At 50.8% G+C, this 57671-nt stretch carries 54 protein-coding genes and 1 tRNA gene (1 of these 55 running past the window's edge); 32 read left to right on the top strand and 23 right to left on the bottom strand.

Translation table 11 applies throughout. The features are described from left to right. Positions 1–766: the final stretch of a bifunctional UDP-sugar hydrolase/5'-nucleotidase UshA gene (ushA, locus tag U868_RS0101165; RefSeq protein ID WP_025151691.1), read on the top strand. 902 nt of this gene lie to the left of the window's left edge; 766 of the gene's 1668 nt are visible here — the last part of the coding sequence; its start codon lies off the left edge, out of view; the stop codon is at positions 764–766. 60 nt (positions 767–826) lie between these two features. Here ushA and ybaK read toward each other — a convergent pair whose 3' ends face one another. The 3 genes from ybaK to copA form a co-directional block, all read right to left on the bottom strand. Further along, entirely contained in the window at positions 827–1306 is a 480-nt protein-coding gene (ybaK, locus tag U868_RS0101160) for a Cys-tRNA(Pro)/Cys-tRNA(Cys) deacylase YbaK (RefSeq protein WP_025151690.1), read from the bottom strand. A gap of 51 nt (positions 1307–1357) precedes the next feature. Further along, positions 1358–2167, bottom strand: a complete 810-nt coding sequence (locus U868_RS0101155; protein ID WP_025151689.1) for a TraB/GumN family protein — start codon at positions 2165–2167, stop codon at positions 1358–1360. A gap of 300 nt (positions 2168–2467) precedes the next feature. Then, positions 2468–5206: a copper-exporting P-type ATPase CopA gene (gene copA / locus U868_RS0101150; RefSeq protein ID WP_025151688.1), complete on the bottom strand. Its 2739-nt coding sequence runs from the start codon at positions 5204–5206 to the stop codon at positions 2468–2470. A 141-nt stretch (positions 5207–5347) separates the two neighbouring features. On the opposite strand from copA, the gene cueR reads away from it, so the two are divergent. From cueR to U868_RS0101125, 5 genes are all read left to right on the top strand, one after another. Continuing rightward, a complete protein-coding gene (cueR, locus tag U868_RS0101145) occupies positions 5348–5764 on the top strand; it encodes a Cu(I)-responsive transcriptional regulator (protein WP_025151687.1) in 417 nt (138 codons plus the stop codon). A gap of 174 nt (positions 5765–5938) precedes the next feature. Then, positions 5939–7627, top strand: a complete 1689-nt coding sequence (locus U868_RS0101140) for a ShlB/FhaC/HecB family hemolysin secretion/activation protein (RefSeq protein ID WP_025151686.1) — start codon at positions 5939–5941, stop codon at positions 7625–7627. 36 nt (positions 7628–7663) lie between these two features. Next, complete coding sequence (locus U868_RS0101135) at positions 7664–12298, top strand: hemagglutinin repeat-containing protein (RefSeq protein ID WP_025151685.1); 4635 nt, start codon at positions 7664–7666, stop codon at positions 12296–12298. A 240-nt stretch (positions 12299–12538) separates the two neighbouring features. Beyond that, positions 12539–13183, top strand: coding sequence for a hypothetical protein (locus U868_RS0101130; protein WP_025151684.1), 645 nt, complete (start codon positions 12539–12541; stop codon positions 13181–13183). A gap of 222 nt (positions 13184–13405) precedes the next feature. Next, a complete protein-coding gene (locus U868_RS0101125; RefSeq protein ID WP_025151683.1) occupies positions 13406–14890 on the top strand; it encodes a C69 family dipeptidase in 1485 nt (494 codons plus the stop codon). Between the two features lie 76 nt (positions 14891–14966). On the opposite strand, the gene U868_RS0101120 is transcribed toward U868_RS0101125, so the two are convergent. From U868_RS0101120 to tesA, 5 genes are all read right to left on the bottom strand, one after another. Further along, positions 14967–15419, bottom strand: a complete 453-nt coding sequence (locus tag U868_RS0101120; RefSeq protein ID WP_025151682.1) for an NfeD family protein — start codon at positions 15417–15419, stop codon at positions 14967–14969. 5 nt (positions 15420–15424) lie between these two features. Beyond that, positions 15425–16354, bottom strand: coding sequence for an SPFH domain-containing protein (locus U868_RS0101115; protein ID WP_029990449.1), 930 nt, complete (start codon positions 16352–16354; stop codon positions 15425–15427). A gap of 55 nt (positions 16355–16409) precedes the next feature. Continuing rightward, positions 16410–17267, bottom strand: coding sequence for a co-chaperone YbbN (locus U868_RS0101110; RefSeq protein ID WP_025151681.1), 858 nt, complete (start codon positions 17265–17267; stop codon positions 16410–16412). 59 nt (positions 17268–17326) lie between these two features. Next, the gene (locus U868_RS0101105; RefSeq protein WP_025151680.1) at positions 17327–18112 is read right to left on the bottom strand and encodes an SDR family oxidoreductase; all 786 of its coding nucleotides are present in this window, start codon (positions 18110–18112) and stop codon (positions 17327–17329) included. Positions 18113–18174: 62 nt separating this feature from the next. Continuing rightward, positions 18175–18801, bottom strand: a complete 627-nt coding sequence (gene tesA / locus U868_RS0101100) for a multifunctional acyl-CoA thioesterase I/protease I/lysophospholipase L1 (protein WP_029990448.1) — start codon at positions 18799–18801, stop codon at positions 18175–18177. On the opposite strand from tesA, the gene ybbA reads away from it, so the two are divergent. Continuing rightward, positions 18769–19455 (top strand): putative ABC transporter ATP-binding protein YbbA, encoded by a 687-nt coding sequence (ybbA, locus tag U868_RS0101095; protein ID WP_025151678.1) that lies wholly within the window; start codon positions 18769–18771, stop codon positions 19453–19455. The two genes, tesA and ybbA, sit on opposite strands and share 33 nt — an antisense overlap. Next, positions 19452–21884: a putative ABC transporter permease subunit YbbP gene (ybbP, locus tag U868_RS0101090; RefSeq protein WP_025151677.1), complete on the top strand. Its 2433-nt coding sequence runs from the start codon at positions 19452–19454 to the stop codon at positions 21882–21884. Before ybbA ends, ybbP begins: the two co-directional genes overlap by 4 nt. Here ybbP and U868_RS0101085 read toward each other — a convergent pair. The 5 genes from U868_RS0101085 to ppiB form a co-directional block, all read right to left on the bottom strand. Further along, positions 21881–23146: a CynX/NimT family MFS transporter gene (locus U868_RS0101085; RefSeq protein WP_025151676.1), complete on the bottom strand. Its 1266-nt coding sequence runs from the start codon at positions 23144–23146 to the stop codon at positions 21881–21883. The genes ybbP and U868_RS0101085 overlap by 4 nt on opposite strands. 88 nt (positions 23147–23234) lie before the next feature. Continuing rightward, complete coding sequence (gene purK, locus U868_RS0101080) at positions 23235–24305, bottom strand: 5-(carboxyamino)imidazole ribonucleotide synthase (protein ID WP_025151675.1); 1071 nt, start codon at positions 24303–24305, stop codon at positions 23235–23237. Then, complete coding sequence (gene purE / locus U868_RS0101075) at positions 24305–24829, bottom strand: 5-(carboxyamino)imidazole ribonucleotide mutase (RefSeq protein ID WP_025151674.1); 525 nt, start codon at positions 24827–24829, stop codon at positions 24305–24307. Before purE ends, purK begins: the two co-directional genes overlap by 1 nt. A gap of 148 nt (positions 24830–24977) precedes the next feature. Beyond that, positions 24978–25700: a UDP-2,3-diacylglucosamine diphosphatase gene (locus U868_RS0101070; protein ID WP_025151673.1), complete on the bottom strand. Its 723-nt coding sequence runs from the start codon at positions 25698–25700 to the stop codon at positions 24978–24980. Between the two features lie 2 nt (positions 25701–25702). Continuing rightward, a complete protein-coding gene (ppiB, locus tag U868_RS0101065) occupies positions 25703–26197 on the bottom strand; it encodes a peptidylprolyl isomerase B (protein WP_025151672.1) in 495 nt (164 codons plus the stop codon). Between the two features lie 273 nt (positions 26198–26470). Between ppiB and cysS the strand changes: the two genes are divergently transcribed. Together cysS and cybC are read left to right on the top strand one after the other, a co-directional pair. Further along, on the top strand, positions 26471–27859 hold the full coding sequence (cysS, locus tag U868_RS0101060) for a cysteine--tRNA ligase (protein ID WP_025151671.1): 1389 nt from the start codon (positions 26471–26473) through the stop codon (positions 27857–27859). Positions 27860–28034: 175 nt separating this feature from the next. Then, the gene (gene cybC / locus U868_RS0101055) at positions 28035–28424 is read left to right on the top strand and encodes a cytochrome b562 (protein ID WP_025151670.1); all 390 of its coding nucleotides are present in this window, start codon (positions 28035–28037) and stop codon (positions 28422–28424) included. Positions 28425–28505: 81 nt separating this feature from the next. Here cybC and cybB read toward each other — a convergent pair whose 3' ends face one another. The 3 genes from cybB to folD all read right to left on the bottom strand — a co-directional run bounded on the left by cybB (position 28506) and on the right by folD (position 30186). Then, positions 28506–29039 carry a cytochrome b561 gene (gene cybB / locus U868_RS0101050; protein ID WP_025151669.1) on the bottom strand — a complete coding sequence of 178 codons (534 nt, stop codon included), beginning with the start codon at positions 29037–29039 and terminating at the stop codon, positions 28506–28508. 68 nt (positions 29040–29107) lie between these two features. Further along, entirely contained in the window at positions 29108–29320 is a 213-nt protein-coding gene (gene ybcJ / locus U868_RS0101045; protein ID WP_025151668.1) for a ribosome-associated protein YbcJ, read from the bottom strand. A gap of 2 nt (positions 29321–29322) precedes the next feature. Further along, positions 29323–30186, bottom strand: coding sequence for a bifunctional methylenetetrahydrofolate dehydrogenase/methenyltetrahydrofolate cyclohydrolase FolD (gene folD, locus U868_RS0101040; protein ID WP_025151667.1), 864 nt, complete (start codon positions 30184–30186; stop codon positions 29323–29325). Positions 30187–30377: 191 nt separating this feature from the next. On the opposite strand from folD, the gene U868_RS0101035 reads away from it, so the two are divergent. The 6 genes from U868_RS0101035 to U868_RS0101010 all read left to right on the top strand — a co-directional run bounded on the left by U868_RS0101035 (position 30378) and on the right by U868_RS0101010 (position 34573). Next, positions 30378–30454: transfer RNA gene (locus U868_RS0101035), tRNA-Arg, on the top strand. A gap of 165 nt (positions 30455–30619) precedes the next feature. Further along, positions 30620–31831, top strand: coding sequence for a tyrosine-type recombinase/integrase (locus tag U868_RS0101030; RefSeq protein ID WP_025151666.1), 1212 nt, complete (start codon positions 30620–30622; stop codon positions 31829–31831). 207 nt (positions 31832–32038) lie between these two features. Further along, positions 32039–33040 (top strand): hypothetical protein, encoded by a 1002-nt coding sequence (locus U868_RS0101025; RefSeq protein ID WP_025151665.1) that lies wholly within the window; start codon positions 32039–32041, stop codon positions 33038–33040. Between the two features lie 201 nt (positions 33041–33241). Beyond that, positions 33242–33460 carry a helix-turn-helix transcriptional regulator gene (locus tag U868_RS0101020; protein ID WP_025151664.1) on the top strand — a complete coding sequence of 73 codons (219 nt, stop codon included), beginning with the start codon at positions 33242–33244 and terminating at the stop codon, positions 33458–33460. Further along, on the top strand, positions 33460–33855 hold the full coding sequence (locus U868_RS0101015) for a hypothetical protein (protein WP_025151663.1): 396 nt from the start codon (positions 33460–33462) through the stop codon (positions 33853–33855). The genes U868_RS0101020 and U868_RS0101015 overlap by 1 nt, the downstream gene beginning before the upstream one ends. A gap of 13 nt (positions 33856–33868) precedes the next feature. After that, positions 33869–34573: a Rha family transcriptional regulator gene (locus tag U868_RS0101010; protein WP_025151662.1), complete on the top strand. Its 705-nt coding sequence runs from the start codon at positions 33869–33871 to the stop codon at positions 34571–34573. A gap of 348 nt (positions 34574–34921) precedes the next feature. Here U868_RS0101010 and U868_RS25825 read toward each other — a convergent pair whose 3' ends face one another. Further along, on the bottom strand, positions 34922–35113 hold the full coding sequence (locus U868_RS25825; RefSeq protein ID WP_071997684.1) for a hypothetical protein: 192 nt from the start codon (positions 35111–35113) through the stop codon (positions 34922–34924). Here U868_RS25825 and U868_RS26225 point away from each other — a divergent pair. The 9 genes from U868_RS26225 (at position 35046) to U868_RS24340 (ending at position 40727) form a co-directional block, all read left to right on the top strand. Further along, a complete protein-coding gene (locus tag U868_RS26225; RefSeq protein WP_345840313.1) occupies positions 35046–35471 on the top strand; it encodes a host cell division inhibitor Icd-like protein in 426 nt (141 codons plus the stop codon). The two genes, U868_RS25825 and U868_RS26225, sit on opposite strands and share 68 nt — an antisense overlap. Beyond that, positions 35468–35659, top strand: a complete 192-nt coding sequence (locus U868_RS0100995; protein WP_025151661.1) for a hypothetical protein — start codon at positions 35468–35470, stop codon at positions 35657–35659. Before U868_RS26225 ends, U868_RS0100995 begins: the two co-directional genes overlap by 4 nt. Continuing rightward, entirely contained in the window at positions 35656–35865 is a 210-nt protein-coding gene (locus U868_RS0100990; protein WP_025151660.1) for a hypothetical protein, read from the top strand. Before U868_RS0100995 ends, U868_RS0100990 begins: the two co-directional genes overlap by 4 nt. Beyond that, positions 35862–36047 (top strand): hypothetical protein, encoded by a 186-nt coding sequence (locus tag U868_RS0100985; protein ID WP_025151659.1) that lies wholly within the window; start codon positions 35862–35864, stop codon positions 36045–36047. The genes U868_RS0100990 and U868_RS0100985 overlap by 4 nt, the downstream gene beginning before the upstream one ends. Further along, positions 36044–36586: a hypothetical protein gene (locus U868_RS0100980; RefSeq protein ID WP_025151658.1), complete on the top strand. Its 543-nt coding sequence runs from the start codon at positions 36044–36046 to the stop codon at positions 36584–36586. The genes U868_RS0100985 and U868_RS0100980 overlap by 4 nt, the downstream gene beginning before the upstream one ends. Positions 36587–36597: 11 nt before the next feature. Beyond that, positions 36598–36957 carry a hypothetical protein gene (locus U868_RS0100975; protein WP_025151657.1) on the top strand — a complete coding sequence of 120 codons (360 nt, stop codon included), beginning with the start codon at positions 36598–36600 and terminating at the stop codon, positions 36955–36957. Further along, positions 36944–39658 (top strand): DUF927 domain-containing protein, encoded by a 2715-nt coding sequence (locus U868_RS0100970; protein ID WP_025151656.1) that lies wholly within the window; start codon positions 36944–36946, stop codon positions 39656–39658. Before U868_RS0100975 ends, U868_RS0100970 begins: the two co-directional genes overlap by 14 nt. 420 nt (positions 39659–40078) lie before the next feature. Continuing rightward, positions 40079–40564 carry a ProQ/FINO family protein gene (locus U868_RS0100965; protein WP_025151655.1) on the top strand — a complete coding sequence of 162 codons (486 nt, stop codon included), beginning with the start codon at positions 40079–40081 and terminating at the stop codon, positions 40562–40564. Next, a complete protein-coding gene (locus U868_RS24340; RefSeq protein ID WP_071997679.1) occupies positions 40536–40727 on the top strand; it encodes a toxin-antitoxin system protein in 192 nt (63 codons plus the stop codon). The genes U868_RS0100965 and U868_RS24340 overlap by 29 nt, the downstream gene beginning before the upstream one ends. Before the next feature lie 1096 nt (positions 40728–41823). Here the strand turns inward: U868_RS24340 and U868_RS0100960 are convergent. Continuing rightward, positions 41824–42243, bottom strand: a complete 420-nt coding sequence (locus tag U868_RS0100960) for a hypothetical protein (protein WP_025151654.1) — start codon at positions 42241–42243, stop codon at positions 41824–41826. A gap of 945 nt (positions 42244–43188) precedes the next feature. Here U868_RS0100960 and U868_RS0100955 point away from each other — a divergent pair. The 6 genes from U868_RS0100955 (at position 43189) to U868_RS0100925 (ending at position 49632) form a co-directional block, all read left to right on the top strand. Next, positions 43189–43470, top strand: a complete 282-nt coding sequence (locus U868_RS0100955) for a hypothetical protein (protein WP_025151653.1) — start codon at positions 43189–43191, stop codon at positions 43468–43470. A gap of 1161 nt (positions 43471–44631) precedes the next feature. Then, positions 44632–46275 carry a methyl-accepting chemotaxis protein gene (locus U868_RS25820; protein WP_025151651.1) on the top strand — a complete coding sequence of 548 codons (1644 nt, stop codon included), beginning with the start codon at positions 44632–44634 and terminating at the stop codon, positions 46273–46275. Positions 46276–46711: 436 nt separating this feature from the next. After that, positions 46712–47023, top strand: a complete 312-nt coding sequence (locus U868_RS24335; RefSeq protein ID WP_345840320.1) for a DUF1240 domain-containing protein — start codon at positions 46712–46714, stop codon at positions 47021–47023. A gap of 304 nt (positions 47024–47327) precedes the next feature. Next, complete coding sequence (locus tag U868_RS0100935; RefSeq protein ID WP_025151650.1) at positions 47328–47690, top strand: DUF1622 domain-containing protein; 363 nt, start codon at positions 47328–47330, stop codon at positions 47688–47690. Positions 47691–47889: 199 nt separating this feature from the next. Continuing rightward, positions 47890–48531: a TetR/AcrR family transcriptional regulator gene (locus U868_RS0100930; RefSeq protein ID WP_025151649.1), complete on the top strand. Its 642-nt coding sequence runs from the start codon at positions 47890–47892 to the stop codon at positions 48529–48531. A gap of 117 nt (positions 48532–48648) precedes the next feature. Next, positions 48649–49632 carry an MDR family oxidoreductase gene (locus U868_RS0100925; protein ID WP_025151648.1) on the top strand — a complete coding sequence of 328 codons (984 nt, stop codon included), beginning with the start codon at positions 48649–48651 and terminating at the stop codon, positions 49630–49632. Between the two features lie 156 nt (positions 49633–49788). Here the strand turns inward: U868_RS0100925 and U868_RS0100920 are convergent, their stop codons facing one another. The 5 genes from U868_RS0100920 to U868_RS0100900 all read right to left on the bottom strand — a co-directional run bounded on the left by U868_RS0100920 (position 49789) and on the right by U868_RS0100900 (position 55790). Further along, the gene (locus tag U868_RS0100920; protein ID WP_029990439.1) at positions 49789–50538 is read right to left on the bottom strand and encodes a fimbrial biogenesis chaperone; all 750 of its coding nucleotides are present in this window, start codon (positions 50536–50538) and stop codon (positions 49789–49791) included. Between the two features lie 9 nt (positions 50539–50547). Next, on the bottom strand, positions 50548–51882 hold the full coding sequence (locus tag U868_RS0100915) for a fimbrial protein (RefSeq protein WP_025151646.1): 1335 nt from the start codon (positions 51880–51882) through the stop codon (positions 50548–50550). A 16-nt stretch (positions 51883–51898) separates the two neighbouring features. Then, on the bottom strand, positions 51899–54427 hold the full coding sequence (locus U868_RS0100910; protein ID WP_051583005.1) for a fimbria/pilus outer membrane usher protein: 2529 nt from the start codon (positions 54425–54427) through the stop codon (positions 51899–51901). A gap of 22 nt (positions 54428–54449) precedes the next feature. Beyond that, positions 54450–55088 carry a fimbrial biogenesis chaperone gene (locus U868_RS0100905; RefSeq protein ID WP_240182638.1) on the bottom strand — a complete coding sequence of 213 codons (639 nt, stop codon included), beginning with the start codon at positions 55086–55088 and terminating at the stop codon, positions 54450–54452. Between the two features lie 147 nt (positions 55089–55235). Then, positions 55236–55790, bottom strand: a complete 555-nt coding sequence (locus U868_RS0100900) for a fimbrial protein (protein ID WP_025151643.1) — start codon at positions 55788–55790, stop codon at positions 55236–55238. Positions 55791–56576: 786 nt separating this feature from the next. On the opposite strand from U868_RS0100900, the gene U868_RS0100895 reads away from it, so the two are divergent. Continuing rightward, positions 56577–57548, top strand: a complete 972-nt coding sequence (locus U868_RS0100895; protein ID WP_080694297.1) for an SPFH domain-containing protein — start codon at positions 56577–56579, stop codon at positions 57546–57548. Positions 57549–57671 lie beyond the last annotated feature (123 nt).

Raw genomic sequence — 57671 nt, 5'->3', positions numbered from 1 at the left:
TTTTCAGTTCCGCAACGGTGAGTTCACGCTGAAGCATTATCAGCTTATCCCGGTGAACCTGAAGAAAAAAGTCACCAAAGAAGACGGCACATCAGAGCGGGTGTATTACACCGCTGAAATCAGCGAAAGCCCGGAAATGCTGAAACTGCTGACACCGTATCAGGAAAAAGGCAATGAGCAGCTGAATATTAAAGTCGGCTCGGTTGACAGCAAACTGGAAGGTGATCGCAGCAAAGTCCGTTTTGTACAGACCAGCATGGGGCACCTGCTGCTGGCGGCGCAAAAAGAACGGGCGAATGCGGATTTCGCTATTATGAGCGGCGGCGGTGTGCGTGATTCTATCGAACCGGGTGACATCACCTATAAAAATGTGCTGAAAGTGCAGCCGTTTGCCAACGAACTGGTGTATATCGATTTCAAAGGCAGCGAAGTGCTGCCGTATCTGACCGCCGTGGCAAATATGAAAACCGATTCAGGGGCTTATGCGCAGTTTTATAATGTCGGCCTGATCCTGAATAAAGACGGCTCCGTGAGTGATGTGACGATTGACGGCAAACCGCTGGATCCGGCAAAAACCTACCGTATGGCGACACTGAACTTCAATGCGATCGGCGGGGATGGTTATCCGAAAATTGATTCTCATCCGGGCTATGTCAATACCGGCTTTGTCGATGCGGAAGTACTGAAAGGGTATATTGAAGCCCATTCACCGCTGAAAGCGGCAGATTATGAGCCGAAGGGCGAAATTATTTATAAAAACAAATAATTGATTGTCTGAATAATAAAAAATCGGGGGCACTTCAACCCCCGTTTTTTATTCGGTATATCAGTCCCGTTTCGCGACCGGGGCAAATTTACCGTCCAGCACTTTTGCCAGATCCTGCGGCGCCAGTTCGATATCCAGGCCGCGCTTGCCGCCGGAAACGAAAATAGTGGCAAATTCCTGAGCCCCCTCATCAATCAGGGTCGGCAGGCGTTTTTTCTGCCCCAGCGGGCTGATCCCGCCCACCAGATAACCGGTGACTTTCTGTGCATTCACCGGGTCGGCCATTTCTGCTTTTTTCACACCAAGGGCTTTGGCCACTGCTTTTAAATCAAGCTGTTCTGATACCGGGGTGACGGCCACGGCAAGGTGTTTATTATCACCGTTCAGTGCCACCAGCAGGGTTTTGTATACCTGACGGGCATCGATATTGAGTTTGCGGACCGCTTCATCACCGAAATTATGATCATTCGGATCATGTTCGTAAGGATGGAGGGTGAATGAAATCCGGTTTTTTTCCAGAAGTTTTACAGCCGGTGTCATAGGTCTTTCCTTGCAGATAATTCAGACGGCAGTGTCACAAGGTCTGCCAGTTTAACACAAAATGGACGGCAGATTATGGTCGCCGTAAAGATGCAGTGCGCCGACCGCCACCACATAATTGCCGGGCGGCAGTTGCGTCAGCCGGATTTTCCAGGCGTCATTGCGGTTTATCATCAGGTGCTGATACGTCTGCTCGCTGAAGGTGGCGGGTAGTGGCTGTGCGAGTTTTTCCGGCCGGTAATCGAGCCACCAGCCGAGCATAATCTGAAGGGCCCGTGCATTGTCATGCCAGTAGGCCAGGGTATCTTCCAGCAGGCTCAGTCCTTCGTCCGGGAAATCCAGCAGCATCTGCAGCTGTGCCTGTGTGCCTTCCAGCTCAAAAACGGGGATATTCTGTCCGTGAGCGGCATTGAGCATCTGATAATCAATGCCGTAATGCGGCCGCAGCCCGAGACTTTGTGCCTGGGCGGACTGCAGGATCAGCGCCACCTGCCAGGCAGGCAGGGTATCCAGCGTCTGTACCGGCTGGCGTTGTTCCTCACAATACCGGCGGTAGTCGTTTCTCAGGTGCTCCGGTAAGCGCTCACTTACCGGCAGACGGGGGGATTCCGGGGCCTGTCCCGGGAACGGCGGTGCCGGACGGGTGATATCTGCTTCCACAATCAGGCCATCAGCATGGTTAATTCTTTCCAGCAGCGGGCCGGGCAGCGGATACATGGCTTCCGACCCCATATGAATACTGCCGACCAGGTGCAGTGAGATATCCCCGGGCAATGTGAGGTCAACCGAAGGCCAGGTGCAGCCACCCTGCGGATCAGGCGGGATAAGGTAATCTTTCAGCCGGCGGAACAGTGTTTTCATGACGACTCCTGTCGTGAAACGATACCTTAGTTGACTGCAAGCGCACTTTTTTTTCAACCCTGATAAGTCATATCCGGTTAATCAGCAGGAAAAAAATAAGGGAGCGAAGTATTCGCTCCCGTCAGGCCGTTGACAAACCCGCAGGGGTTGGCGACGACCGGCAGAGGTTGTAAAAATAAACCAGAAAAATCAATTTATTGATTTTCGGCTGATAACACAAAGCAGGAAAAACCACGCTTTATCCTGCTTTGTCAGCAATCTCAAGGGAGCGAATCATTCGCTTCCTTATCAGATCAGAGATTAATCTTTCGGTTTAAAACGTAACAGCCGGTTGGCGTTACTGACCACGGTAATGGATGACAGCGCCATGGCCGCCCCTGCCACCACCGGATTCAGCAGTGTGCCGGTGAACGGGAACAGCACCCCGGCGGCGATCGGGATCCCGAGGGTGTTATAAATAAAGGCACCCAGCAGGTTCTGTTTCATGTTGCGCAGTGTCCCTTTCGAGATAGCCACCGCATCAGCCACACCGTGCAGGCTGTGACGCATCAGGGTGATTGCCGCCGTTTCGATGGCGATATCACTGCCGCCGCCCATGGCGATCCCCACATCGGCCCGTGCCAGTGCCGGTGCGTCATTGATACCGTCACCGACCATCGCGACACGGCGTCCGGCCTGCTGTAATTTTTCAATGGCAGCGGCTTTGCCGTCCGGCAGTACACCGGCGATCACTTCATCAATACCGGCTTCTTTGGCGATAGCCCGGGCGGTCACTTCGTTGTCCCCGGTCAGCATCACCAGGCGGTATCCCTGTTTGTGCAGACGCGCCAGCGCACTGACACTGTCCTCACGCAGCGGATCACGGATGGAAAGTATCGCCGCAATATTGCCGTCAACCGCTAGCATTACCGGGGTCACGCCTTTACCGGCCTGGGATTGTACCAGCGCATCCGCTTCCCCGGCGGTGCTGATTTTTTGTGCCTGCATCAGTGCATGGTTACCCAGCAGCAGTGTCCGGCCTTCAGACTCCCCGCTGATCCCCATCCCCGCCAGGGTGCGGAACTGCGTGACAGACGGCAGTGTCAGCGCTTTCGCACGTTCAGTGATGGCCCGGGCCAGCGGGTGATTAGAGCCGCTTTCCAGCGCTGCCGCGAGACGCAGTACATCATCGTCACTGAAACCATTGAAGGTATGGATTTCCGTTACCTGCGGCATGCCTTCGGTCAGGGTCCCGGTTTTGTCGAAAACAATGGTGTCGAGGGTGCTTGCCTGCTGTAACGCATCCGCATCCCGTACCAGCACACCAAACTCAGCGGCGCGTCCGACCCCGGAAATAATCGACATCGGCGTTGCCAGCCCCAGTGCACACGGGCAGGCGATAATCAGTACCGTGGTAATAATCACCAGTGCATAGGTTATCTGCGGTGCAGGGCCGAAGAAGTACCAGACAGCACCGGCGATCAGGGCGATGACCACCACAACCGGCACAAAGACGGCTGAGATTTTGTCCGCCAGCTGGCCGATTTCCGGTTTACTGCTCTGTGCCTGACGCACCAGTTTAATGATGCGTGCCAGCGTGGTTTTGCTGCCGACAGCGGCGGCACGGAACAGCACGGTGCCGTCCTGCACGGTGGTTCCGGCAGAAACGGTATCGCCGGTGGTTTTCTGCTGCGGGATAGGCTCCCCGGTCAGCATTGCCTCATCCATCCACACTTCGCCTTCCGTGATCTCACCATCGACCGGCACGCGGTCACCGGTGGTCAGGCGCAGGATCATCCCCGGCTGTACATCGGCCAGCGGTACATCTTTTTCCCCTTCCGGCGTCACCACACGGGCGGTCGGCGGAGTCAGATCCAGCAGGCGCTCCAGCGCTTTTGACGAGCGCTGGCGGGCTCGCTGCTCCAGCATATGACCCAGGTTGATCAGACCGATAATCATGGCGCTGGCCTCATAATAGAGGTGACGCGCCTGCGGCGGGAATACATCCGGCCAGAGGTTTACCGTGATGGAATAGAGCCATGCGGCACCGGTGCCGAGAGCCACCAGGGTATCCATCGTTGCACTGCCGTTTTTCAGGGATTGCCAGGCGCTGCGGTAGAAATGCCCGCCCGCCAGAATCATCACCGCCAGGGTGACGATCCCGATGGTCAGCCAGATCCCGTGGTTCGCCGGGGTCAGCATCATATTGTCGCCGATCATCCCCCAGATCATCACCGGGATACCGACTGCCAGTGCCAGAGCAGCCTGCCAGCGGAACCGTTTCATATTAGCGACAGCCACTTCCTGCTGGCGCTCACGGCGTTTGGCATCATCCTGAATCAGCTCTGCGCCGTAACCGGCTTTCTCCACGGCGGCGATCAGCGCATCCGCAGAAGCGTGACCGGTGACCAGCGCACTGCGTTCCGCGAGGTTCACACGGGCATTTTCCACGCCATCCACACTGAGCAGCGCTTTGTGTACTTTGCTCACACAGCTTGCACAGGTCATACCGTCGAGCAGGAAGGAGAGACTGTCGTCGTCCTCCTCAATCACCGGCATGGCAGGGGTATTGTCCGGGGTGGCCGGAATGTCGCAGTGCTCCGCTGACGCAGCCTCAGTCTGAGACGGCGTCAGCGGTTCAGATTTTGGGGAGGCGTTTTCTCCCGCCACCACCGCCTGATAACCGGCGGCTTCCACTGCGCTGATTAAGGTCTGTGCATCGGCGCTGCCGTACACTTTCGCTTCTTTGGTATCAACCACCGCAGCCGCAACACCCTCAACCGCTTCTAATGCACTTTGCGTTTTCGCGGCACATTTCATACAATTCAGCCCGGAAAGCTGTAAAATTGTACCGGGTTTGTCAGCGATCTGAGCCTCGTAACCCGCGTCTTCGATAGTACTGATGAGGGATTGCGCATCCGCATCACCGGTCACTTTGGCAAAATCAAGGGTGACCACGGCAGATTCAACATCCGGGCGGGCGTCGAGTGCTTTTTTCACACTGGCGGTACAATGTCCGCAGGACAGCCCCTGTAACGCAAGAATAGTGGTATTAGCCATACTTTTTTTCCTTACATGTTTCGCATCATCACGCCGCATATCAGCACACGGCGCAAGAGAAAAAATTCTGTTCGGGGGAACGGGAATTTTGATTTACGATGATGTTAAACCTTCCCTCAAGGGTAAGGTCAAGGAGAAGTTATGAATATCAGCGATATTGCACAAAAAACGGGTTTAACGCCAAAAGCGATCCGTTTTTACGAAGATAAATCTTTGATCACGCCACCGGAACGGGGTGAGAACGGATACCGGTATTTCAGTGAACGGCATGTGGATGAACTGACCCTGCTGCGCCAGGCAAAAGAGGTCGGATTCACGCTGGATGAGTGCCGCGAGTTGTTATCGCTGTTCCGTAATCCGAACCGCCATGCGGCGGATGTGAAATCCGCAACGCTGGGTAAAGTGAAGCAGATTGAAAAAACCATTACGGAGCTCACGGCTATCCGTGACCGCCTGCTGACCCTGGCGGAATCCTGTCCCGGGGATGACAGCGCGGAGTGTCCGATCATTGAGCATCTTTCCGGCTGCCGCCACAGCAAACCCGCCTGCCATAAATAATCTGCGCGTCTGCCCGCCGGGCGGACGCCGTCTTACATCCTGTCAGTTAAGTTTTTCTTATTTCTGCCGATAACAGATAAAAGCACGGCTCTTTTCCATCCGGCGTTATACCGGAGAAAACCGGCATTTCTGTCCGCTGAGGCGGTAACTGACGCAAAGGATAAGTAAGACGAATTGACCAAACTGCTGACATTATTCCGCTGCATCGTATTACCGGGGCTGTTTTTCTGTCCGTTATTATATGCGGCACCTTTCCCCGCTGCGGCGGAAAATCCGGGCGCTGATGCCTCGCGCCGGGCGATGCAGGATGCCGCACAACAGGTAAATGACCTGCTGGAGCAGCAGACCTACCGGCAACTGAGCAAACCGCAGACGACGATCACCCCCGCAGAGCCGTTACTGCGTGCGGCAGAGAATGAACACTGTCTGCCGGTCAGCGGCGTGTATCTCTCCGGTATCACACTGTTATCTCAGGACGACCTCCGCTCACTTTCGTCATTGCCCGCAGACTGTATCCGCAGCCGTGATATTAATGTGCTGGTGGCGGAACTGATGGCGCGGTATCTGGCGAAAGGTTATATCACCGCACGGATCCGCTTTTTGCCGGTCAATAATTATCACGAGCTAGGGATCGGCGTGACGGAAGGAACGGTGGAGCTGATCGATGGCGCGGATCGCGGCGTTAATACTGCTCTGTTGTTTCCCGCTCTGGCCGGTAAGCCGCTGAAAATCACCGAACTGGAGCAGGGGCTGGATCAGGCAAACCGCCTTAAATCCAACCATGTCACGATGGATATTCTGCCCGGCAGTGTGCCGGGCGGATCGGTGATCCGGTTGGTTAATCAGCGCGGCACGCCGGCCGGTTTCTCTCTCAGCGCGGATAATTACGGGCAGAAAAGTACCGGACGCAATGTTATCCGCGCTGCAGTCACCGCAGACAGCCCGGCAGGATTATCTGATTTTGTCAGCCTGAGCGGCTCCGCCACAACCGGTAACCCGGCAGCACGTTACAGCCGTTCCGGCATGCTGTTTTACTCCGTCCCTTATGGTGCACTGACGGTCAGCACTTACGGCAGTTTTTCCCGTTACCGGATCAATCAGGTGCTGCGCTATAACCACGTTATTCTGAGCGGGGACAGCGCTCAGGCCGCACTGCGGGCGGATTATGTCATCTTCCGTAACCGCTCACGGATTGATTCACTGATGGCGCAGATGATACACAAACGCAGCCGTAACTACCTCAATGACACACTGATTGGTATCAGCAGCCCGTCCCTGAGTATCGCCGAAGCCGGTTACACCGGGCTGATTCTGGTACCGGGCGGCGTTATCAGCACCTCTTTATCGACGGAAAAGGGCACCACACTGTTCGGGGCCGATACCCGGAACACGCTGCCGGGCCCGGATCCGCAATACACCAAAGGCAAATTTTCACTCAGCTATGTTCAGCAGTTTTCGCTGTCGGAAGACGCCTGGCTGTTTAGCAGTCATCTGGCCGGTCAGTACACACAGGATCACCTCCCCGGGGTGGAGTGGCTGACGCTGTCGGATAACGGCGTGATCAGAGGGTTTCACGACGGCTCGTTATCGGCGGATAAGGGATGGTACTGGCAAAACACCCTTTCCCGCCGTTTTGTCCGGCAGGGGATCACGGTAACGCCCCGCGCCGGTGCGGACTACGGACGGGTTATGGCTCAGACCGGGCAGGCGGGATGGCAGTCTGCCGCGGGTATCGCCGCAGGGGTCAATGTCAGTTACGGCGGCGCACAGCTGGATGCGCAAATCAGCCGCGCCCGGACCTCTGTGGCGGCACTGCCCGCACAGGACACCCTGTTTTCCCTGCGCCTGGGATATCAGTTCTGATCGGCTCCGTCAGTCGTTGGATGGTAAGGAAATACAATGAAAAAAGAACGCTTTAAACTCTCTTCGTCAGGTAAGGTGGCCGCATGGATGGCGCTGGCCTTTGTCACGCTGAACAGCGCAGCCGCAGGGATTGTGGCGGACGGCGGTCCGGACGGCCCCGGTGTTTCACAGATAAACGGAACGGATATTATCAATATTACAGCGCCGGACAGTAACGGGTTGTCTCATAACCAGTATCTTGATTTTAATGTGGATAACCAGGGCGCGGTCTTTAATAACGCCCTGACCGCCGGACAGTCGCAGCTGGCGGGTATGCTGGAAGCCAATAAAAACCTGAACGGACAGGCTGCAGGGGTGATCCTCAATGAAGTGGTCAGCCGTAACCCCTCTCTGCTGCTGGGTCAGCAGGAAGTGTTCGGCATGGCGGCGGATCTGATCCTTGCCAACCCGAACGGGATCAGCTGTCAGGGCTGCGGCTTTATCAATACCAATAATGCCGGGCTGATCGTGGGGAATCCGCTGACTGAGAACGGGATGATCAGTGCGTACAGTACGCTGGACAACACGAACTCACTGACGATCGGACATAACGGGATCACGACCGGTAAGGTGCTGGATCTGGTCGCTCCCGCGATTAATGCCGACGGGGAGATCCGCGCGGCGGCACTGAATGTGATCACCGGGAACAATACGGTTTCCGCTGATATGCAGACCATTTCTGCCGGGGAAAATTCGGTTCCGCTGGACAGCTATTATCTGGGCGGCATGCGTGCCGGTAAAATCCGTCTGGTGAATACCGCGCAGGGCAGCGGCGTGAAACTGGCCGGTGATATTGATGCCATGAATGGTTTCGATGCTCAGTCACAGGGCGCTTTAACACTGACCGGCGCACAGATCACCGGCGGGGATATCCGCCTGAGCGGCGATACGCTGCGCACCGAAGGACAGCTGCGTAACGAACATCACCGGACAGAAGACGAACGCAGCGGGCAGTCCGCCACCGGCGAAACCCGGCAGGGGCGCTACACCCGTACCTCACTGGACGGCAAAAACATCACACTGGTGGTACAGCAGGAAGCCCGGCTGACCGGTACTGATCTGAACGGGATTGAGATCGCCGTTCAGGCAGGCTCCATCACGCTCGGCAGCGACCAGGTTGCGCAGTCAGACACCCGCACCACAAATCAGTGGAAGATGTCGTGGGAAAATAATGAAACCCGCAAAGACGAAAGCATCCGGCAGGAAACCAGCAATCTCCGGGCTGACGGTGATATCCGCCTGACGGCCAAAACCGGTGATATTACCCTGAAAGGAGCAACACTGGCGGCCGGAACGCATCTCAGTGCGGATGCCAAAGGGGATATCCGGCTTGAGAGCGTGACCAACTCCCGTACACAAACGGTGTCCGGCAATAAACGCAATGAGACAGCAAAACTGCTCAGCGGCACACACGGCGATGTCACGTCAAAAGAACAACTGGTGAAAACGGAACTGACCGCAGGCGGCAATCTGGGACTGAATGCCGGTCATGACATCCGGGCGCAGGCGGCACAGATACACGCCGGACAGGATATGATCATCAACACCGGTAATAATCTCACTATCGGCACGCAAACCGCGACACAGCATCAGGGGCATACGGAAAATGTCACCTCGTGGGGGGGGATCGGCGGCGGCTCCCGTGAAAACCGGGCCACCACGGAAGAGACGGCGCACGGCTCTGACGTTACCGCAGGCGGTAAGCTCTGGCTTTCCGGCGGCAACGGCGTGACTGTCACCGGCAGCAAGGTAAAAGGCACACAGGATAGTCTGGTGCAGACCGGGCAGGGCGCGCTGGTGATTGAAAACGGCATCAGCCGGACGGCAAAACACATTGATAACCGTGATGGCGGTGCGTTTAACATCACCCGCAGTACCCTTCGCGAAAACAGTGAAGATACCCGTGTGGAGCGCAGTGAGCTGAAATCAGAGGCTGATCTGCGGCTGGCAGGAAAAAATGATATCACCATCGCCGGAAGCCTGATTGAAAGTGCAGGCACACTGAACATTGATACCCTTGGTGATATCAATGTCCGTGCGGCACAGGCACAAAGACAGTCTGACAAAACAGAAACCACACTGAAAATCAGCGGCTATGCCAAAGAGGATGAGGACAAACAGTACCGCGCCGGTCTGGACATCAATCATACCCGCGACACGCAAAAGCAGGATTCTGTCACGCAGCAGGGCAGTGAACTCAAAGGCGGCAGTGTCTCTGTTACCGCCGGAAACGATCTCACCCTTACCGGCTCTTCACTGACCACCACACAGGGGGATGCGGCGCTTTCTGCTGAAAATATCACCCTGAATGCAGCGGATAACCGTGAGATCCGGACACAGCAGAAAGGAGAATCTCACGGCGGTATTTATCTGACCGGCGGCATGGATAAACTCGGCGGCGGGCTGAGCGGTGGTCATACTGAAACCGGTAAGACACAGGAGCAGCATCAGGCGGTGACCTCCGGCACACAGGTGCAGGGCAATCTCACGCTGACCGCCGGTAAAACCCTCTCCCAGGAGGGCGCGTCACACACGGTGGGCGGCGCTTATACGGAAACCGCGCAAAATTCGGAGCACCGTGCAGCGCACAACCGAGATCGCACCACCGAAACCACCAAAGGCGGCGAAGGCAGCCTCGGTGTTTCGCTGGATTACAGTAAAGTCTCCCGTCCGCTGGCGAAAGCCGGTGAAAATATCGCGGAAGGCAATATTGCCGGGGTGGCTGACAGTGCTGCTGCCACCGGATTGCCGGATATTGGCGTGGATCTGAGCGGCAAAGGGGAAAACCGGCAGACCATCAGCGAAAACACACAGGCGAAAACCACCTCTGTTAATGCAGGATCGGTTGCCGTGAACGCGACGGATCGTGTTCTTGATGAAGGAACACAGTACCGGGCGGATAACGGCGGTATTGCGATCAATACCGGCGATTATCAGTCAGTGGCGGCAGCGGATACACATCATCACGCTGAATCTGTGACAGAGGGTAAAGGAAGTCTGCGTGTGGCGACATCCACCGGACAGGATGTTGCGATCAGCGCGGAAGGCAGCGGCGGTCATCGTCTGGCAACAGAGAGCAGCAGTAACGCGGTAACCGGTTCACTGTCGGCGAAAGGGGGTATCTCTGTGCAGGCGGGGCGTGATGCGGCATTGCAGGGCGATACACTGCGCAGTGAGGAAGGACACATTTCTGTCCGTGCCGGTGACAATCTGACGCTGGATCAGGCGGGTGATACTCACAGCAAAACCGTCAGCGGTTATGATGCCGGGGCGCAGGTAAATGTGGAATCGCTCAACCCGAAAAATGCCGGTGGTGGCCTCAGCGGCGGACGTGAAGTGTATAACGAAAGCGGCACGACGGCGAAAACCGGTGTGATTGAGGGCAAAACCGGTGTGGTATTACAGGCCGGAAACGACCTGATCGCTAACGGTACTGATATCAGTAGTGACGGGGATGTGACGGTGAAAAGCGGGCACAACACGCTGCTTAACAGCGCGGAGAGCACGAATACCCTTTCCGGCCACCAGTGGCACGGTGGTGTGCAGGCTAATGGCGGTAAAACAGAGACCGGCAGCAAACTCGGCGGCGGTGCGGATTTCAGTATCAGCAAACAGTCTGAAAACGTGACTGATCAGCGCGGCGGCAGTCTGCGCAGCGGCGGTACTGTTTCTGTTTCTGCGGACGGCATGCGGGATGATGCACTGCACCTGAAAGGTACGCAGATTGACGCACAAAATACCGCGCTGACCGCCCGTGACGGCGGTATTGTGATTGAATCGGCACAGAAAACCACGGACAAAGCCAACCGGAATGCAGGCGGAAACCTGAATATCGGCACCTCACGCAGCACGGAAAATCCGGAAACCGGTTCGCGGCATAATATCAGTGCCGGTCTGAAGGGCGGGATCGACAATCAGCAGACGGTGACGCAGAAAAACGCCCTTGCTGACAGCGGTAATCTGACACTGAACAGCCGCAATGACACGCAGATCCGGGGCGGGAAACTGACGGCGGATACGGTCAGCGGGCGTGTCGGTGGTGATTTGATCATTGAAAGCCGGACTAACACCGAATCCGTTCTGAAAGTGGATGCGGATCTGTCTGCGGCACATACCAATGATGAGGGCAGCAGTACCACCTCAAAACTGGCCAATGCCGGTACCCCGAAGTTTGCGGATGACATCAAAGCGGGTCTGGAAAACGGGCTGGACAAAGCGGCGGATTCTGTGCGGGAAAATGCCGGAACCGGTGCCGGTACCGTAGCTGACAAGGTGAAATCCGGCCTGACATCCCCGTCCGGGATGAACGGCAATGTTAAAGCGTCCTTTGAGACCCGGTCAGCAGAACAGGTGGGACAGCAATCCGGTCTGACCGCCCGTGAACAGGGCAAACTGCGTACCGGCGGCAGCACTATCCTGACCGGCGCGGTACTGGACGGACTGCCGGATGGCGGGAACACCGAAATGCGTTCTGTGGCGGTCAAAGAAACCGGAACCCGCATTCACGGCGAACTCCCGCTCAATGCCGGGCAGGCTGTCAGTGCGGTTAAGGATGGGATCGTTAACGGAAAATCCCCGGTGGGAATTTCTGTCACTAATGATCACAGCAGTGTGAACAGTAAAGTGAAGTAATTATTATGGACGATAACGTATAACGTAGCGTAAACGGCTCTGAATAAGGGCCGTTTTTATGCCGGCTCTATTTTTTGGATTAATTGCTTATTTAACTAATTGATTTCAATATTTTAATCATTGTTAAAAAGGGAATGGGAAAGTGCATTATTTGATGTAAAGTTAAATTACTGCAATAAGAAATAACGTGTGATATCTGTGTACACTGTGTTTATAAATCACCGGCAATGGGGCGCTAATATGAACGATAAAAAGTTACAACGACGACAGGTTCACGCCGACATGCCGAAATTGATCCCCGCAGCGGGTTTTAACCGGAAATTAAATCTGCCCTCAGAAAACAGTGAGCTGACAACGCTGTTTCTGGCCGCCGGTACGCATCCGTTTTTATTGCCGGGCTATGAGGTAAAAGAGGGCTATCAATTTATTAGATCAGGTAAAAAGCAGCAGTACAGGCTGGTGACTACCGGGGATTTACCCGAAACCGTTTATCTGGTTGAGCTTTGCTTCCGCAATGACATCGTTGCCGGTCAGACAAGTTGCACACAAATTAGGGTATGGCGGACAACCAATAACAAACATCAGTCTGCTGTAGCCGACCTGCCGCGGCACTTTTTCCGCTGGTTGTTGGATACCTGTCATATTGTGGTTACCGATGAAGAACAAACCGGTGACGGACGGCGTTTTTGGGAAGTGATGATTTCATGGGCATTGGCTGCCGGTTTTTATGTTTATGCTTCAGATGGCGGAGAGCCGGAAAGGCCACTGTTTGTTATTCAGGATATGGAATCCTTTTTTGAATATTGGAGTGATTTTTGTTGGGGGAATGATCCCGATATCCATACACACCGCTTAATTGTCATCAGTAAAAAAGAAATAAAATAACGATCCCCCGTATTTCCTGTCCCGATCAATTCCCTGCTGAAAAAATAATCCGTAATTTTAACCAAAACACTTATCCGTGATTAGATCGCAAATTAGTGAAATACACCATATTTTGCGAATAATTCAGTGATTGACTTTGCATTATGCGATCTGCGTAAAAGAAAATTCAGTGGGTAATGGATAGCGTAAGCGCAATTTATAACTCAATGGAAGGTGTTCTCTATGAAACGTAGTGTTTTATCTCTTGCTGTGGGGGCTGCACTGGTGATTTCTGATGCAACGGCGTGTACCTCTATTTTTGTCGGTGAAAATGCGTCTTCAGATGGTGCGCAATATATTGCCCGCAATGAAGATATGAATCCGGCAAACCCGAAAGTCTTGCAGGTGAATCAGGAAAAAGTAAATAAAGACACTGAGTTTAAAACCAACTTAAATAAATTCACCTATACCCTGCCGGAAAAGGCAATGCGCTATACCACTATCCCGGAATGGAATGATAAAGGTCAGTTCCGTTTCAGTTCCAACGGTTTTAATGACGCCGGTGTCGGGATCAGTGCCACAGAAACGATTTTCGCCAATGATGCCTCATTAAAAATTGACCCGTATGTCGAAGATACCGGGATTATTGAAGATGCGATTCCGGATGTGGTATTACCGTATGTCTCTTCCGCAAAAGAAGGGGTGATGCGGTTAGGGAAAATTATCGAAGAAAAAGGGGCCGGTGAAGGTTTCGGTGTGGCCTTTATTGATAAAGACGGGATCTGGTATCTGGAAACCGGCAGCGGTCACCAATGGATGGCGGCGAAAATCCCGGCCAATACCTATTACGTCACCGCAAACCAGGGCCGCCTGGAAAAATTTGATATGAATGACAAAGACAATTACCTGTCATCCCCGACACTGATTTCCTTTGCCGAGAAAAACGGCTTATATGATCCGAAAAAAGATGGTAAGTTTAATTTCAAAAAAGCCTATATCAAAGATGACGCGAAAAGTGACGGTTATTACAACTACCCGCGTGTGTTAGTGCTGCAGAAAATGTATAACCCGGAAATTAAGACAGATTTTAAAGATGTGAAATCCAATGATTTCCCTGTCTTCTTAAAACCGGCGAAAAAACTGGGGCTGGAAGATATTAAAGCCGGGCTGCGCAACCATTATGAGAATGTCGGCACATCCCCGTATGCCACCACCTATCCGGATACTACCAAACGACCAATTTCGGTATTCAGAACCCAGCACTCCCATATTTTACAGGTGCGCAAAGATTTACCGAAAGAAATCGGTAATGTCCGTTATATTGCTTTCGGTATGCCGACGTTATCCGTCTATGTTCCGGTTTATTACGGTCCGGACAGCTATGCAGAAGCGTATACCATCGGTTCACCACAGGCGGATAATGCTTCCGCGCACTGGAAATTCCGTAAATTACAGACACTGGCGATGATCGACTTTAATAAATATTCGAAAATTGTGCAGGCGGAATACAGCAAACAGGAAGCTCAGTTTGCCAAAGAACAACAGGCAATGGAAAAAGAGTACCTGAGTATCTATAAAACAGATCCGGCAAAAGCCAAACAGTTATTACAGGACTTCCAGAATAAAGTGATGCAGGATGCATTAAATACCACTGATAAACTGACCAATATTATTATGCAGGATCTGACCAATTCCGTGAATGAACGCTACCGTTTTAAAGGTGCGTGATGCGGTAAGGTTATTGAGATAAATAAAAAACGGCCTCTGTTTCCGGAGGCCGTTTTATGATGATCTTTCCGGTCAGTTACCGGCTGACGGCCCGGACGGTCAGTGTAATACCGTCAACGGCAATCACTTCCACTTCCGTACCGGCTGGCAGCGGTGACCGGCTGTAAACCCGCCAGCTGCCGTCGGCGAGGCGGATACGGCTGTAACCTTCTTCCGTCTCTGTCAGCAGCGCAGCACGCAGGCCAATCAGCTTGTGATTGACCTGGTTCGGTGAACTGCTGTCATTACGCTGGCGGCGGCGCTGAAAATTACGCCACAACACCGCACAAATCACCGTCATCACCGCGAAAATAATGCCCTGCCACTCGGGTGTCAGTCCCGGCACAATCCACGCCAGCAGTGCGACGACCAGTGCCGCCACACCGCTCCAGAGCAGATAACCTCCGGTACCGAGCATCTCCAGAATCAGCAGGATGCCGCCGAAACAGAGCCAGAACCAGACCGCCTGTGATGCGAGCATCTCAATCATGCGGATTAACCCTGACCTTTAGTGTCTTTTGACACATTGAACATTTCTGCCACACCGCCGATAGCCCCCATCAGGTTGCTGGCTTCCAGCGGCATCATAATGACTTTGCTGTTTTCCGCTGCACCGATTTTGGTCAGTGCATCAGTATATTTCTGTGCCACAAAGTAGTTAATCGCCTGCATATTACCGTCAGCGATAGCATCCGATACCATTTGGGTGGCGCGGGCTTCCGCCTCTGCCGCACGTTCACGGGCTTCCGCTTCCAGGAAGGCAGACTGACGCAGACCTTCTGCTTTCAGGATCTGAGACTGTTTTTCACCTTCTGCTTTCAGGATTGCAGCCTGGCGTATACCTTCCGCCTCGAGGATATCGGCACGTTTGGTACGTTCTGCTTTCATCTGGGCGTTCATCGCAGACACCAGTTCCTTCGGCGGACGCACGTCACGGATTTCAACACGGGTGATCTTAATCCCCCACGGGTTGGTGGCTTCATCCACGATATGCAGCAGACGGGAGTTGATAGAATCACGCTGAGACAACATTTCATCCAGCTCCATCGAACCGAGAACGGTACGGAAGTTGGTCATGGTCAGGTTGATAATCGCTAAATTCAGGTTGCTGACTTCATACGCGGCGCGCACCGGGTCAATGACCTGAATAAAGCAGACGGCGTCGATGGTGACGTTGGCGTTATCGCGGGAGATAACTTCCTGTGACGGAATATCAAGAACCTGTTCCATCATATTAATTTTACGGCCGATACGATCCATAAACGGCACGATGATATGCAGGCCCGGCTGCAGTGTACGGGTATAACGGCCAAAACGCTCAACAGTCCACTGAAAGCCCTGCGGTACAGTTTTGACGCCGGTCGCCACAATAATGATGGCGATAAGAATAATAATCGGGACAAAACCCAGTGAGAACAAATCCATGAGCCAAAATCCTTATAAGTAATGAATAGATTGAATAATTCAGTAATGTGATTAATTAGTACAGTAACGAGTATAACTTACGGCGGTAAGATGCGGCAGTACTATCTGCAGTCCCCATTGCCGCCATAATATCCATCATGGTTTTACGCACCTGACCTTCCGCAGCTGCCAGGTCTTTCTTCAGGAAGCTGAATAACAGCGCCAGGGCTTCATCATTGCGGTGTACTTCATGCAGTTTCAGCGCCAGCTGTACCGCGAGCTCCGCATTCTCCGGCTCTGCCGCAAAGGTATTTTGCAGTTCCTGGATTTCCGGGGTGTCTGCGGCCTGCTTTTGTAACTCAATTTGAGATAAGATACCATGATAGCGCGTATCCTGATCCTGTATCGGGACGGACTTCAATACTTTTTCAGCTTCTTCTGACAGCTTCACTTCCATCAGTGTCTGTGCCAGCAGCAGGGTGATTTCGCTGTTGTTACTTTCAGCCTGGTGCGCTTCACGCAGCAGCGGCAGGGCAGCCTGAAAATCACCGGCTTCAATCAGTTCAATAGCCTGACCGGTTTTGATTTCAGATTCAGACGGCAGGAATTTGGCCAGGAAGTGACGGACGGTCTCTTCATTCTGCGGCCCCTCGAAACCGTCGACCGGCTGTCCCTGATGGAACAGATAGGTGGTCGGCACGGCGCGCAGGCCGAATTGTGAGGCGATCATCTGCTCGGTATCGCAGTTCACTCTGGCGAGGATCATCATCCCGGCATAGTCAGCAGCCACTTTTTCCAGAATGGTGCCCAGTTCCTGACACTGCGGGGACTGTGCGGAATGGAAGAAAAAGACCACCGGCACCTGCATTGAAGATTCAATAACCTGGCGTAAGTTGGTTTCGTTGACGTCTGTGATATGTGCGTTTGATAACATATTCATTCTCTTAATAAAGTAGCGGACTTTTTATTAACATCTGGGCGCAGCGCGGTATTTCAAGCGGCAGAGGATCTTTTGTTGAGTATTTTATCCATCAGCCACAACGGCAGCAGGCGTCTGAGCCACATCACGATCACGGTAAGACCCGTAACAGGATAGCGTATTTTCGGGTGCGGATGCTCCAGGGCGCAGATGACTTTTTTCACCACATCCTCCGGTTTACCGGTGAACAGACGGGCAATACCCGGATTTTTTACCGGTTTATCCTGCATCGTTTGTGTGACATTTTCCGTAAAACGGGTGGTGATTGGTCCCGGTTCGATCAGGCTGACGCGGATCCCGCTGCCGGACAGCTCCATCCGCAGGGCATCAGACCAGGCTTCCAGCGCATATTTGCTGGCGGCATAGGCTCCGCGTCCCGGGGTGGATATCAGCCCCATTACTGAGCTGGTCTGGATGATCCGGCCTTCACCGGCCTGTTTCATGGCGGGCAGCAGCAGGGTGGTCAGCTGATGTGTGCCGAACAGATTGGCGGAAAACTGTTTTTCCAGATCTTCGCGGCTGACGGTGTCCAGCGGGCCGTACAGGCCAAAACCGGCATTATTGAACAGGCCGTACAGGCGGTTATCCGTGAGCGCCAGTACCTGCTCTGCGGCACGGGCAACACTTTGCGGGCAGTCCAGATCCAGTTCCACCGGCTCAAATCCGAGGCGTGCCATTTCTGCCAGATCTGCCGGTTTGCGGCAGGCGGCCAGCACACGGTAGCCCCGTTGTTTCAGTGTGTTAGCCGCGCATAGCCCGATACCACTGGAGCTGCCGGTGATCAAAACGGCTTTTTGCATTTCTTTACCTGCTTAACTGCTTATAAATTATGAATAAATCATTTAGGATAGTCTGACACCCGTTATTGTAAGTAAGGCAGCAGTGTTTTATCCATCCAGTCAGTCACATAAGGCTGTGCTGCCGCATTCGGGTGAATACCGTCATCCTGAATCCACTGCGGATTGGTGACGACCGCTTCCATATAAAACGGGATCAGCGGAACGGCATTTTCCTGTGCCAGCGCCGGATAGAGCGCGGAGAACCGTTCGGTGTAGCGCTTGCCGTAATTGGGCGGAATGCGGATCTGCATCAGCAGCGGCTTCGCCCCGGCGGCCTTCACCGCATCGATCACAGCCTGAAGATCGGTGCGGGTTTGTGTCAGCGGCAGGCCGCGCAGGCCGTCGTTGGCACCCAGTTCAATCAGTACCCATTGCGGCCGGTGCTGCTCCAGCAGCGCGGGCAGACGGGCAAGCCCCTGAGCCGCCGTATTCCCGCTGATACTGCCGTTTATCAGTGTGATACCGTTACCGGCCTGTTGCCAGCGTTGTCCCAGCTGTGCTGCCCACGCCTCACCGGCCGGCAGGCGGTAACCGGCACTCAGGCTGTCCCCCAGTATCAGTAATGTTCCGGCGGCATACAAATTCCCGCTGAACAGCAGCAGAAAAAGGAAACAGAGATGGCATCGGAGCCTATTCTTGAAATTGATCATCTTATTAAGCGCGTTGGTCAGGGTGAAAATGAGATTACTATATTGCAGGGTGCCGGGTTAGTTGTCGAGCCTGAAGAGACAATCGCGCTGGTGGGGGAATCCGGATCCGGAAAATCAACCCTGCTCGGCATTATCGCCGGTCTGGATGACGCGACCTCCGGTGAGGTAAAACTGCTCGGTCAGTCACTGCCGCAGCTGGATGAGGAAGCGCGGGCAAAACTGCGGGCGCGGGATGTCGGCTTTGTGTTTCAGTCCTTTATGCTGATCCCGACCCTTAATGCGCTGGAGAATGTCCAGCTGCCCGCGCTGCTGCGCGGTGAATCCGAATCCGCCAGCCGGGAGAATGCAGAGCAGCTGCTGATTCAGCTCGGGCTGGAGAAACGCCTGAAGCATATGCCTGCTCAGCTTTCCGGCGGAGAGCAGCAGCGCGTGGCTATCGCCCGAGCATTCTCGACGCGGCCGAAAATTCTGTTTGCCGATGAGCCGACCGGCAACCTCGACCGTCATACCGGTGACAAAATTGCCGATCTGCTGTTTTCACTCAACCGTGACTACGGCACCACCCTGATTCTGGTCACGCATGATCTGACCCTGGCGGCCCGTTGTCAGCGGCGGCTGAAGCTGTCGGACGGTAAGCTGGAGGAACTGGCATGATCTGGCGCTGGTTCTGGCGGGAGTGGCGCACGCCGTCACTGCTGGTGGTCTGGCTGTCACTGACCCTGGCGGTGGCCTGTGTGCTGGCACTGGGACGTGCCGGTGATCGTATTAATCAAAGTGTGAATTATCAGAGCCGTGACTATCTGGCCGGTGATCTGGTACTGCGCGGCTCGCATCCGGCGGATGAAACCTGGCTGAAAAAGGCACAGGAAAGCGGCCTGGTGCTGAGTCAGCAGATGAGTTTCAACACCATGGTGTTTGCCAATGATGTGCCGCAGCTGGTGTATGTCAAAGCGGCGGATGACGCTTATCCGCTGTACGGCGAGCTGGAAACTGACCCGCCCGGCCTGAAACCGGCGCCGGGGGAGATTCTGATCGCACCGCGTCTGGCGGAGCTGCTTTCGGTAAAACCGGGGCAGATGCTGGAAGTGGGGGATACCGACCTGAAAATCGCCGGTTTCCTTATTCAGGAGCCGGACAGCGGCTTTAACCCGTTTCAGATGGCACCCCGTGTGCTGATCAATTTACAGGATGCGGAAGCCACCGGTGCCGTACAGCCGGGCAGCCGCCTCACTTACCGCGATATGTTTGCCGGTGCACCTGATGCGGTGGCGGTGTTTAAACAGCAGTATGAAGATGCGCTGCGGATTGATCAGCGCTGGGTGACGTTGCAGCAGGAGGGCGGGGCGCTGGCGAAGTCTATCGATCGCGCACAGCAGTTCCTGGTGCTCTCTGCGCTGCTGACATTATTACTGGCAATCGCCGCAGTGGCGGTTGCCATGTCGCATTACTGCCGCAGCCGTCACACCCTGATTGCAGTATTAAAAACACTCGGTGCGGGGCGGCGGGAGCTGCGTTACTGGGTGGTCGGGCAATGGGCGGTACTGATGGCGGCGGCGATGGTTGCCGGATCCCTGCTGGGGCTGATTTTTGATGCGGTTCTGATGAGCCTGCTGGCACCGCTGCTGCCGAAGGCACTGCCGGATCCGGGATTATGGCCGTGGGCGTGGGCACTGCTGACACTGCTTGCCATCACTCTGCTGGTGGGCGCACGGCCTTACCGCCAGCTGATGCTGACACAGCCGACCCGCGTACTGCGTGATGATGTGGTGGCGCCGGTCTGGCCGCTGCGCTGGTATCTGCCGCTGGCGGTACTGATTGTGGCAGGCGGGTTGGCGGTGCTGACCAATGCCTCGTTTTTGCTCTGGGCGGTGCTGGCCGGGGTGGTGCTGATAGCCGCGCTGCTGGCGGTGGCCGGTTACGGCGGATTGTGGCTGCTGGCGAAAATTCCGTTCCGTGCCCTGAGTCTGCGGCTGGCTGTCCGCCGTCTGCTGCGTCAGCCCGGTCAGACCCTGGTGCAGACCGGGGCGTTTGCCCTCTCCTTTATGCTGCTGGGGTTGCTGGTGATGGTTCGCGGTGATCTGATCGGGCGCTGGCAGCAACAACTGCCGCCGGACACGCCGAACTATTTCCTCGTGAATATGACGGAAGAACAGATAACGCCGGTCAATCAGTTGCTGGCGTCACACAACGTGACACCGTCAGAATATTACCCGGTGGTGCTGGCGCGGCTGTCCGGTATTAACGGCGAAACCGCACTGACGTGGGCGGATGCGCGTGATCCGGGCAACAATACCGTCCGCCGTGAACTGAGCCTTACCTGGCAGGAATCACTGCCGCCGCTTAATGAACTGGTGGACGGCACCTGGCCGCCGAAACCCGGGGAAGTCTCCATTGAGATGGAAGTGGTCAAACAACTCGGGCTGAAAGTCGGGGATACCCTGACCTTTACCGGTGATACCCGGCCGTTTACCGTGACTGTCAGCAGTGTGCGGCAGGTGGACTGGGAGAGTATGCGGCCTAATTTCTTTTTCATCTTTAATCACGCCTCGCTGGAAAACCAGAGCGCCATGTGGCTGACCAGCTTTCACTATGACGGTAATGACGGATTAATCACCCAGATGAATCGTAAGTATCCGTCCATCAGTATTTTTGATACCGGATCGATGCTGAAACAGATCCAGACTATTCTCGCGCAGGTCAGCCGTGCGCTGGAAGCGATGGTGGTACTGGTGCTGATTTGCGGTGTGCTGTTACTGCTGGCACAGATTCAGGTGGGGATGAACCAGCGCAGGACTGAGCTGGTGGTATACCGTACGCTCGGGGCCGGTAAACGCCTGCTGCGGCGCACGCTGTGGAGTGAGTTTGCCTTGCTGGGTGCGATGGCCGGTGTGGTCGCGGCGCTCGGGGCGGAAACTGCCCTGTGGCTGCTGCAGACCCGCGTGTTTGATTTTCCGTGGCAGCCGCAGTGGCCGCTGTGGATCGGGCTGCCGCTGGCCGGTGGTTTTCTGCTGTCACTCTGCGGCAGTGTGCTGGGGATCCGCCTGCTCGGGGATCCTCAGCAGTACCGCCGCTTACAGAGTTAGTCCGGCGGGGATGTGTATGCTCTGACCGGTTTGTGTTGTGGCGGCCGCATAAAGAATGTGGCCGCCAGAATCACAATCACCGGCAGGGCGATCAGCAGAAAGGCCGGGGTAAAGCTGCCGCTGTAATCCTTGACGGCACCGGCAAAGAACGGTGCCAGACAGGCAAAGGTGGAAATCAGATTCACCACAGAGAACAGCTCCAGATACGGACCACGGCCGAAATAGTTTGCCAGCAGCACACTGGAGGCCAGGAATGTCATACCGTAACCAATCCCCACCAGCACGGTAAACAGGATCAGCAGCGGCCAGCTGGTCGCGATACTCAGTGTCAGCACACCGAATGTAATCGCGGCAAGGCTGATAATCAGCAGTTTTTTCGGCTCCAGCCACTCCCCGATAGCGCCCCCTGCCAGCCGGGAAAAAGCATTAATAAAAGCCATGGTACTGAGCAGCGTGGCGGCAACGGTTTCACTGAAACCCTTGTCCATAATATGCGGTACGGCAAAGCTGTTCACGGTAAATCCGCACCATAAAAACGCGGTATAAGAGGCGGCGATGACATAAAACTGCCAGGTTCTCAGCGCCTGACGGGCACTCCAGTGCGCCTGACTGCGGTAAATGCGGGAACGCTGTTTTTTCTGCTGCCACATGACGGCTCGGGCGTGAGTGATCTCACGGCGGCCTTCCCGCATCACCAGCAGGGTGATCAGTGTGACAACGGCCAGCGTCAGGGCGGCGATAAGCCAGTGGATCCGCCAGGAGCCGAACACATGCGCGGCGAGAAAATAGATCCACGGCCCGACCACACCGCCCAGCCCGCCGAGGGTAAAGTAAAAACCAAACGCCAGCGACTGACGGCTGAACAGCCGCGAAATCACATAAGTACCGGGAACGGTGGCCATAAAGGTAAAACCAATCCCGAGAAAGGCGGTGCCGATAAAATAGCGCTGAATTGATTGTGTGGTGTACAGACTGTAAAACCCGGCCAGAAACAGCAGCAGCCCGGTCAGCAGCGTCAGGCGGACATTGGTTTTACGGATAAGAAGACCAGGCAGAAAGCTCGATAACCCGCAGGTCAGCCCGAGCAGCGTGAATCCGAAACCGGCGTCTGTCCAGCTCCAGTTCAGCTCTTTGAGCATACCGGGCAAGACCACGCCTAATGAGGTGAAGGTAGTCGCGGTGGTGAGGAAATAAACCAGCCCCAGCAGGGTGAGTATAGTCCATTGATAAACAGGACCTAAGCGGCGATCTGACGAAAACATCCCGGCTCCGGAAACGGCGTAAAAAGCAATATGCCCGGTTGCACACCGGGCATCAGAATGGGACTATTGTCGCCGGAAACTGTGCCGACTACCAGCTTAATATTGCTTTTGCCCGGTCCGCAGAGGACTGATATTCCGCCGGTAAATTCTGTGCCAGCCCGCTGAGTGCGGCGATAAGCTGTGCCGGATCGGGATGCGTCAGGTTAATGTGACCAACCTTACGCGCCGGGCGCACTTCTTTGTCATACCAGTGCAGATGCGCCAGCGGCTGTGCCAGCCACTGTGTATTCAGTTCCGTCCCGATAATATTCACCATTACCGCCGGGGCCGTCACAACCGGCTGCGGCAGCGGCAGATCCAGAATCGCCCGCAGATGCAGCTCAAACTGGCTGACAGACGCACCGTTTTGTGTCCAGTGACCGCTGTTATGCACACGCGGTGCCAGTTCGTTAATCAGCAGGCCGCCTTCTGTGACAAAACACTCCATTGCCATCACACCGGTATAATCCAGCTCAGTGAGGATCGCCCCCAGCATCAGCTCAGCCTGTGCCTGAAGCGGGTTTTGTGCCGGCGGGAAGGCCACGCTCATGCGCAGAATACCTTCTTCGTGATGGTTATGGGTCAGCGGATAAAACACACATTCCCCGGCGCGGTTACGGGCGCCGACCAGCGACACTTCGCCGGAAAACAGAATACCTTTCTCGGCAATACATTCGCCGTAAATTTCCGGCGGCAGGGCCGATTCATCACCGGGACGCACCCGCCACTGACCGCGTCCGTCATAACCGCCGGTGCGGCGCTTGACGATGACAAAGTCCCCGAGGCGGGCAAAAATGTCCGGCCATTCATCAGGAGACGACAGCGGCTGCCACGGTGAGGTGGCGAGATGCAGGTCATCCATCAGCTGTTTCTGCGGCAGGCGGTCGGCCAGACGCGGAAAAATATCGCGGTTTATAAAGGCGGGGTGCTGCTCCAGCACCCGGGTCAGCGCGGTCTGCGGCCACTGCTCGATTTCTGCGGTGATCACACTGTGCTGATAAGGGACGGCTTCCGGTTCGGCATCTAACCCGACCGGATAAACTGAAATACCCAGCGGTTCACCGGCCTGGCGCAGCATCCGGCCCAGCTGACCGTTTCCCAGAACACACACCGGTTTCATCAGCTGGCCTCCCGCGGATCCGGGTGGCTGAGCACTTCATCGGTCTGTGCATTACGCCATGCTGTCAGGCGGATAAGCAGCGCCTCATCATGCAGGGCGAGGATCTGTGCGGCGAGCAGGGCGGCATTGGCGGCACCGGCTTTGCCGATAGCCAGCGTGCCGACCGGAATACCTTTCGGCATCTGCACAATGGAATAGAGACTGTCGACACCGCTGAGCGCGGCACTCTGCACCGGCACACCCAGTACCGGTACGAGGGTTTTCGCCGCCAGCATCCCCGGCAGATGTGCTGCACCACCGGCACCGGCAATGATCACATCAAACCCGTTCTCTTTTGCGGTTTCAGCAAAGGAAAACAGTTTGTCCGGTGTACGGTGCGCGGAAACCACTTCTGTGTGATAAGGCACCTGAATCATATCGAGGATCGCAGCGGCGTGTTCCATGGTGCTCCAGTCACTTTTGGATCCCATGACAATAGCCACTTTGGCTGCCGGTGAGTGTTGTTGTGAAGAGGCGGCGTTCATGTTTTCGGTGCTCCTGTACATCCCGCGTCACGAAAATTGACAGACGTCCGGCAGTGAGCCGGTTAAGAAGACGGGCATAATATCACGGTAAATCACGAAGGAAAACGTTTGCGTCACGGATTTTTCACAAATACGGGGAGATGATGGTTCAGAACGGAAAGAAGATCAGTGAAATGCTGTCCGGGGTGATTTTAAAGGCAGAGCCCCGTGAGTGCCACGCGCCGAGGACACCGCGAAAATGCGTTTCGCCGTCAGCGGAAACATCATGAACCGCAGGACGGTGAGTGTGGCCGTGGATCATCCAGCGGGTCCGGTACTGACGGAATGCGTTCATCACCTCGTTCTGGTTCACATCCATAATCGCTTCACTTTTGCGCTGATTGGCAGACTGACTGCCCGCACGCATTTTTTTCGCGATTTTCAGGCGCAGCGACAGCGGCAGCCACAGAAAGAGGCGCCGGATCCACGGGGTGTGAACACGCTGGCGGTAGTGCTGGTAGTCTGTGTCATCCGTACAGAGGGTATCACCGTGCAGGATCAGGATCTGATGCCCTTCGGCTTCAATGACCTGTGTGTCCGGCAGCAGAGTCATGCCGCACTGACGGGCATAGCGCTCACCCAGCAGGAAATCACGGTTGCCGCAGATAAAGAAGATCTTCACGCCGCTGTCACTGAGGGATTTCAGCGCATCAGCCACGGTTTTATGCAGCGGGTTCGGGTCGTCATCACCAATCCAGTAATCAAAAAAATCACCGAGGATATAAAGCTGTGATGCGTGAACAGCCTGTTCCCGCAGGAAACGAAGAAAGCCGGCGGTGATCGCCGGCTCCTGCTCATTTAAATGCAAATCTGCAATAATAAGCGTGGTCATACTTACTCAGAAACAGTCACGCTTTCGATGATCACATCTTCGCGCGGCACATCCTGGTGCATACCACTGTTGCCGGTTTTGACCGCTTTGATTTTGTCCACAACATCCATACCTTCAACCACTTCAGCAAACACGCAGTAGCCCCAGCCACTTGGTGTTTCTGAACGGAAGTTCAGATAGTCGTTATCAACCACGTTGATGAAAAACTGTGCAGTGGCTGAATGCGGATCGTTGGTACGGGCCATCGCCAGGGTGCCGCGATCGTTTTTCAGGCCGTTGTTGGCTTCGTTTTTGATCATACCGAGAGTCGGTTTCTGCTTCATGCCCGGTTCAAAACCGCCGCCCTGGACCATGAAATCATTGATAACACGATGGAAAATGGTGTTATTGTAGAAACCGTCTTCACAATATTTCAGGAAGTTTGCGACCGTTTCCGGTGCTTTGTCCGCGAACGTCTTAATGACGATATCACCATGATTTGTATGAAAAGTTACCATAATAATTTCCTGCTGCTTATATTATAAAGGCAATAATCTGCCGTTTTTATCTCCGGGGTGTGTTATATCATACTCACTAATCTGCGTCAGTATTTGTTATAATCACCGGGTTTTACAGGGTCTTTCTTGCATTTGCAGGGTATTCGCGTTTCAATAACCTGACCTGTCTCAGATTATAATCCCCGCAGACAGATATAAAAAATAAAGTATTTATTATCAATTAATTAACAGAAGTCACCATCAACACGTACAGACTTTTAATGGAATAGTCCTATGCTGAAAATTTATAACACCTTATCAAGACAAAAAGAGAAATTTAAGCCCATTAACCCCGGTAAAATCGGGATGTACGTGTGTGGTATCACTGTTTACGACCTGTGTCATATCGGACACGGGCGGACATTTGTCGCGTTTGACACCATCGTGCGCTATCTGCGTCACGCCGGGTATGAGGTGAACTATATCCGCAACATCACGGATGTGGACGACAAAATCATCAGACGGGCGAATGAAAATAACGAAACCTGTGATCAGCTGGTGGATCGCATGGTGGCGGAGATGCACCGCGATTTCGATGCCATGAACCTGATGCGCCCGGATTCAGAGCCGCGTGCCACACATCACATCAAAGAGATTATTGAGATCACGCAGTTACTGCTCGATCGCGGTCATGCCTATGTGGCGGATAACGGGGATGTGATGTTTGATATCAGCAGCGACCCTGAATACGGCCTGTTATCACGTCAGGATCTGGAGCAGCTCCAGGCCGGTGCCCGTGTCGAGGTGGCTGATGTGAAACGCAACCCGATGGATTTCGTGCTGTGGAAAATGTCCAAACCGGGTGAGCCGTCATGGGAATCACCATGGGGCGCAGGCCGTCCGGGCTGGCATATCGAGTGTTCCGCGATGAACAGCAAACAGCTGGGCACGCATTTTGATATTCACGGCGGCGGTTCTGATCTGATGTTCCCGCATCATGAAAACGAAATTGCGCAGTCCACCTGTGCCCACGACGGCCCGTATGTCAATTACTGGATGCACTCCGGGATGGTGATGGTCGATAAAGAGAAGATGTCAAAATCCCTCAATAACTTCTTCACCATCCGTGACGTGCTGGGCTATTACGATCCGGAAACGGTGCGTTACTTCCTGCTGTCCGCTCATTACCGCAGCCAGCTTAACTACACGGAAGAGAACCTGAAACAGGCGCGTACCGCACTGGAACGTTTCTATACCGCACTGCGCGGCACAGATAAAGACGCGGCGGTCGTGGTGAATGCGGAATTCGCAAACCGTTTCCGCGATGCGATGGATGATGATTTCAACACCCCGGAAGCGTATTCTGTACTGTTTGATATGGCGCGTGAACTGAACCGTCTGAAACAGGAAGATATGACCGCAGCAAACGGCCTGGCGGCACAACTTCGCCAGCTGGCGGGTGTGCTGGGGCTGCTGACTCAGGATCCGGAGCAGTTCCTGCAAAGTGGTGCGCAGAGCGAAAGTGATGAAGATGCAGCGAAAATCGAAGCACTGATCAAACAGCGCAATGATGCCCGCGCCTCAAAAGAGTGGGCGCTGGCGGATGCAGCCCGTGATGCTTTAACCGATATGGGTATTGTGCTGGAAGATGGCCCGCAGGGTACCACCTGGCGCCGTAAGTAATCATTATTACATTCTGACTGAAAAGCCCGGCATTATTCACTGCCGGGCTTTTTTATATCACTTTATTTTTACCGGGCAGGCACAACAGCCGGTTATCCGCTATTCTGTTACAGCACCTGCTTTATTGTGTGATGTCTTTGTCGTACTTTTATATTAAAAATAAAGGAAGCATCTGATGAGTAAAAATATGTTAGCTATGCTGGTGGCATCTGTCTGTGGATTCGGTGCAATGACGGCATCTGCCGCCGGACTGTCAGATAATATGAAAACGCTGAACGCGAATCTGCAGATTGTTGAAAAAACAGATGACGCGGCAGCGCTGAAAACTGCACTGACCGACATGCGTGCTGCGGCACAGAGTGCCAAAGAAGAGTTACCGGCCAAACTGAAAGGTAAAGCGGCGGACAGCGCAGAAGTGAAGGATTACCATCACGGTTATGATGTTCTGACCGGACAAATTGATGAAGCACTGAAACTGACGGAAGAAGGTAAAATTCCGGAAGCGAAAGCGATGGCTGAACAATTGAAAGCCACCCGTGGTGAATACCATAAAAAATACCGTTAACAGATTATACAGATACCGTTCTTCAGTATTAAAAACGCCCGGTCATCATTGCCGGGCGTTTTGTTATTCAGCGGCTGATAATCAGTCCCGTTTGCGCGGCATCATGCGCAGCAGGGTATTATCTTTCCAGAAGTAGTGATGTGCCAGTGCGGCGGCGGCATGCAGGCCGATAATAAAATAACCGGTATTGGCTATAATCTCATGAATATTCTGTATGCTGTACGCGAGGTCTTCATCCGGCGCGGCGGAGACCGGCATCGGAATACCGAATAATGACCAGTCATAACCGTTCAGATATTTAATACTGAAACCGAGCACCGGTAACAAAATAAATATCACAAAGATTATCAGATGCACCAGATGGGATAAGCCGGTTATCATCGGTGATGGTTTGGGAATAATAGCCGGTGCGCGGTGCTTTATTCTGACCGCCAGCCGGACAATCATCAGTATACCGACAGCAATACCGCAACTGTAATGCAGCCCGGACAACATACTTCTCAGTGGTTCGTCAGCGTTATCCCGTAACAGGGCGCTGATATAAACGACAATCACAAGCAGGAAAATAAACCAGTGCAGGGCAATCTGCACCGGCTGAAATTTTTGTGTTTTCATTTTTTGCGGCTCTTATTATACGGATAAAAAAACCAGAGGCAGTGCTCTGGTTTATTCGCAGATTACGATTATTCAGCCACTTTTACCTGCTGACCGGCAAATTCCACCACTTTACCGGCGGTGATTTTGCAGCGCTTGCGGGTTTCTGTTTCACCGTCAACAGCCACCTGACCATCAGCGATAAATTGTTTGGCGGCAGCACCGCTGTCTGCCCAGCCCTGAATTTTGAGCAGATCACACAGTTCGACATGCGGGTGCCCGTCGAGATTAAAAATATCCATGGTTATTCGTCCTTATCGTGAAATTCTTCGCAGGCCTGTAAGGTATTCTGAATCAGAGTGGCAACGGTCATCGGCCCGACGCCGCCCGGTACCGGGGTTATCCACTCCGCGCGCTCAGCGGCTTCGGCAAAATTGACATCGCCGACCACTTTGCCGTTTTCCAGCCGGTTTATACCGACATCAATCACAATCGCTCCGGGTTTGATCCACTCACCCGGAATAAAGCCGGGTTTCCCGACCGCCACAATCAGCAGATCCGCATGTTCAACATGGTGACGCAGATTGGTGGTAAAGCGGTGAGTGACCGTTGTGGTGCAACCGGCCAGCAGTAACTCCAGGCTCATCGGACGGCCGACAATATTGGATGCACCGACAATCACCGCATTCAGACCAAACGTATTGATATTGCAGCGCTCAAGCAGCGTGACAATACCGCGTGGTGTGCAGGGGCGCAGATTCGGCGCACGCTGGCACAGGCGGCCGATATTATAAGGATGAAAACCGTCGACGTCTTTATCCGGATGAATACGCTCAATGACTTTGACATTATCAATACCGGCAGGCAGCGGAAGCTGAACGAGGATCCCGTCGATAGTATTATCATTATTCAGTTCATCAATGAGATGGAGGAGTTCGGCTTCGCTGGTGGTATCGGGGAGGTCATAAGAGCGTGAAATAAATCCGACTTCTTCACAGGAACGGCGTTTGCTGGCGACATAAATCTGAGATGCGGGGTTCTCACCGACCAGGATGACGGCGAGACCGGGAGCCCGTTTTCCGTTAGCAATCCGCTGCTGAACTTTTGCGGCAACTTCGGCCCGGATGGTCGACGCAATCGTTTTCCCGTCTATAATTTTTGCTGACATCGTGTAAAAATCCATAAAACAGATAAAAGATGGGCACTATTCTGTCAGAACATTTTCCGTCTGTCAGTTATGTTTTATTAAGGTGTCAGAAAGTCACTGACGAAGATAACTGATTTTCTGATTGACTCGCCGCGCTTCAGCCGTATAATCCACGGTGCATCAAGCAGTTAACCCGCTGTTTTTTCCTCAGCGCGCCCTTAGCTCAGCTGGATAGAGCAACGGCCTTCTAAGCCGTAGGTCACAGGTTCGAATCCTGTAGGGCGTACCATTCTCAAGTATTTCAACGTCTACTATCGTCTCCTAAACCCCCATAGAATCAGCATTCAGTGATATTTTCAGTATCCTGCGGTCTACCCTCGTCTATTGAAATCTACATGCAGAAGGGGGCATAATTGGTGGCATGCCCCCGTTCAATGAAATCCGGTGCCCCCACATGAAGCTGACAGCCAGACAGGTAGAGACATCCAAACCTAAAGAAAAATCATATAAACTTTCTGATGGCGGGGGCATGTATTTAGAAGTCGCGCCTCACGGATCAAAATACTGGAGAATGAAATATCGCTACGCCGGTAAAGAAAAAAGACTGGCGTTTGGTGTTTATCCGTCCATCACATTGGCGCAAGCCAGAGCAAAACGTGAAGAAGCAAAGCGGGTATTAGCCCAGGGGGATGATCCGGCACTGGTGAAAAAGGCTGAAAAGCGGGAAAGGGAATCTCTGGTTAATAACAGCTTTGAAAAAATCACGCTGGAATGGCATGGGTATAAAAAGCCGAACTGGTCTCAGGGTTATGCTGAGGATCTGCTGGAAGCCTTTCAGAAAGATATATTCCCTCATATTGGCAAAGTCAGCATTACAGAGTTAAAGCCGCTGGATATGCTGGAGGTTCTGCGTAAGCTGGAAAAAAGAGGTGTGCTGGATAAGCTGAAAAAAATCCGCCAGGCATGCAATCAGGTTTTCCGCTATGCAATTGTAACGGGACGGGCTGAGAACAACCCTGCCTCTGAACTTGCCGGGGCGTTATCATCCCCAAAGGCACAGCACTTTCCCCATTTGAACGTGGATGAATTACCTGAGTTTTTACAGGCGTTTTCAGCCTGTAGTGGTAGTAAAATAACACTGATAGCCACTAAACTACTCATGATAACCGGAGTTCGTACCATCGAACTCAGAGCGGCAAAATGGGGGGAAATTGATTTTGATAAAGCCATTTGGGAGATCCCGGTTGAACGCATGAAAATGCGCCGTCCTCACATGGTTCCGCTATCATCTCAGGCATTGGAATTACTGCGTGAGATTGAAACGATTACCGGGCGATTCAGTTATATTTTCCACGGTCGGAATGATGCCTCAAAGCCAATGAGTGAAGCGGCAATCAACCAGGTGCTGAAAAGGGTTGGGTATGATGGCAGGGCAACCGGTCACGGCTTCCGGCATACCATGAGCACTATCCTGCACGAACAGGGCTATAACACTGCATGGATTGAGACACAGCTTGCTCACGTCGATAAAAACTCAATCAGGGGCACATACAACCACGCCCAGTACATCGACGGACGCAGGGAAATGCTTCAGTGGTACGCGGACTATATGGACGCTCTGGAGAACGGTGATAACGTCGTTCACGGTAATTTCAAGCGGGCATAGTCCACCAGCAGCACACCGAACCAGCCAGAGTAAAGGCTGGTTTTTTTATATCCGGAATACGTGAACTGGACAAATAGACAGGGGTAGTAGTCTTTAGTAGACTGGCGTAGACGATAAGAATAAAGCTATGCCTAGGCTGATCCCCGAAAACCAGTACACCTCTACTGGCTGGCATAGCTCCTACCGAAAGAGGGCGTGAGGTGGTGCATGGGTACAGAAATGTTTGACCAAAAATTATTGTCTTTCCATGCAAGGAAAATTCTACGTTTTTATCGAGATGTTATGTATTGTCATATAGCATCACCAGCTAGATATTCAGACTCGGATGATATTAAAGTTAACGCAGCAAAAAAATGCCATAAAGTTATAGTGAGGCATGAAATAAATTTAAATTTAAAAGAATCATATGATTATATTTATGATTTTTTTGTTAAAGCAAGAATATTAAAGGCTTTTGACTCTTTAGGTATAAACTGTGATTTCAATATTGTTTTTTATAATTACTTTATCCTGATGAAAAACCACAGTATTATTTTTAATCAAAAACCAGATGGGGAAGAAATAAAGAAAATCGAAGGTGCCAGCCTGTTATGCTATTTAACATTGTGTATATGTGATTATCTGGATGGTATTGATATTTTTGATACTATATCAAAAGAGCTTAAGTGCTTGTTAGATTATAAAGAAAAATTAGATTATATATTGTCATTGCATGGTGATTGGTTTATGCATGAATTCAATGATATTAAACATCATGAAATTATTACTGATGATAATTCATTCAATCCATTAATTATAGAAAGGAAGATAGAAAGGCTTAAAAATGAAATGTTAACAAAAAGAAATGATAAAACTAAAAATGAAAGAGAGTTTTTATCAGAGGTGGTTAAAATTCTTTTAAGAAATGGTTATGATAAATTCCTAAATAAAGCAATGAATATAATATCATCATCACCAGTATTAAAAGATTACATTGACCCTAGAACCGTTTCTAGGATTATAGCAAAAGGCAAGGAGAATAAAATAAAAAATGATGAAGTGGATAAATTTTACTCACTGAAAATTAATGAGAAAGAAGACGAGATTACTAGAATTAAAAGAGGTCAGTATAGTGGATTGGCTCATCGTAAATATGGAGGGATGGACCCTCTATCGAGTAGGAAAAATTTTCTCATATTAAAATTTAGAGACGAAATTGATAATATTTAATAAAAAAGGACAAAAACATGAGTTGGTTATGTCATTTTTGTCATGGCACCAATTAGTATAATGAGGACTCGGATTGACATGCCCAATGTATGCACCAAATTGTATTTGAACGTCATTCTTATTTTTTAACTGAACATATAGCATCCCTGTAAACCTCACGCCGTCTACTCAGGTGTTTAAAGGACTAATACAGGAGGCTATATGCCAGCAATTACCACACAGAAAGAAAGTCTCATCCGTCTGCCGGAAGTCATCCGGCGCACAGGCTGCTCTAAGCCGTGGCTGTACAAACTCATTGATGCCGGTCAATTCCCGAAACAGGTAAAAATTGGTTCCCGTTCGATAGCCTTTGTTGAATCAGAGGTTGATGCGTGGGTAGCAAATAAAATTGCGGAATCCCGTACTGGTGAGGTGGTGTAATGGAAAAGAAAAACCACCCGTCACAGGTGGCTTCTGAGGATAGCTTCGCGTCATCTATCTTATCAAAGAATCCGCCGAAAAAACACCGTGCCCGTTTATATATGATCGGTACTGGCATTAATGGATTTACGGAAAATGAAATCTTATTCCATTGCCGTTTATCGTCCGGACGCAATTACCCGAACGAACTCGAACGTAAGCTGAATATTGAACTGGAACGCCTTGATGAGCCTAACCCTGATGGTATTGGCTCACATTACCGCTATCGCTTTAAAACCGCTCAGGACGTGCAGAAGGTGATTAATTTAATCAATCATCGTGCAGAGCAGGGAAAGTATCAGCCGGTAAGCAAAGCACTCACAGATAATATTTTAAGCCTGTACCCGACCGAATAACGGAGTAATCAGAATGAAAAAGAAAAATAACAGCTTAATTGCTGGTGGATTTGCTCACCCTGAAATCAGCCACGAGCCTATTTTAGTTCAGCACAGAACTGAGCCGAGGATTGACAGCCGCCTGTTTGCCGGACGTGTCGGAATACAACACGAAAGTCTTGTGAATATTATTAAAAAGAATCTTAGCTGTTTGCGTGAGCTGGGTACATTGCCAAGACATAGTGAAAAAGAATTATCCGATTTGAAATCGGGAAAATCAAAACGCGGGCGTTCTCAGATTTATTACCTGCTCAATGAAAATCAGTTCGATTTTATGTGCCGTATTGTCCGTGGGCGGGATCATGAAAAAATGACTCAGTTTAAGCTGGACGTTACCAAGGCATTCAGTAAGAAACGCGCTGCGGAACCTATCCGCCGTGAGTATCTGCCCCATTACCATGAATCGCGGGACGCACTCAGAGACTTAGGCGCAGATAGATACCATTACATCAACCTTGCCCGTGCAGAGAACCGATTAACCGGCTTACTCACCGGGGAACGTGCCAGCGCAGACGAGCAACAATTAGGTTTATTGGTCTGTATGCAGAAAATCGAACAGGCGGCATTTCAGGATGCGATTAGTTCCGGGTTAACCGCTACTCAGGCATTGCGTGAAGTCAGCAGACGGATTGAGCAGTTCGCTAGTTTAATGAGTCCAGCGGCGCGGATTGGTGGCTAATATGATGAATACCCTTTATTCAACAAAGGATATTGCCAGCCAGGGGAAAGGCTCTCTCCTGGACGGCGAGGGGGTAAGCTTAATTTACTCCCTGGTTGATTCCGTGGCTTTAAACTGCGGTATTACTGGCAATCAATCAGACAAACTTTCGTCTGGTTACTCAGCCAATATTCCGGCTCAGTCATCGGCTAAAGTTTCAGCCGGTCAATCAGCGAAATTTTACGCCAGTCTCAAATATGAAACCGTGAGCTATCTGAATCCGGATATCCCAAATCGTGGGGAAATTACACCATTTGTAGAGTTTTTAGAGTCCATAAAAAAGGGCAGCATTACCGCTACCCGATTTGTTCAGCCTTTTGGTTCTATGCCTCTGCGCCGTAATTCTGCCCGAGCCAGCTCTTTGAACCAATTACCTAAGCTCATATTTTCATCACCCGAGACTTCATTTAGCTGCTGGCGAAACTCAGAGCTTATGCGAATCTGGAAAGTAGGCGATAACCCCTCTCCTTTCGGTGATTTGTCTCTTTTGATAGTTGACATGTACGTACGTAATCTCTTAATATGTTCATTATTACGTACGTACATTAGCATGTGCTATGTAATAAAAGCAATGCCCTGCGGTGCGTCAACACTCACAGGGCATCTGACCACCAACGATATTATCAGTATCGAGGTAGCTATGAGCCAATATATCACACCCGTAACAGGGCGGAACAGTCTCACCCCAAGTCAGTCATTCAGATGGTTATTTCTCGCACTTGAGCGCGGTAATCCCGCAGCCAAGTCCCACCGCATCGAAGCCACAGCACCGAACGAGCACAGTGCCCATCTGCTGCTGGTACGCGACTACATCCTCTCCTTTGCCGGACGTTTACCGGTTCGGGAGGTGACAGTATGAGCCAGTCAGTCATTCCTTTAGACGTTGCTGCCTATAAAGCGCGACAGATCACATCACTGTATTCCGTCATTCTGGAACAGGCAGAGCGTGAATGCTCTCCTGATTTGTTCGACCTGATAACCATTGCCTGTGATATGCATTGCGATATCAGTCATTCACTGAGTCAGGAAGCGGGAGGCGATAAATGAAAACCATCAGACTGAATGCCGGGCATTTATCCACGCTGGAAAATGTTGACCATATCAACGAGGAAATTCAGGCACTGCTTATTCCGCTGCTCACTGCCGTGGAAAACGAAGCCGAAACCGACACACATTTCATGCTGAGGGCTGTTAATCGTCTTATCTGCGCCCAAAGCACAGAAATAACCAGGCTGGCGGAGGTGCTGAAATGATGCGCTACCGGATTGACCACACCGCAGCAAACAAAGCCGGGCATATTCTGCCGATGGCTTTCTACTGGCGGGCTGAATCAGCAGAGGATGCGGTTAACGCATTACTGACCAGCGCACCGGAATACGGGCTGTCAGATATCAGGATTGAGCGGATTGTACGGGTCAGGGAGGAAACGAAATGAGCGGATACCGCACCGAAGTCACCGGCTCCGCCGTGGATGTGATGAAACGCAACGCTGCCGGCAGGTATCAGCATATCGCCCTGATACCGCTGGCAGACATTCCCGCCCGTGCGGATGCCGGAGAGTGGGACAGCAATATGCTGCTGGGGCTGCGCCTGACTGCGGCGTATTTAGACCACGTTCAGGGTGACAAAGAGAAGGATTTACGGGCTTTCCGCTGGATGGTTGCCGTGCTGTATATCCGTGAAACCACCGCAAAGAACGGGATGCCGTACTACCGCAATCACGGGGTTATGCTGCCGCTCCTGCCGGACTGTGAGCGGATAGCAATGGCGAACCACATCGAGGGCGCAATGACTGAACGCTACGGCACAGACAACGCAGAGCACATCGTCAGCCTGTACACCTCAATGATTGACGGCAGCGGCACATTACGCCTGTCTGAGTGGGGCGCTGACATCATGGATGCTATGCACGAAGCACTGACACTGGATGTAGCGGGCGGCGTGCTGGATCAGCCGGAACTGCGGACACACTGAGAATAAATAACATGACACTAATCACAAAAAACTTCCGTGTGAATGCGCTGGCAAACGAATTTGCCGGAGCGGTTTATCACGATGTCACCACACAGAACGGCGGCGACTGGTTCCCGATGAATATCGGCAGCAAATCCATTGAGGTGGCAATTATTGACGGTGTGAAAGGTATCCGGATGCTGATGGACAGTTACCTGCTGGAAGCCTTGCAGCAGAATTTTGAGGCATGGGAGCCGGTGGCGGTTCAGATGCTGGAACGGTGCGTTACTAACGGGTTTATCACCGGGTTCGGGCGCGAGGTATGGCAGAGCATGATTAATGATATGGGCGACACGCTGGCGGACAACGGAGGTATTCATGAAATCCATTGATGTTATCCGCGAGGTGAAACTGAAAGCCAACGGACAATGGCAGGGCATTCTGTCCGCCGTGGGCGCGGATGTGCCGGTCAATACCCACACAGCATGTCCTGCGTGCGGCGGTAAAGACCGGTTCCGCTTTGATGATAAGGACGGTAACGGCACGTTTATCTGTAACCAGTGCGGTGCGGGTGACGGGTTAGACCTCGTTCAGCGTGTGCTGGGGGTGGGCGTGACGGAAGCCGCGAAAGAAATCGCCGGGATTATCGGTATTGATACCCGTTCAGACCATCAGCCAGCCAGAGAACGGACTCAGGACAGTATGCAGCAACAGAGCCACAAAGCCGCGCAGCAGCAGAAAGAAGCCGGTGACGCAGCAGAGAAACAAAAACGCTTCACAGCGCGTTACAGCAGCCTGTTACCGCAGGTTCAGCAGGGAGAATCCGTTTATCTGGCAGGTAAGGGGCTGTCCTGCTTCATGCTGCCGCTCCTGTCTGACGGGGCAATTCTGCTTCCGCTGGTGAATGCGACCGGCACAGTCACCGGCGCACAGACCATTAAGCCGGACGGCGGGAAACGCCTGTTAACCGACAGCACGAAGAAAGGCAGTTACTACCCCGTCAATGCGCCTGAAAACGTTTCTGAGGTGATTATTGCGGAGGGACTGGCAACCGCACTCACCTGTCACGTAATCCGCCCTGATGCGCTGACCGTGGCGGCAATGGATGCCGGGAACATGATCCACGTTGCGAAGCACTTTCGTGAGCAGTACGCGCGCGCGACCATCATTATTGCTGCCGATAATGACGCAGACAACGAGGTGAACACCGGCAGGGAGAAAGCAGAATCAGCAGCACGGGCTGTTAACGGTCAGGTGACGATACCCGCCACCAGCGGGGACTGGAACGATGTGTATCAGGCTGAAGGACTGGATGCCACGGTAAACGCATTCACCGGGGGAATGTATCAGCCGGAAAGCGGCGACAGCGGACAGTCAGCGGAACCGGCAGAAAATCCCTCCGCAGCCGACCAGATGAAACCCCGGATTGAACCCCGTGATAACGGTGTCTTTCAGGTGATCCCGAAACTGGATAAAGAGACCGGGGAAATCATCAATAACGAGCAGTGGCTCAGTGACCCGCTGACGGTAGTGGCTGCGGGTGTTAACGATGTTAACGAGTCATTCCTGATAATGGACTGCGGCAGCGGTACCACAAAAGCGATCCCGATGGCAGATATCGGTGAGCGTGAGGGCTGGCGGACACTGAAAGCCAGCGGCGTGATTGTCACTACCAAACCGGCATTAAGGGCAACACTGGCGGACTGGCTGATGCGCAGCCGGGGGCGGGATGTGTGGAGTGTGACCCATAAATCCGGCTGGCACAAAGGCGCGTACATCATGCCGGACGGCTCTGTTATCGGTGATCCGGACAAATCTGTACTGTTTAACGGGCAGAGTGCTGCCGCTACCGCCTATCAGGTCAGCGGAACGGCGGAGAGCTGGCGGGATGAGGTGGCGCGGCTGGCGGACGGCAATATCTACATGATGTTTGCCATCGGTGCGGCACTGGCAGCACCCATGACCGGGATCACCATGGCGGACAGCTTCGGCATTCACCTTTATGCACAGTCCACCGCCGGTAAGAGCACCACGGCGGATATGTCGGTCAGTCTGTACGGACATCCTGACTTACAGCGGCTGACGTGGTACGGCACCGCCTACGGAATCGCTAACGAGGCGGTAGCGCACAATGACGGGCTTTTATATCTGGATGAAGTCGGACAGGGCGCAGATCCGAAACACGTCTACAAATCGGCGTACACACTGTTTAACGGCAAGGGCAAGATTCAGGGAGCCAGAGACGGCGGCAACCGTCCGCTGGAGAGCTGGCGGACAGTGGCAATCAGTACCGGCGAAAAAGATATCGAAACATTCCTGCTCAGTTCCGGCGTGAAGATTAATGCCGGACAGTTAGTGCGGCTGCTCAATATCCCGGTTCAGCGGGCTACGGAGCTTCACGGCTGCGAAACAGGCAAACACCATGCCGACACCATCAAAGTGAACTGCCGTTCTCACTACGGCGCAGCGGGACGCTGGTGGATCACCTGGCTTTCCGCGCACAAAGAGGACGTGAAAACCGCCTACAGTGACGCACAAAAACGGTGGAGCAAACTCATTCCGGATAACTACGGGGAGCAGGTTCACCGGGCAAGTGACCGTTTCGCAATGATTGAGGCGGCGCTACTGACCGGGCGGGTGATCACCGGCTGGAGTGAGCAGGACTGCCGGGATGCGGTTCAGGCGGTATTCAATGTCTGGCTGGCGGAGTTCGGCACGGGTAACAAAGAAATTGAACAGATAATCGGACAGGCTGAGGCATTCCTCAACGCACACGGACTGAGCCGGTATGCGCCGCTGCCGTATGACTGCCGGGACATGCCAATCCGGGATCTGGCGGGGTACAGAAAGAAAGGCGACCACGACAGCGATCCGATTGTGTTCTACACCTTTCCGGCAGCATTTGAGCAGGAGATTGCTCAGGGGTTTAACTACAAACAATTTGCGGACGTGCTGAAAACTGCGGGGATGTTAACACCGCCGTCCAGTGGCAGAGGCTATCAGCGGAAAAGCCCGAGAGTAGACGGGCGGCAGATTAACGTTTATGTGCTGCGGTTTATGCCGGAAACCTCAGATTCAGAGGATGAAAGTTAATTTAATGTTGCAAAAACACCCCGAAGCATCACCGGGGTGTATCCGGATAAAAAACGCTATACGTGAAAAACAGTGTTTTAGTGTTGGTTCAGTTGGTTCATTTAATAAGGTGTATTGATTTATAAGGAAAATAGTCTGTTTTCTGAACCAACACTGAACCAACAAAGGGCTGTTTTGAACCAACAAACGGGCATTCTGAACCAACACTGAAAATCAGCCGCTTTTTCTCTGGCTGGCAGTGACCGGAAAGAATGTTGGTTCAGTACCGGAGTGTGTTGGTTCAATCAGGGGTAATGTTGGTTCAGTATTTTGAAATAAATCATTTAAAAACAATCGTCTTTACAAATTGAACCAACTGAACCGACTGAACCGACACCTGATCGCGTATTTATATAAAAAAATAAAACAGGAGTAACGAAAGTGAGCAGAGAAATTCTCACCTTAAAGAAAAGCAACAAAACAGTAACAAATAAACCGGCTGCCGGAGCATCAGAAAGCGCACCGGCTGAAACACAGCAGGAAGCCCCGCAGCAGCCGCAGAAGAAAAACAAGGCAGAGGCTCACGCGAAGAAGCGGAAACGCCGTACAGACCGGATAGCGCAGCACTGGGCTGTATTCACTCTACAGGGAGCCAGACCGCTGGCAACCGGTATCCGGGAACAGATGATTGCCGATGCTGAGGCGCGGGGGCTGGATATCACTGTTTCACACATCAAACAGGGACTGTACGACTACATTAACCGCAGTGTGTATCTGAAAGCCCTTACTCTGGGCGGCAGTCGCTTTGATATGACCGGACAGCCAAACGGTGAAGTAACACCGGAACAGCAACAGGACGCGCAGCGGAAGCTGGATAAGTGGCAACGGGAGGCAGACCATGCAGCAAAGCACAAAGAAACAGACTAACCGCTACTTTAACGGTGTACCGACAACACGCCTGATTGTCACCTGTGAGCAGTCGGTTATTGACGCGGTAGACAGCCACATTAAACGCAGCAGGTACATACGGGGCAATCGCGCAGAGTTCGTCAGACAGGCAATTATGGAGAAGCTGGGGCGTGAACTCTGATGATTTAGACACCAGTACGCGCACGCGCACGAGGCTGGCAGCTTTGATGATTTTCGGACACCGTAGTAAGCCCGTGAAAGCGGGCTGAACAGCGACAAATACAGACGGTAAATCTTAACAAATCTTAACATCCTGACAGCTTTCACTGCCGGTAAAAAATGGGTCCTTACCAACGGAAATTACAACACGGGACATTGTGCGCCGTGGTCTGCGGGTAGGTATCTGTTTCTGATTTTGTGTCCCATGTCCCACCGTATCACCAACAGGCATTAACAGCCGATTCAGCAGGTTACATAAAAAACCACTGAGTTTTGTGTCCCATGAAATATGGGACATGTCCCACGCAATGTCCCATACGTCCCAATGTCCCATACTTCCCATACGTCCCATACGTCCCATACGTCCCATACGTCCCATACGTCCCAATGTCCCACTCCGGCAGAAAAATGTCCCACCGGCAGCATGGAAATCCTAACAAATCCTAACGTTTTCGAGTGCCGCAATCCTAAGTTTTCCTGAGGGTTATCGGTCTGAATCTTTGGAAATCTTAAGTAAAATGACAACATTTGATAACGGTCCGGTTGCTAAGGTAAATCCGTCGGCAGATCCCCGCCGCACCTTAAAAAATCTATAAATGTTTCCGGTTCGCATGTATCGGAATGTATCGGTATTTTGCGCAGAGTTCGGATAAGTGCGAACCATGACAAAGCCTTTGCGTGTAAGGCACGAAGCGAGATTGTGCATTATTTTGATGTAGAGAAATGTCGAGGTGAACTGTGCAAAACGAAACCCGAAAATTGCGCACTGCGAACCAGAGTGCGAACCTCGTTAAAGCCTTATATCACAAGGGCTGACGTGATTCTTGCGCACACTTTGATATATAGATTTATTGAGGTTGACTGCGCAATTACGGCGAAAAACCGCGCTTGAAACTGCGAATTGCGAACCACTCTGCGCAAAGTGCGAACCGGATGCGAACCTCTTACAAGCCTTGTAATACAAGGGATTCAGAGTAATTAGACTCAGCAGAATGCGCAAAAAATGTTAAGGTTTGTTAAGGTCTGCGCAGTTAAAAAGCCAAGTTTTGCAGGGGTAATTAACCGTTGAGCTTCCCGGTAATATCTTTGTGACGTTTCCATGCGGAATAGATATCCTTGTCCCACGCTTTACCGGCTTTGGTCTGATAGCCAGCCTCGTTAACCCGTTCAGCAATGACACGCCCGTTATCCACCCCCTCAGACAGCACCTGATTCACCACAGCGACGATTGCCGGTTCATTGTAGGCATGAGGCGGGATATCGACTTTACCGACTATCAGAGAAGCTGCGGCAGATTCCAGTCTTTCCACCAGCGTCAGCATACGAGCATCAGGATTCCCCTCTGGACGGTTCAGCTTCTCTTTAATGGCTGAGACTATCCATGATGTTTTATCGCTGCCGGAAGCCGTTACAGCGTCATTAAACACGGTCTGGAGTTCAGCGGGGAGACGAAATGCGACAAGGTTAGAATTGCTCATGATAAAAGTCCTTTTACTGGTGGTTACTGGATATTATACCAGTGTATAACAGTGTTATACAGCTCAGATAGTAAACTGATACCAATCTAACTCACTGTTAAACAAGCAAAGCTCAGATTTGCGCTTTGTGCCGTTGTGGTAATCGCAATAGCCGGAAAGGGTGACAGTTGGAGCACTGGAATGATGAGTAAGCCCACCAGGAGAAAGCCCTCAGACGTTTACAAATGTTAACATCGGAACCTGATAAAACCAGACACTGTGTTTTTATTTTAGGTGTTCACCGGACGCTTACTCAATTCTAACGATTCGTTATAATTAAACTAAATCAGTATGTTGTAGTGAAGTACGCAGACCGGTACGCAGCGGAATAGCCCGTATGCTCCTGCGTATCATTTTGTTGGTATCACCGGAATGGTTGCCGCTGAGGTATCGGACAAACACCGGACAGCCCACCAGCTCACACTACGCTATCCGCTGCCTGTATCAGGACAATGATCGGACAGGAGGCTCCGATATCGGTGGCTCATGCCAGAATGCTAAATCACACTCTGGATAGATATCAGCGCGTTAATCTATGTCACCCTCACCAATCACCTCAGCACCACGGTCCCATTACGGTCCCGAACACACAGCCTGACGGTGAGATTACGGTGAGGATTTATATACGCGGGACAAAGTGACGGTCTCGAAGAACAACAAGATTACAACAAGGATCAGGGCTATATAACGGTGAAGGGCAGGGGCGGGGTAACGGCAAGATTACGGCAAGGTTTTACATGCGGGATTATCCCGTATCATCGTCGGTCATTGATTCAGTGACCAATGGCAGTAGTGATTCCGTTGATTCACCGGAATTAAACGTTATCAATGCGTTATACTATCCGCAGTCTCAGTAATAGGGGTATGCGGCATTGCCGTACACCGACTCAATGAACCAGGTGAATCATGCGTACATACAGAAAAGCAAAGCCCATCACAGCCACAGTAACCGGCACTGTCACAAAACCACCTCAGCGGGTTAAGACGGCAACCGGTAAGATAATGGCAACAATGACCATTCAGGCAGAAAGCGAACGCCGCAGCCCGTACCCGCTAAAGCTGGTGGCATTTGATATGAACGCACTGGAACTGATGACCTGCCAGAGAGGGTGCCGGGTTATTGCCACTGGTCGGCATGAGTGGTTTAACGGGTATCAGCTTACCGGGGCGCAGATAGTTACCCGTTAGTAAAAGTTAGTGTCAATATTGATATTAGCCGCGTCAATTTTGACGTTACATTGACCAAAAGTCCTAGAAATCGTTGACGTTATCCGGATGGGGTAGCCTGCCCGTTTGACGTTACCGAAAACCAGCCTTATAGAAAATAATATCTGTAAGCGCGAATTGATCATGCCTGAATGTGTCTCTAAGCCAGAGACAGCGGAGCGTGCAGCCTGATTATTCTGATAACCACACGTCAACGAAACGTCAATGCTATAAGGCGTTTTGAGTTGATCTGACGGACTGCCGGTCTGTATTTATTCCGCCCTGATATCCCGCCTTACACAAAGTGGCAGAAATCTGCCATTTAACTGACCCGATATTATCGGGGTGGCTCGGTGTGCTGGTATCGGATTGCTGATTTTGCACAACTCAATTTGATGTGTACAAAACAACAGTATCAATCAGATGGAAAGTGACGGGGAGATTACGGGTAGGGTTCTGCCTGGTCGGTGTTTCATTATCTGCAATAAATTACGGTGGAGGTGATATTTTCGCAATACAGTACACTCTTATCATTCTGTATCTGTATGTTTAAAAAATATCCCAAGGGAAGCCTTACAAAAACAAAAGGGGGCATTATAGGGGGCATGGTAGATAATTGAATGGAGAATATTTGTTATTTATCAATAAATAATGTCTCTATATCGAATCCTGTAGGGGTACCATATAAAACAATAAGTTATATGTCAGGGAAAGAAAGCCTGCCAGAAAACGGGTTAAGTAACGGGTGTGGTTAGTATTTTTATTTTTCACTACTGACCCAATCCTCATAAACAGTTTCAGACCATCCCAAAAAAAGTCCCGCCTTTCGTTTTTTCCGGCTTCGGAAATTCGTTTCGTTTTTCCTCTGAAAGAGACGACGACGTCTGTGTTCATCATCAACTTAATTTTTGCAACTAACCCCATACTCATCGGTGATCTGAATGCAGACATTATCCTCACAGAAGAGAACATATTTTTAAATATCAATTTACTCACAAACAGACAAATTGCGAGTTTCAATAACAAAAAAGAAACAATAACCAGGTAATAACGAAACGAAAGTGAGTTGTTATTGATACATTAAAATAACATATTCATGGTAAAATTATTGCATCATGTAATACCAACAAAGAATATCTCCCCATGTTTAATCGAATTAAAATATCAGCTTCTTTTCTTTTTATCTTGTTATTGTTCTTCGTAATTCAGATAGTAAGTATCTCTCTGACGATTACTTATGCAGAAAAAAATCACTCAAGCGACATTGCTGATAGTATCAATACAAAAAATGCAGCAGATGCAGATGATGTTATATATAGGTTACGAAAAGCCGGGTACTTTATTCAAAAGGCAGCAAATGAAATTTCCTCAGGTAAAGGAGGTGCGCCTTCGGATAGTTTAAGTGCTGCAGTAAAGGAAATAGATAAATCCGGGGAAATCTGGAGCTCGTTTATTGAGCAACCCGCTGAATTTATAAGTAGCAATGACCTGGTAAAATTAAATGAATCATTTAATAAATACCGGGATGAATTAAATAATTCCATTAAACTTTTAAAGGGGAATGACGTTGCTGCATTTAGCGGGAATAACTTAACGTCTATCGCCCGGGATTTTGACAGAAGCTATGATGTATACCAGGATGGATATATAAATTCATATGAAAAAACCATTCAGGATTCATATGATGACTATAACAAAACAATATATATATCCATGGCTATCATTTTAACGTCATTACTATTAATCATACTTTCCTGGGTTTACATTAAAAAAGTCATTATTTCTCCATTGAATAATGTTGTTGATAATATTCAGGATATAGCCAGAGGAAATCTGTCAAAAAATATTACTATTTCAGGTGCTAATGAAATAATGATACTCGCGGAAACATTGTGCCATATGCAGCATGAACTGGCGGTCACCGTCGGTGATGTCCGTGATGGAGCCAATGCTATTTACAGCGGAGCCAGTGAGATCTCGGCCGGTAATAACGACCTCTCTTCACGGACTGAGCAACAGGCTGCGTCTCTTGAAGAAACCGCCGCCAGTATGGAGGAGCTGACCGCCACCGTGCGTCAGAATGCCGATAATGCCCGTCAGGCCAGTCATCTGGCGCTGACTGCCTCCGAGACCGCAGAACGCGGCGGGAAAGTGGTGGATGATGTTGTGGAGACCATGCGCGGTATCGGCGACAGCTCGAAGAAAATCGCCGATATCATCAGTGTGATTGACGGTATCGCCTTCCAGACCAACATTCTGGCGCTGAATGCTGCTGTGGAAGCCGCCCGTGCCGGTGAGCAGGGCCGGGGATTTGCGGTCGTTGCCGGTGAAGTGCGCAATCTGGCCCAGCGCAGTGCGCAGGCAGCCCGGGAAATCAAAACCCTGATCGAAGATTCAGTCGGCAGAGTCGATACCGGTGCGGTACTGGTTGAGCGCGCCGGTGAAACGATGGATGAAATTGTCAGCGCCGTCACCCGCGTCACTGATATTATGAGTGAGATAGCCTCCGCCTCGGACGAACAGAGTCGCGGGATTGACCAGGTGGGTGTGGCGGTGACAGAAATGGACCGGGTGACCCAGCAGAATGCCGCGTTAGTTGAGCAGTCAGCAGCTGCAGCTGCGTCACTGGAAGAGCAGGCAGGCAGACTGACTCAGGCGGTATCTGTTTTTCAGATACAGGCAGGAGAACTGAAGAGCAACGTTAAAACCAGCACCGTGGTACCATTACAGCGGCCCGATATAAAAAAACTGAAAAATAATGACGAGGATGACTGGGAAACATTTTAGTTAACATGCCGACATAAAAAACAGAACTACCGTATCACTACAACGTTGTACCACTTTTATTTGCCCATGTTTCATGGGCTTTTAAAAATAAAGAGTTAGTCGTACAGACACTATCAAAAATAAAAGTACGGGTGTTTTAATGGGTGTCTTTATCTTTTTTGTGATTCAGCCCATCTTTAGTACTCAACTTCTGTCCACCCCAAAACAAAAAGGCCACAAACGTACAGTTGAAAAAAATGTATTTAGTGATGCTATTTGCAAAATAATCAAAAAATAATACTCGTGTTAATTATGTGTTGACATTAAATATCGGAATTAAACAAAATCAAGCAGAATTCAATGATATTAAGGACATTGTGTGTCGTATAAAAAAATAATCCACCCGGGATGGGTATATGGGGGATTACCTGCGCGGAAATGTGGGTATTAATCAACTATTTTTGGTTTTTGGTTTCACTCTGGTTTAGAGTATATAATAACAACACGGCTTTTATTGTACGTTATGTTAGTAAGTATAGTTGAATTTTCTCTTGGGAAAAAATCAATTTTTTTCATTTTTTTGATGAAATATAATAAATTAATAATGAGATACTTATTATATTTGGGTATAGCCGGGTTATTTATCAGCTTCCCTGTTTCTTTTGCTGTAAATATCTATCTTCTCGATAAGGGATATGAAACATGCGGGAAAATTTCGTGGATGTCACCCACCACCTATGTAAAAAATTTATCACTTTGTGACAGGTAAAATAACAGGTTTTAATACCCGCTGATAATAAGATCATACCGAAGACGCCTTACATGGGCGTTTTCGGACACTTTAAGAAGCCCGTAAAAGCGGGCTGAATAGTGGCAAATACAAATAGTAAATCTTAAAGAACCGTAACCATTATTGCGTTAAGAAGAAAAATCGCAGTTTAATTAAATAGAGCTTGTGTTTCAGCTGACAGATGAAACACAATAAACGCAGATTCATTCATCGTGCTGCGCTGTTATTGGGTAAATGAATATTTATTATATCAGTGCGTTACAATGCATTTAAGGGGTATGCAATGTGGGATCTGGTTTTTTTACGTGAGCTGTTAATCTCAGGTGTTAGCTATCTGCAGCTTTTTCTTGAAGCTATATCCGTCATTTGCGTCGCGACAGGGCTTGTTAAAACGCTGTATATTTTAATTACGGTAAAAAATGGCAGAGTTGCTCGTTTTTATTTCGGTAACTGGCTGGCAATGGCTCTGGAATTTCAGCTTGCAGCGGATATTTTGCTTACTACCGTTGACCCTGATTTAGACAGCCTCATTAAGCTGGCAATTATCGCCGTGATCAGAACGTTCTTAAACTACTTTCTTGCCAAAGAGCTGGAGCACAATTCTTCAGGTGAGGAATCAAAGGGTAAGGCAAGTAAGCATCAATAAATAACAACGCTCACGTTTGAGCGTTGTACCGCTGTGGTTATCACAACAGACGGAAGGGATGACAGGTAAGCCAGCCCGGGGGCTCAGATCGCGGAACCTCATTACAGAAATAAGTACCGGTCAATCACGGCATAAAAAAGACATGGCATTTACCAGACAACCGGTCTATATTATTCCGCATGACAGAGGTAAAGACACAATGACATCAGTAATCACAAAACCGAAACGGGGACGACCGCCGAAAAATCATGATGCGGGTGCGGATGTAAAAAAAATGCTGATCCGCAGCGGCATGGAGATGTTTACCGAAAAAGGGTATATGACCTCGGATATTAACGGGATCCTGAAAAAAGTCGGTGTGCCGAAGGGCTCTTTTTACTATTACTTTGACAGTAAAGAGCAGTTTGGTCTGGAAATCATGCGTAATTATGACAGCTATTTTTCCCGCCTGCTGGATAAATGTTTGTCTGATACCACGCTGCTGCCGCCGGAAAGACTGCGGGCATTTTATCTGACCGCCAAAGCCGGGATGGAAAAATATCACTGGCAGCGCGGCTGTCTGGTGGGGAACCTCGGCCAGGAAGTGGCCAGCCTGCCGGCGGGGTATTGCGAAATACTCGATGAAATTATTACCGGCTGGCAGAAGAAAGTGGAAATCTGCCTTCTGGAGGCACAGAAACAGCAGCTTATTTCCGGTAAAACAGATTGCAGGCAAATGGCGGCTTTTTTCTGGACAGGCTGGGAAGGGGCGGTAATGCGCGCCAAACTGACCCGCAACAGTGAGCCGCTGGATCTGTTTATCACGGTTTTTATGGCACAAATACGGGCGGATAAAGCCTGAGATAGTGTTGCAGAATAATTTATTAAATATCGCCGCTGTTAACATTCCGGTGTGTATTTAATAAATTTTTTTACAATTAACCAGACAACTGGTCTATATTCATAAAAGGATAACACCATGTTTAACTGCATTCTGATTGAAAACACTGACGGCTACACTGCAAAGCTGGCTCAGCTCGATGAATCACAGCTGCCGGATCACAATGTGACAGTGCAGATTGACTACTCCACGCTGAACTATAAAGATGGCCTGGCAATTACCGGTAAAAGCCCGGTTGTGCGCAGTTTCCCGATGATCCCGGGCATTGATTTTGCCGGTACCGTGACCGAAAGCAGCTCTGAGCATTATAAAGCGGGTGATAAAGTACTGCTCAACGGCTGGAGTGTCGGTGAAAAATACTGGGGCGGACTGTCTCAGGTGGCAAAAGTGAAAGACAGCTGGCTGACACCGTTACCGGCCGGAATGAGTACAAAGCAGGCGATGATGATCGGTACCGCGGGTTATACGGCAATGCTGGCGGTTCAGGCTCTGCTGAAACAGGGGATCACCAAAGAATCCGGTAAAGTACTGGTGACCGGTGCCAGCGGCGGCGTGGGCAGCTTCGCGGTTTCTCTGCTGTCAAAATTAGGTTTTGAGGTTATCGCTTCCACAGGCCGTACTGCCGATACTGCGTATCTGATTGATACGCTGGGCGCATCTGAAATTATGGATCGCAATGAGTTATCTGTACCGGGCAAACCGCTGACCAAAGAGCGCTGGGCGGCGGCGATTGACAGTGTGGGCAGCCACACGCTGGCCGGTGTCTGTGCCGGTACTCAGTATGGCGGTGTTGTGGCGGCCTGCGGCCTGGCACAGGGTATGGATTTTAACGGGACTGTTGCACCGTTTATCCTCAGAGGTGTGAGCCTGATCGGTATCGACAGTGTGATGCGCCCGCAGGCAGATCGTGTGGCGGCATGGAAACAGCTGGCTGAACTGACTGATCCGGCACAGCTGGAAACCATCAGCCGGGTGATCCCGTTAAATGAAGCCATTCCGGCAGCGCACAGTTTGCTGAACGGCGAAATCCGCGGCCGTGTGGTTGTTGATGTGAACAATTAATATTGTGTGACCCGCAATATCCGTAAAAGGACAGACGGCAGAATCCTTCTGCCGTCTGTCCGGCTTACAAAGTCAGCACTATTAAGTGCTCTTACATACTACTCATAATCACTTATCAGCGAAAGATGTATTATTGCTGCCATTCATACCACACAGCTATCGTTCACGGGATAGTGTCAGGGATTGTCCGTTATCATCAATAAACACCGCTTCAGTTTTATATGTTCCTGCTGTGATGCCGGAAGCGCCATCGATGATATAGGTTTTTTCCCCGGACGGTGCAATCATCATGTCCGGCATGGCGGTTGCCGGGTAGTGCCGGTTCCCGTCCGTCAGTGACAGCGAGGATAAGGACAGATAATAAGGTGACGGATTGCGGGCAGTGACCGCGATCCTGCCATCCGCTTCCCGGTAAGAGAAGGTGAGTGTTTCAAGCCGCTTGCTCAGCGGGGCGGTTAATCCGGCGGGACGATAAAAAATCTTCATCTGAGTATTCATTGCCATCAGCACTTTATTTTTATCACTGTCCGCTGTTTTGACAGCCGGATTTTCATATAAATTCAGCCAGAAGACGGATTCACGATCAGACGGCAGCGGCGTGCCGTTATAAATTATCTCAAGATTGCTGCGTGACTGCGGATCAGCGGTAAAAATGGCCGGAAGTGCCACAAACGGGTATTTGTCCTCTCCCGGAACGCCGCTGTTTTCACCGTTATCCACCCAGACCTGAACCAGCACCGGATAATCATTGGTATTGGCGAGCAGCAGGGTTTTCCGTGCCTGGCCTTCCTGAAAAATCACCCGGGTTGATGATGCCAGCATACCGGCGACCGCCGCAGAAGTGGTGAACAGCAGCAGTGCAGCCAGAATCAGGGCACGACAGGGAACAGAAGAGTATCGTTTCATGTTGCTCCCTTACTGAACTTTAATCAGCACATAGGCTTTGGCATCGACATTACCGGGCTGTGCCTGTTGCCCCGGCAGGCGGGTCAGCGTTGCGGTCAGCCGGATCAGATAACTGGTGTAGCCTGTGGCGGATGAACCGGCGGAAGACGCGCCGGACAGTACCGGAAACCATCCGGCCTGATTGGCGGTATTCGCTGAACATGGCGTGGAGCCGTTGCAACCGTTCCAGCCGACAAACGGCATCTGTTGTCCGGTGACGGCATTACTGAGCCGGATCCCGGTACCGGTTGCCACTGACGGTACTGTACCATAACCATCGGACAGTAAATATTCCACACCACCGGCGCTGTTCACCAGCCCGAGCTGCTGTGCTTTGCTGTAAGCTTCCTGTGATGTCTGTAATCCGACGGATGTCTGGGCTGTACCCACGCCGGACACCACGGCATTATCGCACTCCACGGTGATATCAAAGGCGCTGCTGACGGTCTGCCCGGCATTAAGCTGCCCGGCGGAAATGCGCGGCAGCTGCACCAGCGGCGTGACATTGCGGGCGGCACAGGTGGCATCATGGGAATACGAGGAAACCGGTGAGCCGTTCATCCCGATTGACATCCACCAGACATAATTGAATCCCTCATAATGATAGGCGGAATCAGTACCTTCTTTCGGGTAGACATAGCCGGTCGGTCCCTCGAAAATCACATAGGCGTTCGGCTGGGTGCAGCGGTAAGTGGAGGTACCGGTTGTTGGTGCCATGCCGCTGCCGCAGTATGCACTGGCCGCGCCGGAGCGGGGCGGGAGTGTGCTGACTTTGATTAAATCCACTTTCATGGCACTGATGTCCCGCACGCGGATCTGAATTTTTCCGTTTGCGGTGGTCGCATAGGTGGTGATCGGGGTTCTCTGCCAGTAGCGGGTAAATACCTGACCGGAATTCATATGGGTAAAACGGATGGCAGTATACGGAAACCAGGTGGCGTAATAGTTTTCATAACCATCGGTTTTGCCGATATCAAAAAATCCGCCGTGACGATCATCACCATTGGTGGCGAATAATTCAAAGATACTGCCTTTATCTGCGGCGTCACACTCGTACAGTACTTCATCCGGATCGGGAAATAACGGGGATTGTGTCCAGCTGGTGACCGAAGAAGCGAGAACTGTTCCGACAGGCTGGAGGTACGCGCTGGTCATATTGATATTACCCAGTCCGGTGCCCAGCCCGGAGACATCCGCACCGGTCTGTTTTTTAGTGATCCGCACACATCTGGCATCCGCACTGACACTGTAAAATGCCGTTAATGTGATGAAGGAAATAAGTAACGTTTTGATTATTCTGGTCATAAAAGAGTTTCCGCAGTTACTGACACGGCAGTGCCATTGAAACCAGAGGCACCGGTTTATCATCCGGCAGCCGGTAAGTGGTACTGCAGGTATTGCCGGGACCATCACCCCATACAATCCGCAGTTTTCCTTCCGGTTTATCGGCCCGGAAATAGAGCTGATTGGCCTGGCCGGTCATCCCTAGTACCTGATCATTTTCATTCAGTACCTGGCTGCCCATCGGAATGGCTTTCCCGCCGGCATACAGCAGGGTGATTAACACCGGCTGACCGGCATTCGTATCATATTTTATCCGCAGCATCGCACCACTGTAGGGCGCCACTTTCTGTTCCGGACGGCTGATTTCAGCCTGTGTATCAATCCCTTCGCTGCTCAGCATCACGGCGTTGTACTGATACGGGATCAGAGACGGCACCAGCGCATAGCCGCTGCTGCTGACGGTTCCGCCACTGACCACTTTCGCTCCCTGAGCGCCTTTTGCCTCGACAATGGCAAAGGTATCACTGAGATAAGGCCCTGCGGTAAGTCCGCCGCGGTGTAAGACCAGCGATCCCTGAGCACCGGCGGAAGCCTGCCGGTAGTCCGGGGCTTTGGCGGCACTGACGCGCAGATTGGTCACCGGCAGTTGTGTCTGCAGAGAGCCGGAGATTGTTCCCTGACTCAGCCGGTCATCTGAAATATAGCTCAGGCCGTAACTGATCGGCTGAGATTCTGTTCCGGTCAGGCCGGAAAGGTTAGTCTGATAATCATTCCGTCCCCGGGTGTGATTGGCCGAAAATGAAATATTCGGTGAATAGCGCTGATCACCCAGCGGCATGCTGATCCCGAGGGAGACGAAATTCTGACTTTTCCCGCTGCGCACACTGCTGTCCGGCTGCAAACCGTCAGCTGCTGAGGCGTTGGTCATCCTGGCAACGGAAAGATTGACCGCCACCCGGTTATCAAAAATTTTGCTCCAGGAGAGTTGCAGCTGGTCATTTTTTTCGCCGGAATTATGGTAATTTTCCCGTGATGCGGACAATCCCAGATTTCCGTACTGGTTAAGATTCTGGCTCAGGGTGATGTCAAAACGGGAACGCTGGCGCAGAATACGGAAGTCTGTCTCTGATACCGTGTTACCGGCGAAATAATCCGCGCTCAGTTTGTCATTCAGAGTCCGGAAACCATTGGTGGAATAATGATAGCTGGACAGGGTGACCGAGGTATCTGTCGGCTGAAATGTCTTGCTGTAGGAGGCATGAAAACGCCAGCCGGTTTCGGTGGTGCCGGGTAATTTTGCATTGGACAGTGTGGCGTTAATGCTGAATGCCCCGAAACGGTTGGTATGCACGCCACCCAGCAGTATGGCCTGATAGCCTTTCGCCACCTGACCGGCCGCATTCAGGGTGACCTGGTTTGTCAGGCCGTGCTGAATCACCACTTCGCTGAAATTATCATTGCTGCCGGTAAACCGGGTTTTCCCTGCGGTCACCGAGTATTTTGTGCTGCCGGGCCGGACGGACTCCGGTACTGCGGAAAAGGGCACAATAAAACTGTTTACGCTGCCATCCGCCTCTGTCACTTCCACCCGCAGGTCACCGGCGTAGTTTGTGGAATACAGATCGTTTATTTCAAACGGGCCGGGAGCAACAGTGACAGAGTAAATTTGCTGATTTCCCTGCCAGACAGTGACTTTGGCGTTACTGTTGGCGATCCCCTGAATACGGGGGGCATATCCGCGTTCATTATCCGGCAGCATCCGCTCATCGGTACTCAGACTGACACCTTTAAATCCCATACCGGATAAAAAATTACCGGAGGTGAAGCCTTCGCCGATTAATAATTTACTGCCGATCTCATAAAGCGCACGCTGGATATAACGGCGGCTGGTGTTCCATTTTCCGCCGGTGCTGTCAGACCAGTTATACTGACTTTCCTGACGGAAACTCCATAATCCCAGATTAAATCCGCCGTTCAGGCTCAGGTAGGTGGAATTCATGTCACGGGTGCGGCTGTCGGTATAACTGACGTGATACTGGTTGGCGTTATAGTTGGCGAATAACATGGTTTCGCCGCTGTCCAGACTTTCCTGCGGGATCCGTTTCTGCCGGTTACCGGAAAGCATGGCCTGCGGGATCGTCAGGTTCAGTTTCAGTTCTGCATTATTAAAGCGGCTGGTGATATTTTTCCCGATCGCGGCCGGGAAATAACATTCGGTATCCCCGGAAAGTGCGGGTTCCTCTTTCAGTCCGGTTAAGCGGATTTGTTCCGGTGTCAGACAAGCTGAGATTTTCCCGTCCTGATCGTCTTTAAACGTGACGGGTATCTGAGCAATAAACTGGTCATTGATCAGAAGATCAACTTTATACACACCGGGCGGAACGGCATTACGGGTATTAAATGTCTGCAGGGCACTGTTGGTCAGGGTATTCCCGCGTATCAGTGACGGGTCAAAATAATAATCGTCATTATCTTCTGCCCGCGCGGTATTTATACCACTGAGGCAACAGCTCAGAAGTATCAGCGTTATTCTGTTACGGGCAAAAAAGGGGATAATGTTTCTCATATTATTATCGTGCCTGTCATTATCAGTTCAGGGTAACTGAGCGCGTTTTTTCGGCACCATAGTCATTAATAACACCCAGGATCAGGGTGACGTTTCCGGTCTGATAACCGGCAGGTAAGGCCCATTGCGCCGAGGAAAAGGGGGCTATCATTGAGGTATTATCAATCTGCCCTTGTTTTTTTCCGGCAGATAATGCGGCAGAGGAAACGCTGGCATAAAAAGGTGTCGGGTTGCGGACATCAAGCGTGCTGCCCTGGCGGCGGAATTCAAGTTTGTTGATCACGTCACCGGCGTCATTCCCGATTTTTGCCGGGCGGTAAAATAATTTCATACGGTTAGTGACGACGATCATCAGTTTATTTTTTTCGGCATCTTCTTTTTTGACGGAAGGAATACTCAGATAATTAAAGTAAAACACACTCTCACGATCATCAGGCAATTTACCGCCGGTATAGGTCAGTTTGACATTTTGCTTACTGTTGTCTGCAATATTAAAAATAGCCGGTACGGCGACAAACGGGCCATCGGCATTATCCGGTGATGATTTTGGATTATTAATATCTGTCCAAATCTGAACCAGTGACGGTGTATCATTGTCATTTGAAAATACCAGGGTTTTATCCCGGCTGTTTTCATTGTAAATAATCCGGTTTCCCAGCATCGTGACACTGGCACTAGCATGAAAAGCAGTGAGAAGGCTTAATATAATAAATAATGAATATTTTTTCATTGTATAACCTTATAGCGGCACGTATCTGACGGCAGATAACGTGCCGTTTATTATTTTATTTATACCTGCAGGAATTTATTATTTATACGTAATAGCGTATTGTGCGCTGGCGATAACACTGCCTGCGGTTACTGCGCTTTTTTCAGCATAGTAACGGGCAACAAAATTAACCGGAGCAACAGAACCATCAGCAGCAATATTGATTTTTTGTGATGATTTAATTAAGTCACCCGGCGTGAATTCAAGATTCACCGCGTTATTGTCCACTAACTGAATGGAAACACCATCAGCATCACCGGTATTACCCAGGTTTTTGGCGGTGGTAACGGAGTTACCGACAAATGCGATACTCAGTGTTTTTTCCATATTCGGTTCAGTGGTGGCAGTACATCCGCTGATATTGATCGTAAATTCAGTATCACCAGTAGTGGTGCCGACAGTATTTTTAAAATCTTTTACAGGGACTGTCGGTAATAATACAACCGGACTTTTATCTGTACCGTTAATATCGAGTGAGCATGTCTGATTTGCGACTTCACCGATAAAACGAACGGTATTATTCGCAGCACTGTGTGCTGTAAATGCAGTAACAGCACATGAGGCAGCAATAAATGCAGCAAGTGTTTTTTTCATAATTAATTCCTGTTTATTTATCTGGTCGTTTTCATAAAAAAGAGATCTTATTTTAAGGTAATAAAATATCCGTCCGGAAAATGGCATGTGTTTTTTATTAAATAAAATAATGGTCAGATGAAATCTGATATAAAGGTAATAAGTTTTACCGGAATATTATTTATAAATAATTCCGTTTTATAGGCAGAAATGATGTCATTTCTGATGGGTTATTACCTGTTGAAAATACCGTTGTATTATAGTAAGTAACTATACAACTAACAAGAGTATAAAATCCGGGTAGTTGGCAGGTTTCAGGAATGTATCCTTTTTTTATTTTTTGTGAAAATGATAAAAATCAACAAGTTGATTTAAATTTCCGGAAGTGGAAAAACTTGATCTACAGGTAGCTGCGATATTTTGTGCTGCAATTGAGCTCTTGGTTTTTATTATACGGTATTATATAGCAAATAATAATTATATTCATATTTGAAAATAAAATGACATCAAATGGATGAATTTATTACAGAGTTGTACAAATTATGTTACAAGGCATGATTGTTGTGTTGGTTGCTTTTTATTATATTTTCATATATTTCAATTGGTTGTACTTTTTCTTCAAAGATGGCATTTACAGTTATCTGATCGTACCGGCTATTTTGTACAGACGGTGTTTTTCCGGCCGGAGCTGCATTTGCTCATTTCTGTATTTTATGAATAATAGCGGGGCAAAAAAAGTATGACTGATACACAAAACAGTATTTATAAAAACGACATTAACTAAGAAATATCTTATAGGGAAGAGACATGCAAATGATGAAGGCCGCAAATCCGGTCAAACTGAAGTCAGTGATCAAATTGATGATCGCTGCCGTTATTCTTCTGGTTGCAGGGGTGGCTACCTTTAATTCATATACCATTGTTCAGGATGGTTCGGTAAAGGTCGGGACTTTCTTAGGTAAGGTCGATCCGGTCGCCTATGATGCCGGGCTGCATTTTCCGATTAATCCGTTTATGACATTTGATACCTATTCCACAAAGGATATCCGGGTGTCACTGAAAGAGTTACGTGTACCGTCACAGGATAAACTGAAATCCATTGTGGATATTACCGTGATGCTCCAGTTTGATGGCGCCAAAGCCCCGATCCTCCGTATTAACGGCGGTACAGAAAGTGAAGCTCTGGATAAATATGTCCGCCAGAAACTGATTTCCACGATTCTGGAATTCGGGAAAGATGTTGCCAACGCACAGGATCTGTATACCGCTGACACTCAGCGGAAATTACAGGACTCTATCCGTGATGCTATTCAGGGTTACGCCTCACCTTACGGTTATACGATCAAAGAGATTATGATCCAGGATATTACGCTGCCGGAAGTGGTCCAGGAGCAGGTTGTGAATACCAAAATGCGTCAGGAGCAGATAAACCAGGCAAAAGCGGAAGCTGAGAAAGAGCGTGAGCTGGCACAGAAAAAAGTGGTTATCGCACAGGCCGAACGTGAATCAGCAGAACAGCAGGCGCTTGCCCGTGAACGTAATGCTCAGGCCAGCTCTTATGCAATGCGCCAGGAAGCCGATGCCCGTTTATATGCTGCCCAGAAAGAATCTGAAGCTAACGCCGCATTACAGAAGACAATCACCCGTGAGATGATTAACTGGAAACAGCTTGAAATAGAACAAATCAAAGCAGGAAAATACAAAGGTGAAGTGCCTAACATTGTTGTTGGTGCCGATTATGACGGAAAAATGATCATGGATATGCGCTCTCAGCAGTAAAAAGGGACGGAAAGTTAAATCTGTTCGTTATGACCGTATGCTGCACTCTTATGCATGACAGGCGGACAATCAGCAGGGCGATATTATTTATAATATCGCCCTGTTTTTGTACACAGAAAACCC

It is taken from the genome of Morganella morganii H1r (assembly GCF_000633515.1).
Taxonomy (GTDB): domain Bacteria; phylum Pseudomonadota; class Gammaproteobacteria; order Enterobacterales; family Enterobacteriaceae; genus Morganella; species Morganella morganii_B.
The sequence above is the reverse complement of the archived record's forward strand: the minus strand, read 5'-3'. Positions and strand labels throughout refer to the sequence as shown.

Bases quoted from the DNA above. Each gene is read 5' to 3' on its own strand.
- ybaK (WP_025151690.1), bottom strand. From the start codon at position 1,306: ATGACACCGGCTGTAAAACTTCTGGAAAAAAACCGGATTTCATTCACC.
- U868_RS25825 (WP_071997684.1), bottom strand. From the start codon at position 35,113: ATGTCAACTATCAAAAGAGACAAATCACCGAAAGGAGAGGGGTTATCG.
- U868_RS0101015 (WP_025151663.1), top strand. From the start codon at position 33,460: ATGGAAAAGAAAAACCACCCGTCACAGGTGGCTTCTGAGGATAGCTTC.
- U868_RS0100915 (WP_025151646.1), bottom strand. From the start codon at position 51,882: ATGACCAGAATAATCAAAACGTTACTTATTTCCTTCATCACATTAACG.
- U868_RS0101125 (WP_025151683.1), top strand. From the start codon at position 13,406: ATGAAACGTAGTGTTTTATCTCTTGCTGTGGGGGCTGCACTGGTGATT.
- U868_RS0100960 (WP_025151654.1), bottom strand. From the start codon at position 42,243: ATGAGCAATTCTAACCTTGTCGCATTTCGTCTCCCCGCTGAACTCCAG.
- U868_RS0100935 (WP_025151650.1), top strand. From the start codon at position 47,328: ATGTGGGATCTGGTTTTTTTACGTGAGCTGTTAATCTCAGGTGTTAGC.
- copA (WP_025151688.1), bottom strand. From the start codon at position 5,206: ATGGCTAATACCACTATTCTTGCGTTACAGGGGCTGTCCTGCGGACAT.
- U868_RS0101110 (WP_025151681.1), bottom strand. From the start codon at position 17,267: ATGTTATCAAACGCACATATCACAGACGTCAACGAAACCAACTTACGC.
- U868_RS26225 (WP_345840313.1), top strand. From the start codon at position 35,046: ATGCGAATCTGGAAAGTAGGCGATAACCCCTCTCCTTTCGGTGATTTG.
- U868_RS0101030 (WP_025151666.1), top strand. From the start codon at position 30,620: ATGAAGCTGACAGCCAGACAGGTAGAGACATCCAAACCTAAAGAAAAA.
- U868_RS0100920 (WP_029990439.1), bottom strand. From the start codon at position 50,538: ATGAAACGATACTCTTCTGTTCCCTGTCGTGCCCTGATTCTGGCTGCA.
- U868_RS0101115 (WP_029990449.1), bottom strand. From the start codon at position 16,354: ATGGATTTGTTCTCACTGGGTTTTGTCCCGATTATTATTCTTATCGCC.
- U868_RS0100980 (WP_025151658.1), top strand. From the start codon at position 36,044: ATGAGCGGATACCGCACCGAAGTCACCGGCTCCGCCGTGGATGTGATG.
- ybbP (WP_025151677.1), top strand. From the start codon at position 19,452: ATGATCTGGCGCTGGTTCTGGCGGGAGTGGCGCACGCCGTCACTGCTG.
- U868_RS0100930 (WP_025151649.1), top strand. From the start codon at position 47,890: ATGACATCAGTAATCACAAAACCGAAACGGGGACGACCGCCGAAAAAT.
- tesA (WP_029990448.1), bottom strand. From the start codon at position 18,801: ATGATCAATTTCAAGAATAGGCTCCGATGCCATCTCTGTTTCCTTTTT.
- purE (WP_025151674.1), bottom strand. From the start codon at position 24,829: ATGAACGCCGCCTCTTCACAACAACACTCACCGGCAGCCAAAGTGGCT.
- U868_RS25820 (WP_025151651.1), top strand. From the start codon at position 44,632: ATGTTTAATCGAATTAAAATATCAGCTTCTTTTCTTTTTATCTTGTTA.
- U868_RS0101070 (WP_025151673.1), bottom strand. From the start codon at position 25,700: ATGACCACGCTTATTATTGCAGATTTGCATTTAAATGAGCAGGAGCCG.
- U868_RS0101020 (WP_025151664.1), top strand. From the start codon at position 33,242: ATGCCAGCAATTACCACACAGAAAGAAAGTCTCATCCGTCTGCCGGAA.
- U868_RS0101120 (WP_025151682.1), bottom strand. From the start codon at position 15,419: ATGATTGAGATGCTCGCATCACAGGCGGTCTGGTTCTGGCTCTGTTTC.
- U868_RS24340 (WP_071997679.1), top strand. From the start codon at position 40,536: ATGCAGCAAAGCACAAAGAAACAGACTAACCGCTACTTTAACGGTGTA.
- U868_RS0100895 (WP_080694297.1), top strand. From the start codon at position 56,577: ATGCAAATGATGAAGGCCGCAAATCCGGTCAAACTGAAGTCAGTGATC.
- ybcJ (WP_025151668.1), bottom strand. From the start codon at position 29,320: ATGGATATTTTTAATCTCGACGGGCACCCGCATGTCGAACTGTGTGAT.
- U868_RS0101130 (WP_025151684.1), top strand. From the start codon at position 12,539: ATGAACGATAAAAAGTTACAACGACGACAGGTTCACGCCGACATGCCG.
- U868_RS0101025 (WP_025151665.1), top strand. From the start codon at position 32,039: ATGGGTACAGAAATGTTTGACCAAAAATTATTGTCTTTCCATGCAAGG.
- U868_RS0101135 (WP_025151685.1), top strand. From the start codon at position 7,664: ATGAAAAAAGAACGCTTTAAACTCTCTTCGTCAGGTAAGGTGGCCGCA.
- cysS (WP_025151671.1), top strand. From the start codon at position 26,471: ATGCTGAAAATTTATAACACCTTATCAAGACAAAAAGAGAAATTTAAG.
- U868_RS0100910 (WP_051583005.1), bottom strand. From the start codon at position 54,427: ATGAGAAACATTATCCCCTTTTTTGCCCGTAACAGAATAACGCTGATA.
- ppiB (WP_025151672.1), bottom strand. From the start codon at position 26,197: ATGGTAACTTTTCATACAAATCATGGTGATATCGTCATTAAGACGTTC.
- U868_RS0100905 (WP_240182638.1), bottom strand. From the start codon at position 55,088: ATGCTGGGAAACCGGATTATTTACAATGAAAACAGCCGGGATAAAACC.
- cybB (WP_025151669.1), bottom strand. From the start codon at position 29,039: ATGAAAACACAAAAATTTCAGCCGGTGCAGATTGCCCTGCACTGGTTT.
- U868_RS0100900 (WP_025151643.1), bottom strand. From the start codon at position 55,790: ATGAAAAAAACACTTGCTGCATTTATTGCTGCCTCATGTGCTGTTACT.
- folD (WP_025151667.1), bottom strand. From the start codon at position 30,186: ATGTCAGCAAAAATTATAGACGGGAAAACGATTGCGTCGACCATCCGG.
- U868_RS0100975 (WP_025151657.1), top strand. From the start codon at position 36,598: ATGACACTAATCACAAAAAACTTCCGTGTGAATGCGCTGGCAAACGAA.
- U868_RS0100955 (WP_025151653.1), top strand. From the start codon at position 43,189: ATGCGTACATACAGAAAAGCAAAGCCCATCACAGCCACAGTAACCGGC.
- U868_RS0100985 (WP_025151659.1), top strand. From the start codon at position 35,862: ATGATGCGCTACCGGATTGACCACACCGCAGCAAACAAAGCCGGGCAT.
- purK (WP_025151675.1), bottom strand. From the start codon at position 24,305: ATGAAACCGGTGTGTGTTCTGGGAAACGGTCAGCTGGGCCGGATGCTG.
- U868_RS0100925 (WP_025151648.1), top strand. From the start codon at position 48,649: ATGTTTAACTGCATTCTGATTGAAAACACTGACGGCTACACTGCAAAG.
- U868_RS0101085 (WP_025151676.1), bottom strand. From the start codon at position 23,146: ATGTTTTCGTCAGATCGCCGCTTAGGTCCTGTTTATCAATGGACTATA.
- U868_RS0101010 (WP_025151662.1), top strand. From the start codon at position 33,869: ATGAAAAAGAAAAATAACAGCTTAATTGCTGGTGGATTTGCTCACCCT.
- U868_RS0100990 (WP_025151660.1), top strand. From the start codon at position 35,656: ATGAAAACCATCAGACTGAATGCCGGGCATTTATCCACGCTGGAAAAT.
- ybbA (WP_025151678.1), top strand. From the start codon at position 18,769: ATGGCATCGGAGCCTATTCTTGAAATTGATCATCTTATTAAGCGCGTT.
- U868_RS0100970 (WP_025151656.1), top strand. From the start codon at position 36,944: ATGAAATCCATTGATGTTATCCGCGAGGTGAAACTGAAAGCCAACGGA.
- U868_RS0101105 (WP_025151680.1), bottom strand. From the start codon at position 18,112: ATGCAAAAAGCCGTTTTGATCACCGGCAGCTCCAGTGGTATCGGGCTA.
- cueR (WP_025151687.1), top strand. From the start codon at position 5,348: ATGAATATCAGCGATATTGCACAAAAAACGGGTTTAACGCCAAAAGCG.
- cybC (WP_025151670.1), top strand. From the start codon at position 28,035: ATGAGTAAAAATATGTTAGCTATGCTGGTGGCATCTGTCTGTGGATTC.
- U868_RS0100995 (WP_025151661.1), top strand. From the start codon at position 35,468: ATGAGCCAGTCAGTCATTCCTTTAGACGTTGCTGCCTATAAAGCGCGA.
- U868_RS0101155 (WP_025151689.1), bottom strand. From the start codon at position 2,167: ATGAAAACACTGTTCCGCCGGCTGAAAGATTACCTTATCCCGCCTGAT.